We start from the raw sequence: 57,671 nt of genomic DNA, 5'->3' as shown, positions 1-57,671 counted from the left end.
TAATCTACTCTAGCCGATTTAAACAAATCGTTTGAAACATCAATAGAAGTATTTAAAGCGTCAACTTGTTTCGATTTAAGATCGTATCCTTTTTGAAGGTTCTCAATCTTAGACATTTGGTTTGAAACTTCTAAATAAGCATTTAAAACCGTACGATCGTAATTGTATAATGCCTGAAGCTGTCTTGCATTGGCACTTGCAAACTCCGCTTTGATTGCATTTCTGTTAATCAATGGCGCAACAAGGTCTCCAGCCAATGAATATAAAAGTGATTCTGGCATAGTGAACAAATAAGAAGGTTTAAAAGCGTTTACTCCAATTGCAGCTGTAATATCCAAAGAAGGATAAAACTCAGCACGAGCTACTTTTACATCTAATTTTGCTGCAACCAATTCCAATTCTGCTTGTTTAACATCTGGACGATTCTGTAACAATTGAGATGGAATTCCAGAACTTACAACAGCTGGCAATAAACTTAAAAAGTTAGTACTACTTGTTCTTTTAATTTCTTGAGGATATCTTCCTAGCAAGAAGTTAATTTTGTTTTCGTTTTCTTTTATTTTTTGTAAAATATCAAACTCTAAACTTTGTGAAGTTAAAACCTCTGCTTCAAATTTCTTAACTCCCAATTCTGTTGCTCTTGCCGCTTGTTTTTGAACTTTTACAATTTCTAAAGCGTTAGTCTGCAATTTTATTGTCTGTTTTACAATATCCAACTGATTGTCTAGAGCCAATAATTCGTAATAAGAATCGGCAACTTCTGCGATGAGGTTTGTAATAACAAAGTTTTTACCTTCTACCGTAGCCAAATATCTGTTTAAAGCTGCTTTTTTAGAATTACGCAATTTTTTCCAGATATCTACCTCCCAGTTTGCATAAGCTGCAATGGTAAAATCTCCTAGCGGATCTGGTGTCTCAACACCCGGTTTGATCTCTGTTGTAGCATCACCCGCACCTTGACTGGTATATCTACCCACTTTTTCTACTCCTGCCCCTGCACGCAAACCTGCTGTTGGCAATAAAAGTCCTTTTTTTACACGAATATCATTCTTTGCAATTTCGATTTCCTGCAAAGTGATATTCAGTTCCTGATTGTTTTTTAATGCAGCATCGATTAAATCTACTAGATTCTGATCTTTAAAATAATCTTTCCAGTTTAATGCTGCTGTATTATTGTTTGCGTCCTGAGTCTGTGCTGTTGCGCCAAACGATTCAGGAACTGGTGTACTGGTTGTTACTGCTGCCTCAGGTGCAGGGGTTTTACACCCTGCAACTGCTAGACATACAGCCAATGCAATACTATATTGATATGATTTAACTTTATACATGATTGTTATCAATTTCTTCTGTTAATGGATTCTCTTCTTCATGTTTTACCAGTTTATATTTTTCTGCAATTTTCGCAAAAATGAAATACAAGCCCGGAATTACAAATACACCGCAAATGGTTCCGATAAGCATACCTCCAGCGGCTGCAGTACCAATTGTTCGGTTACCAATTTTACCTGGACCTGTTGCAAATGCAAGTGGTAATAACCCCGCAATAAAAGCAAATGAAGTCATCAAAATTGGACGGAACCTTGCTTTTGCTCCTTCCATTGCTGATTGTAAAACGGATAATCCTGCAGTGTGCCTTTGTATTGCAAACTCTACAATCAGTACGGCATTTTTACCTAATAATCCAATAAGCATTACCATGGCAACCTGAGCGTAAATATTGTTTTCTAATCCTGTTAATTTCAATAAAAGGAAAGCTCCAAAAATACCTGCTGGCAACGAAAGAATTACTGATAATGGCAAAATAAAACTTTCATATTGTGCAGCTAATACTAAGTAAACGAATCCTAAACAGATTAAGAATACCCAAATTGCTTGATTACCTTGCGCTACCTCATCAGCAGAGATACCTGCCCAGTCAATGTCATATCCTCTTGGCAATTTTTCAGCTGCAATTCTCTGAATTACTTTAATCGCTGTACCAGAACTATAACCCGCAGCTGGAGAACCACTGATCTGTGTTGAGGTATACATATTATGACGCGTAATTTCTGAAAGTCCGTACACTTTTTCTAATTTCATGAAAGCAGAATATGGCACCATTTCATCACGATCGTTTTTCACATACAATTTCAAGATATCATCTGGCTGTGCACGATATTCTGGTGAAGCCTGAACAATTACTTTGTAGTTGATACCGAATTTAATAAAACTGATCTCATAGTTACTTCCTACAAGAGTTGATAACGTATTCATCGCATTTTCAATAGAAACTCCTTTTTGCTGTGCTAAGTCGTTATCGACTTTCATCATGTATTGAGGGAAGCTAGAGCTATAAAAACTAAATACGTTTGACAATTCTGGCTGTTTGTTCAATTCAGCAACAAAGTCGTTGTTTACCTGTTCCATTCTCTTATAATCAACAGAACCAGTTTTGTCTAGCAAACGAAGCTCAAATCCTCCTGCAGCTCCATATCCAGGTACAGCTGGTGGTTGGAAAAACTCGATATTAGCACCTGTAATATCTTTACATTTTTCCTCCATTTCATGCATAATCTCTAGAACAGATTCCTTTCTGTCGCTCCAGTCTTTCAAGTTCACCAAACAAGTTCCTGAGTTGGCACCTGTACCTTCAGAAAGAATCTCATAACCTGCCAATGAAGAAACTGATTTTACTCCATCAATATCTTCAGCAATTTTCTGAACTCTTTCTGCAATATTATTTGTTCTTTCTAATGATGAACCTGGAGGCGTCTGAATAACAGCATAAAACATTCCCTGATCCTCATTCGGAATAAATCCTGAAGGAACTGAACTGCTTATCAAAAATGTTCCGATACAGAAACCAACAAGCGCTACAATCGTAACCACTCTTCTATCAACAATTTTACCTAATAGATTTTGGTATTTACCTTGAGCTAGATTAAATTTTTCGTTGAAAGCATCAATAAATCTATTGGCAGGCGTTGGCTTTTTAGGTTGTCCGTGATTATTTTTTAACATCATTGCACAAAGTGCTGGAGTCAATGTCAAAGCCACGATACCAGAAAGGATAATCGCCGTTGCCATAGTTACAGAGAACTGTCTATAGAAAACTCCAACAGGACCAGACATAAACGCTACTGGAATAAATACCGCCGCCATTAAGAATGTAATCGCAATAATTGCTCCTGCGATCTCGTGCATAGCTTGTTTAGTCGCTTTAAATGGTGAGAGATGTTCTTCTTCCATCTTGGCGTGAACGGCCTCGATAACCACAATCGCGTCATCGACGACGACTCCAATTGCTAATACTAAGGCAAATAATGTGATTAAGTTCAATGAAATATCGAAGAAAGTCATGAACACAAAAGTTCCTACCAGCGATACAGGTACCGCAATTGCCGGAATAACTGTAGAACGCCAGTCTCCTAAGAAAAGGAAAACTACTAAACCTACCAGAATAAAGGCTTCAACAAGCGTGTGGATTACTTTTTCGATAGAAGCATCAAGGAACTTAGAAACGTCATATGAAATTTCATAATCCATTCCTTTTGGAAATCTTTGTTTGATTTTTTCCAATTTGGCTTTAACTTCTTCAATAACCTGATTCGCGTTACTTCCAAAAGATTGTTTCAATACAATCGCCGCAGATGGTCTTCCATTCAAATTAGAATAGATATCATACATCGAGCTTCCAAATTCAACCTTAGCAACATCTTTCAATCTCAAAAGCTCTCCGTTCGCATTTGCTTTTACTACAATATTCTCGTATTGTTCTTTTGTTGTAAAACGTCCTGAATATTTCAATACATATTCAAATGCTTGCGAACGTTTACCAGAACTTTCTCCCGTTTTACCCGGAGAAGCCTCCAAACTCTGACTAGATAATGCTTCCATTATTTCATCAGCAGAAATTTTATAAGCCAACATACGATCTGGTTTTAGCCAAATACGCATTGCATATTCACGTGTCCCTAAGATATCTCCAGAACCAATACCATTTACCCTTTTTAATTCAGAAAGTACGTTGATATCGGCATAGTTATATAAGAACTTCATGTCGGTATTTTTGTCTGTACTGTAAAGGTTCACGTACATCAACATACTTGGCACCTCTCTTGTAATTTTAATACCTTCACGAATTACTAAAGGAGGAAGTTTATTAGTAACAGAAGCCACACGGTTCTGTACGTTAATTGCTGCTTGGTTAGGATCTGTACCTAAGTTAAAAACAACTTTAATTGTAGCTTCACCGTCGTTTCCTGCATCAGAAGCCATATATTTCATCCCTGGAACACCGTTTAAGGCTCTTTCCAAAGGAATAACCACTGCCTTAACCATCAGCTCACCGTTAGATCCAGGATAATCTGCGGTAACATTCACCATTGGAGGCGAAATTGTAGGGAATTGTGTAATTGGTAAATTTAAAACCGACAATACCCCTAAAAAGACAATAATCAACGATATTACGATCGAAAGAACAGGTCTTTGAATAAATTTATTAAACATTTTTATATTTTTTAAATGATTAAACTTATTGAAGTTTAAAATGTTTCAAGTTTCAGGTTTCAAGTTTCAGGTTTCAAGTTTTTGGTTCAGTACGTAACTTGAAACCTGAAACTTGAAACTATTAAACAAAAAACTATTCTGCTTTTAAGCGTAAATGATTGATTACTTCTTTAGGAGATTTGTAGTCAAATTTAATCTTGTCGTTTTCTTTTACTTTCTGAACTCCTTCAAGTAAAATTCTATCATTTTCTGTAATACCGCTTTTAATCATGTACAAATCAGGAATTTCACCTGTAATTGTAATTTCTCTAGAACTGACTTTGTCGTCCTTGCCTACTACAAAAACATATTTTTTATCCTGAATTTCGTAAGTTGCTTTTTGCGGAATTACAACGGCATTTTTAAGAGGAACATTCATTTGAACTTGCCCTGTCTCACCATTTCTAAGTAATTTTCCAGAATTTGGGAATCTTGCTCTGAAAGCGATATTTCCTGTTTCGTTGTTGAATTCACTTTCGATTACTTCAACATTTCCTTTTTCTTTAAAAATATCTCCGTTAGCCAAAACTAAGTTTACTTTGTTATCTGCACGTTCTTTAATATTAGTCTCGTAACTAATATATTCTGGCTCCGAAACATTGAAGTAAGCAAACATCTGACTGTTGTCTGAAAGACTTGTCAATAATTCGCCTTCGTCAATTAAACTTCCTAATTTTAAAGGAATACGGTCGATTGTTCCGTCAAACGGAGCTCTGATTTCTGTAAATGATAAATGAAGTTTTGCTAACGATACTTCAGCTTTTGCAGATTGTAGTTTTGCTTGAGCAACACTTAATTCGTTTTTAGAAACGATATTTTTGTCTGCCAATAATTTAGAGTTCTGCAATTCGATTTCTGCAGATTTTTGTTCTGACTGCGCTTTTAATAATTCTGCCTGATACATATTTGGCATAATTTTAAACAACAGTTGTCCTTTTTTTACAAACTGTCCTTCGTCAACATATATATTTTGTAAAAACCCTTTTTCTTGGGCGCGAAGTTCGATATTACGAACCGATCTTATTTGTGAAACGTATTCTTTAGTAAATGAAGTGTCAATTCTAACCGGGTTAGTAACCGTAAATTTTTCTACTTCTTCTTTTTCTTCTTTTTTAGATGTACAGCTCGTTAAGCACACCAAGGCCATTAAGCCTGTGAAAACAATGATTTTTTTCATGATTTAGTTTGGAAATTAAGCGATTGAATGCTTTGGAATGAAAATTCCTTTTGGATGTTAAAATGCACCAGTCAGCCTTAGTCTAGACCATAACTTTCATATAAGCGGAAGTAGAAAAAATATACAACAGCAAGATACGCAGAGATCAAAACTCAGGTAACCGATGTATACTTTAGAATCAAATTCTTAATACTCGTTGAGTAATATAGATGGGATTTGAATGCCCAAATACGGGCGTAGAAATTTTTAAACGATTGGAATCATTCGCTGCAGACTGATCTGAAAGTGCCAGATACAAAGTGTCTACCAAACTATACGAAGCCGTAAAATACTTGTTCGTTAGTAAATTAGTATCATCACCACCAAGAAGATCCTCTTCTAAATCAATATCTGTAGCTTCTTCAATTGTTGAAGTTCCACGATCTTGATTAGTAAATTTAACTCTGTGTTTTTGCAGATGATGGTGATTATGAGGACCAAAAGTATTTGCATTCAAATATTGGCCTCCGCCAAACAGAAGCATATTCATGAATACTAAAAATACTATTAACTTTCTCATTTCGGTGCGAAAGTAATAAAAGAATTAAAACAAAAAAAGAATTTTTAACAAGGTTTAACAGTTCGGTAAAACGAAAACGTTTTCTGTAACTTTTTATATGAAGAAGAGATGAAGAAAAGCATTATACAACTCAAAACCAATAACATAAACAACTACAAAACAATTATTTACATAAAAAAATAAATTCGATTTTTATATCTTAATTTCCATTACAGTAAATTCTTTACCAGCTTTTACAAATGTTTTATGAGTATCCATAAGTCCCATTTTTTCATAAAAAGATTTTTTATTGCTTCTAGCATTACACCAAACTTTTTGCAAATCTTTACTTTTTGCAAATTTCAGAATATGTTTTAAAAGAGAAGTAGCAATTCCTTTTCCTTGATACTCTTCTAAAGTCGCAAGTTTTCTAAACTGCATTTCTTTTCCTTCAATAAAACAAGAAACTATAGAAACTAATTTATCTTCTTCAAAAACACCAAAATGAAATCCTGAATCGTCTTCTTCTAGCTGTACAAATTCAAAAGGCTGGTCGGGCCACATTACTTCATGCCTAATTTGCCAGGTATCGGATGCTTTTATTGTTCTAATTTCCATAACTTTTATAAAATCTTTTCAAAAATAACTCATTTTAATCTGATTAGGAAAGCAAACTCAAAAAACGAACAGATCTAGCCATCAAAACTTTACAAGAAAATAAATCAGACAAATCGTTCAATTCTAATCAATTATGTTTATTTTTATGCTACCAAAATCAAATAAGATCCTTATGAAAAAATTCTTTTTAGCAGCATTTTTATGTTTTTGTGTAAATGGATTTGCGCAATTAATACAAGTTGGACCGCAGTTTTCGACCAATATTACTTCTGTTGATGCAAAAAACTTTAGCTCCGACCATACCAATACAGGAATTGGTTTCGCCGCCTTTGCTCGAGTAAACCTTACTGTTTTTTATGCGCAGGGCGAATTTGGTTATGCTCAAACTAATTTCAGCGTTTTTCAAGATGGAGTTGGAGAAACCGAATTTAAATTGTCTGGTACTGATGCGACTTTAATCGCCGGTTTTAAAATTATTCCGCTTGGAAAAATAGGAAATGTAAGAGTCTTTGCTGGGTACAATTGGAAGAATTATTCAGATATAAGCAACAGCAATAATCTTAATGCTATAGCATTTGAAAGAAATAACCACAGTGTGCTAGGAGGTGTTGGAGTTGATGTTTGGAGACTTACTTTTGATGTAAGATATCTTGCCGGGTTAACTGATATAGATGCTTCTGACGGCGAAATTAAAACTGGCGTAACCAGCCTTTCACTTGGATTTAAATTTTTATAAAACAATAAAAAAGGGAATCAATTGATTCTCTTTTTTATTGTTTTTAGATCTTAATATAATAACTTTCTTCGTTATCATTCTTTATCTTTTCTATTCCTGTTTCTGTTTTGATCGCTACATTAACAACACGTAGAATATTTGATTTTTCATTAAGACTACAGTTCCAAATTGTTCCATCTGAAAGGATAATTTCTGAAAATACAGATCCAGTATTATTTGTATCATTATAAATCAAATTTTCTGTCCTTGTAAGTTTCTTTACTTTTGTTTTTTTGTTCACTTCATAAAACAATATTTCATTTTCTTTGATTTCGATAAATGCATCAAAATCAGACTGATTATTGTTTGCTGATGCAGAAGACCAAACTGGTTGATTTCCTGCTCGTTTCCAAGTGCCAATAGCATTATTTAAAATTTCTTTTCTCAAAATAACTCGCAAAGTATCTACTTTATTAACTGCATCTTTTCCAATTTCATTGCCAGGCTCAATCTTGGCTACTAGAAAAAATAAATCGATTGCCTTTACAAAATCAGCTTTTTTGTAGTAAGAGATAGCGAGTTCGTATTTGCTTTTTTGAAATACTTTTTTTTGATCATTCTGTCCAAAGAACTGAAATGTACTAAATAATACAATCAATACAAATGTATTTTTCATTAAAATATGTAGGTTTTTTATTACCTCACAAACTTAATGTTTTTTTTAAGAAAAATCTTTACGGTTTTCCGTATTTTTGTTTTTTGTTAATTATTCTAAACAAATAATAGTATCTTCCTAAAAATAAAACAACATTATTAACTAATTCATTAAAAATAATTCAATCTATTTAACAAGTAAAACATTATTTTCTGGAGTCGCGTCCATAAAAATTCCTCCATCAAGCTGAATCTGAGTTATTTTTTTTGAACTTTTCAAGATTATTTTGACCGTTTTTTGATTCTTCTCCCAAATCGCTGGTGTCTGATGTAAGATTACTTTCGTTTTATCAGCATAAGTAATTACAACATCAAACGGAATTGCAAAACCTCCAATGTTTTCTACTGTTATAATTTTCTTGTCTGCAGAAATCCCTTTTACTGCAAGATCTATATAATTGTTGGTAAAGAACCAATTATTAAAAAACCAATTTAAATTCTTACCCGTTGCCGTATTAAATGAATTAAAATAATCCCATGGAATTGGGTGTTTTCCGTTCCAAATATCCATATAATCGTGCAATGCTTTTTTGAACAAATCGTCTCCCAACATATCTTTCAAAGCTAAATAAGAAAGAGAAGCTTTACCATAAGAGTTATTTCCGTAACCTGCACCAGAAACTTGTGTAGACATTGTTATGATAGGCTGATCTTGTTCTGCAGATCGATCATTAATATAATGTTTTACTCTAAATTCTTTGTAAAATTTATCTGCAGCTTCTTTGCCGTGTTCAGCAATTCCGATTAAGTATTCAAAAGTGGTTGCCCAACCTTCATCCATAAAAGCATAACGTGTTTCATTAATTCCCATATAGAAAGGAAAATAAGTATGCGCTACTTCGTGGTCTTGCACTAATTGCGCAAAAATAGGATCTCCCATTTCAGAGTCATTACACATCATAGGATATTCCATATCGGCAAAACCTTGAAAAGCTGTCATTTTAGAAAACGGATATGGAACTCCCGGCCAATTGTTAGAAAACCAATCTAAAGCATATTGATTGTTTTTTACAGAATTTACGAAATCTGCCCCTTTAATGTCATAAGCTGCCTGAACGCTTACACGACGGTTTGTTTTCTTATCTACCACAACACTACTGGCATCCCATAAATAATGGTCGCTTAATCCGAAACAAACATCTGTGATATTTTTAGCTTCAAATTTCCAGACATTCCAATCGTATTGTTTGGTTACAATACCGCTTTTCATTTCTTGTTCATTAGCAATATGTAGGATTTCGTCTGTTGTGTATGATTTTTTCAAACGTGAAGCAAATTCAGGTTGCAATACCTCATCTGGGTTTAATAAATCACCTGTCGCGTAAACCACATAATTTTTTGGTGCTTTTACAGAAAAAACATAGTCATTAAAATCATTATAAAATTCCTGACGATCTGTATGTGGTAGTCTATCCCAACCATTATAATCATCAAAAACTGAAACTCTTGGGTAACTATAAGCTACAAAGAAAGTAGTTTCGTCAATCTGACCTTCTCGCCCACTCTCTTTAGACAGAGGATAATTCCATTGAATATTTATAATGGTTTTTGAATTCGGCAAAATTGGTTTTTGCAATTTCACATTTCCAACAGTTCCCCAATTTTTAGCGTCTTCTTTGTACACTTCGTTTTCGACTTTCAATGAGGTAATTGTTAATCCGTCACTTAAAAAATCGTTGCTTACATCACTTCCGCGAGATGAGGTAGGTTTATGAAGATTATTTACAAAACGGATCACTAAATTTCTTAAAGTGTCTTTGCTATTGTTTTCGTAAATAATGGTTTCTGTACCGCTTACCAATCTGGTTTTAGGGTCAACAGAAATTTCCATATTATATTTTCCGCGGTTTTGCCAATAGTTTATGCCTGGCTTGCCATCTTTAGAACGCGTTCCGTTTTCATACGCTTTTTTTATATTTCGCGGCATATAAAGCTCTTGAGCAATAGTATTTTGGACAAAAAGAACAAATGCTATTAATGCAAATTGCAAAAATCTCTTTTTCATAAATGATTCTTAGGTCTTTAAATTGTTATAGTATATAAGACTGTTATTTTAAAACAATGTTACAAATTTAATTATTAATTGTTAATGGTTGATGGTTTGTAGTGGATGGTTGTTGGTTAATGGTGCTTTTTAATTTTTAATTTTTAATTTAAAAAACTAAGCATCTCAGAACCTTAGCATCTTTAAAAGAAAAACCGTCTATCACCTAAAGCAACAGACGGCATCTACAATTAATATATAACCTTGATTACTACAAAATATAATCGGTATTAATAAAATTCGATTCTTTGCTGTTAAGCAATTCCTGCAGAATCTCATTATTATAATCGATATCTTTTGAAGCTACAAACGTACGGATTGAGAAAGAACGTAAAGCATCTGGAATACTCAAAGTTCCTACAGCAGAATCTTTTCTTCCTGTGAAAGGGAAAGCATCTGGCCCTCTTTGGCAAGAGCTGTTTAAGTTTACGCGACAAACTAAGTTAACCAAAGCATCAATAAGCGGTGCCAATGTTTTGATGTCTTTACCAAACAAACTTACTTGCTGTCCGTAATTTGATTCTGCCATATCTTTCAATGGTTCTTTAATATCTTTGAAAGAAAGTACAGGAACAACTGGACCAAACTGCTCTTCATGATAAACGCGCATTTCTTTGTTTACTGGGTAAAGAACTGCTGGGAAAATATAATTATCAGTATGCTTACCTCCTTTTTCATTGATAATTTTAGCACCTTTATGAACAGCGTCATCAATTAAGCCTTGAATATATTTTGGTTTATCTGTCTCTGGAAGCGGTGTCAATGAAACTCCTTTTTCCCACGGATTTCCAAAAACCAAACTATCTACTTTTTCAGCAAAACGTTTATTGAATTCTTCTCTAATAGATTCGTGAACGTATAACACTTTTAAAGCCGTACAACGCTGTCCGTTAAAAGACAAACTTCCTGTAATACATTCTTGAATAGCCAAATCTAAATCGGCATCTGGAAGAATAATCGCTGGATTTTTGGCTTCTAAACCTAAAATAAGACGCAATCTGTTTTTGTTTGGATGCTGATCTTGTAAAGCAATCGCCGATTTACTGTTTCCAATTAATGCCAAAACATCAATTTTTCCAGATTTCATAATCGGAGAAGCTACTTCGCGTCCTCTACCGTAAACGATATTAATTACCCCTTTTGGAAAACTGCTTCTAAAAGCTTCCAACAATGGAGAAATACATAAAACACCGTGTTTAGCAGGTTTGAAGATTACGGTATTTCCCATAATCAAAGCTGGAATCAATAATGAGAAAGTTTCATTAAGCGGATAATTATATGGCCCGAGACATAAAACCACTCCAAGAGGTCCACGACGAATCATTGCGTTTACTCCCTGAACTTTTTCGAAATGCGAACTGCGTCCGTTTAATTCTTTGTAGCTTGCAATAGTGTCGTAAATATACTCTACTGTTCTGTCGAATTCTTTTTGCGAATCTCCTAATGATTTTCCAATTTCCCACATTAAGTATTTCACTACTTCTTCGCGGGTTTCTTTCATTTGCTTCACAAATTTTTCCATGCATTTAATACGATCCACTACTTTCATAGTCGGCCATAAACCTTGTCCCATATCGTATGCATTGGTAGCAGCTTCGACAACTTCTGCTGCTTCTTTTTCTCCCATAAAAGGAATAGATCCTAATAAAGTCGGCGTATATTTTTCAGTTGAAGAAATAGTAGAAAACACAGGTGTGGTTTGCCCTGTCCATTGTTTCAATTCTCCATTTACAAGATAAGTATCTTGGTTTATCAGTGCATTAATCTGATATTCTTCTGGTATAAAACTCATAATTTGGTTATTTAATGGTCTGGTAATTCTATTTTCAAAAGAAAAAAGAGGCTTTTTTATTGCCTCTTCTTCTTTTATGGTTGTACTGTTTCACCTTCCCAATCTAGGATTCCTCCAAGCAGATTGTAAGCGTTTTCTATACCTAACTCGTTCATAATCTGGCATGCTTTTGCACTTCTAGCTCCAGAACGGCAGTATACGTAATAGTTTTTATTTTTGTCTAATTCTTCGATTTCATAGATAAATGCCTGCCCTTTATTGATATCAATATTAAGAGCATTCTCAATGTAGCCGTCATTAAATTCGTCTTCAGTTCTTACATCAAGTATAACTGCATTTTCGTCAGCTTCTAACTGAGCAACCCAATCTTCTTGTGATAAATTCATAATAAAATGTGTTTTTGTAAAATTACGACGTTTCTATATATAAAAAACGTACCAAATGCGATTTCGATTATTATTCTCAGAAAACGTTTTAGAGAAAGTATTATAATCAGTGAATTACAAATTTAGTTACTATTTTTAAAAATTCAGCCTACAAAATCGATAGAAAATAGGATTTTTTCATTTATATAAAATTCATCTTAAATCTGATTTTCTGATAATTATTCCCATTTCAAACCATTATCTTTGCAAACAAATACATTTTTTAATTCGATTTTGATAAATATATCAGCCACGAATTGCACAAATTGGCACTAATTTATTTGTGAAAATTGGTGCAATTCGTGGCAAAAAAAATACACAATGCAACATTCATTAAAAACCATATTCCCTAATTTCTCCAACGAGCTTATCGCTACAATTGAAGAAAACGGAAGCCTTCAAGATTTTAAAGCCGGTACCATTTTAATGCGAACCGGGCAGTATATAAAAAATACCGTTTTGATTATTAAAGGTAAAATCAAAATCTATCGCGAAGGTGAAGATGGCGGAGAGTTCTTAATGTATTATTTACAGCCAGGACAAGCCTGCGCTATCTCGATGATCTGCACTGCTAAAAGCGAAAAAAGCCAAATTATGGCAAAAGTAGTTGAAGATGTTACTGTGATGATGATTCCGCTGCAATTGATGGACAAATGGATGATGGAACACCGCTCTTGGTATGAATTTGTTATTGAAACTTACCGAAGCCGTTTTGAAGAAGTTTTAGAAGTGGTCGATAATATTGCTTTCCGCTCTATGGATGAAAGATTAGAATTTTATTTAAAAAGACATTCTGATGCTTGTGGCTGTTCTGAGGTAAATCTTTCACATCAAGAAATTGCAACCGAATTGAATACTTCTCGCGAAGTGGTTTCTAGATTACTCAAAAAAATGGAACAGCGCGGTCTAGTCAAACTCAACAGAAACCAGATTGAGTTATTGAAATAATTTTTTTTTCTGCCACAGATTAAAAGGATTAGATGGATTTTTCTATTCTTAAATAAAAAGAAATCCTAATAATCCTTTTAATCTGTGGCAAAAACATCTCCTCTTGTCAAGCTGAGCGAAGTCGAAGCTCTACAAAGTATTTAGACTTCACTCAAACTGCCAAAGGCAACATCCAAACAAAAAGAAATCTTTTTAATCCTTTTAATCTGTGGCAAAAAGAAAATTCGCGAAAATTTGTGTAATTCGTGGCGAAAAAAAATCTTCTGTGATAAATGTTACTGTAAGATTCTAATTTCCGAAGCAACTTTGCATTAAAATAAAATGCAATGGAATATTTAGGCTATTTTGCTTCAATCATAATCGGAATCTCGCTGGGTTTAATCGGCGGAGGCGGGTCTATACTTACTATTCCAATTTTAGTTTATCTTTTTAAAGTAAATCCCGATCAGGCGACTTCTTATTCTTTATTTATTGTCGGATTAACCGCTTTATTTGGAAGTTACAGCCATTATAAAATGGGTAATTTGAGACTGAAATCTGCCTTATATTTTGCAATTCCTTCGGTTATTTCGATTCTGATCATCCGCGAAGTTATTTTCCCGCAAATTGCTTCTACCTTATTTTCTGTAGCTTCTTATACCGTTTCAAAAGATTTTCTGATTATGATTATCTTTTCGATCCTGATGATTACTGCAGCTATTTCTATGATTAAAAAGAATCAGCCCGAAATAACAGCAGCAGAAACCAATTATCCGCAGCTTAGCTTTATTGGCTTTTTGGTCGGAATTGTAACGGGTTTTCTAGGTGCTGGCGGCGGATTCTTAATTATTCCTGCCCTGCTCTTTTTCGCAAAACTTCCTATGAAACAAGCAGTTGGAACTTCATTGTTAATAATTACCATTAATTCCTCAATAGGTTTTGCAGGCGATTTATACATCGGAACACCAATAAACTATACTTTTTTATTGAGCGTTTCAGCAATGGCTTTAATCGGAATGTTTATTGGAAGTCAGCTTTCTAAGAAAATTGATGGCACAAAATTAAAACCACTCTTCGGATGGTTTGTCCTCGTAATGGGATTTTATATTATTGCTAAAGAAGTCTTATTCTAAGAGCAATTTCAAAAAGTTTTATTTAGTTTCACTTGTAGAGTAATCTTTGTCAAAGCATTAAACTTTGACAAAGATGAAACTAAAAACCTTCAAATCTCTCCAAATTTATCTTTATAGCGTTCCAATTCAATTTCGGTTCTGGAAAGCAATTTTTCTAATAACTGAATTTTGTCTTCATATAATTCTTTTATAATTGAAGTATTATCGGCATTGATTAAAATACTTCCATTATTATTTCCAGTTATTTTATTGAAACTATTAAAGTATTTGTCGTACTCAAAACTAATTATATCTTCTACACTGACATCTAAAATCTTTCCTATTTCAACCAGTTTTTCATAACTCAAAGAAGTTTTTCCTTTCTCAATTTTACTGTAACCCGCCTGAGTTACACCTAATCTTTCTGCCATATATTCTTGAGTGTAGTTTTTTAACTCTCTAATGTTTCTAATCTTGTTTTTAATTGTTGTGGCCATAATTTTTATTCTGATTTGGGATCATGTATAGTTAAAATAGCCAGCCGTCAAATTACAACGGCTTAACTATACAGATTTTGGGTAAAACTATTTCACTATTAGGAATACCATGAATTAGCGTTTTGTTAATTTTCTTTTTTTGATGATCAAACAACCATATATCAATGCTGCCATTATGAAAAAAGTATCATAACGGAAAATATCAAATACAAACATTTCTGATTTTTTCTTAGGCAGTTTTTTGTATACTGCGTTCAAATTGAAGATCTAAATAATAATCGATCTGCTTACCAACCAATGCGCGATCTTTTGACGCAATTTTGGTTCTTATTTCATTTTGGTAAATATCTTTAACAAAAATAAAATATACAAATTCGGCCTTATCGCTAGACCACAAAACCACAACTAAGGCATAACACAAAACTGCAGGAATAACATAATGCAGATCTGTTATATTAGAAAACAGCATACAATAATATGCAAAAGCAGTTACAGTAATAAACGTGGCATTTTCTAGAAAATACTTTTTCTTTTTTTTAAGCAGTCCGAGTTCTTTAATTTCATCAAACCGATACTGCCAATTCTTAGATTTGTAACGAAATCTAACCTTGTCGGAAAAAATTGTTAATGGCATAAATTTAGTAGGTAAAAATAGATTTAAGATTTTAGTAAAATCGTTTCTAAAAATTTTTTAGGGGGAAAAAATTCTTAGAAACACAATATTAAGCATTAACTGCTTTTTTTTCTTACAACACAACTTATAGAATATAACTATTGGTTGTAATTAAATCTTTTGTAAAAATTGCCTTATGGTTTTATAACAAAATATTCTTCAATTAAAAAATCCGTTTATTCATAGAGAACAAACGGATTTACGTTTTTATTTTTAAAATTTTACTTTTTAAGAAGCTTTTCTAAATATTCTACTTTTTCTTTTTCTGCTTGAACTAATGCTTTTTCAGCCTGAACCAGTCGTTCATAAAGTTCTACCACTTTATCTAAAGGATTAAAAGTCGCATACATTCCTTGATTAAAGCTATTTCCTTGACTTGAACTATTATCATAAAAGTTATTAAAGAAATTGAAAACAGATTCTTCTGAGAAATTTTCAATTGCTTCGATAGTAACACCAAGTGCTTTTGCTATTTCTGTCAATTTTTCTTTATCGATCGTTTCACTTGATTCAATATTCGAAACAGTTTGCTGGCTTAAACCAATCGCAATTGCCAAAGCTTCCTGCTTCATTCCTTTAAGCTCTCTAATTCGGCTTATGTTTCTTCCTATATGTTTTGGTTTTGCTGTTGCACTCATAATTCAAAGATATTTAAAATTCTTGAGAAATTATTTGATTCGTAAAAATACAAGTTTTTCGTACTAATGCAAAAAGCCAAATTGACATTAAAATAAAAACTTTATCTCAATTCATAAGTCCATTTTGACGTCTTCTCATCAAAATCTACAGAAATATAAGCCATGTAATCAACGGCTATTTGTGTTACTTTACTTCTTTTTATTTCCCAACTCTTTATTTTTTTCAGCAATTCTATACTATAAATTTCAAATTCCGTTATAGGTCTTCTACTTTTTACATTAAATTCTTTCATTAAACCAAAATTCGGATCAATTTTAAAATCCTCAGAAGATTTATACCAATCAAAAAAATTAAAAACAGAAACTAATTCTCCTTTTTTATTAATGTACAATGCAAAAAATCCAGATGGCTTATCTGATTTTATATTTTTGGCAGTTTTAAAAATGGAGTCCAAATTTGTAATCGGTTTTGTGGGATTAAATTCATTGTTCACAGCATAGTCAAGATCATAGATGTAGTTGTCTAATTTAAATTCGTTGCCATGATCCAACACTTTTTGCAAGAGAGGATCAATTCCTCTTTCCCGAATAACTTGCGAATTGGAACAAATTATACCAAAATATAATTTTCTGCCTTTTCCATGTGCAAAAACAAGCCATTCTTGATTTAGATATGCTTCTGTATAACACGAATCCCACATACCTTCTTTTTGATATTCAAATGTAAATGACATTTCTTTCGGAATCTTACCATTCTTATAACTTTCAAGCACCTTAAATTTAATAGTATAAGTTGCTGAATCTTTACTAATGGTTTTATTTGTAATTATTCCCTTAAATACATGTTTTGATGCATAAAATTCTAATATTGGTTTAGGTATATCACAACTGCAAGCAATTGCTTTTACAGATACAAATAATAAAATAAGTATCGTTAGTATTTGTTTTTTCATAGCTGTTTTCTGAATTGCCTCCAGCTTTAGCTGGAGGTAAACAAATGTATACAAAAAAGGCTTTAGCCAAAACCGCAAAGTTTGGCTAAAGCCCAATTCAAATCTCAACAAAAACCTCCAGCTAAAGCTGGAGGCAATTCATATATATCGACAGTAAATTCAATTCGTGAAAATTCGTGTAATTAGTGGCAAACAAAAAAAACTAATGTTCTCCATACCCAACATCATCCATTTTCCCGCTGAAAACTCGATATTGAATAATAAAATAGATAATCACCAGAAACAAAGCGATAAAAAACCAGCTCAAACCAGCGTTTAATCCGTATTCGTGAGCGGCAGTATTGTAGATGGTTAAAGACGGATTTACTTTATTGGTTGAAGGCAAAACATTTGGGAAAATCGAAACTGCTGTAGAAGCAAATCCTCCAACTAAAAACAAAGTCGAAAACAGAAATCCGTGACCGTCTTTTTTAAAGGAACGAACTTTGAATAATCCAGCAATTCCAACAAAAGTCATTAAAGGAAAAAACCAAAGAATCGGATTTTCAACAAAATTGTGAAATGGTTTCGGCTCAATAAAGTGCCAAATTCCCAAAGAGATAAATACCAAAACCAGCAAAACAAAATTCAGTCTAAAAACTACATTTTTCAATTTCGGATTCAGCGCCGAATTCGTTTTATAAATAATCCAATTTGCGCCATGAATTGTCAAAGCGACAACACTCACAACACCTAGAAAAAGCGTAAACCAGTCGATAATTCCCAATTCATTAGCCTGCGGACTAAAAGTCGGATTCCATAAAGGCAGAAAGAAATAATGCGCTTCTTGCGTTGAAACGCCATTTTGAACCATTCCGAGATTGACACCACGAACGATATTTCCAAGAGCAATTCCGAAGAAAAGAGCCAAAAGCAAACTTGCAATTCCGAAAGCTTTATCCCAAATCGCTTCCCACATATGATTATGAATTTGTCCACGCATTTCGAGTCCGATGGCACGGAAAATCAGAAGCCATAAAATCATAATCAGAGGCAGATAAAAACCGCTGAAAGAAGAAGCATATAAAGTTGGAAAAGCAAAAAACAAAACGCCTCCAGCTGCAATAAGCCAAACTTCATTGGCATCCCAAAACGGACCGATTGCGTTTGTAATTGCTTTTTTATCTTTTTCTGTATCGGCAAAAAATAAATGAATAATTCCTGCACCAAAATCATAGCCGTCTAAAACCAGATAAACAGCCAGAATTCCCATTAAAACTACGTACCAAAAAAATTCCATACTTATATTTTTTCTGTTGAAAGTTCCACATGATGCGGCCCTTTATTGATAATTTTTCCAACCAAAAGCAAAAACAGCATTCCTAGCAAAAGGTACAAACCTATAAAACCCAACAATGTAAATAACGTATTTCCAGAAGAAACTGTTGGCGAAGCTCCAGCCGCTGTTCGCATTAAATTATAAACCAGCCAAGGCTGTCTTCCTAATTCGGCCGTGTACCAGCCTGTTGTATTGGCGATGTACGGAAATGGCATCATAAACATGAGCGACCATAAAAGCCATTTGGTTTCAAAAAGTTTCCCTCTTATTAATTGGAAAAGAGAAATTACCATCAAGCCAATAAAAACAGTTCCGAGCCCGACCATAATATGATAAGCATAATACAATCCTGAAATATTAGTCGGATGAAGATCTTCTTCAAACTGATCTAAGCCTTGAATTTCCTGATCCCAATTTCCGTAAGTCAAGAAACTCAGAATATTTGGAACGGCAATTTTGTTATCCAATTTTTTGTCTTTTACGTCTGGCTGACCGATTAAGACAATCTCTGAACCTTTCTTTTCGGTATGAAAAATTCCTTCCATTGCGGCAAAAGTTACGGGTTGGTACTTCACCACATTTTTAGCTGCTAAATCTCCCGTTGGAACTGCTACAATAATGCTCGAAGTCAATCCGAAGATTACTCCTGTTTTCAAGAACAATTTCCCGAAAGAAACATTCTTTTTGCTTAAAATATAGAAAGCTCCAATTCCGGCAACAACAAAAGAGCTTGTCACCAACGAAGCGGCTTGATTGTGTAAATAAGAAGGCCAAAGCCAAGGATTTAAGAATAATGCTTGAAAGTTATTCAACACAAATTTTCCGTTTTCCAGAATTTCATAACCCACAGGATTCTGCATCCAAGAATGTGTAGCAATGATTAAAAATCCGCTGGCCCAAGAACCAATCATAATTAATAATCCCGTCACAAAATGCCATTTATGTCCCAGAAGTTTTTCTCCAAATAAAAATAAACCCAGGAAAGAAGATTCGAGAAAGAAAGAAAACATTCCTTCCATTGCCAATGTTTGACCGATGATTCCTCCTGTCAATTCGGAGAACTTAGCCCAGTTGGTTCCAAATTGAAACTCCATCGGAATTCCCGTTACAACGCCCATTGCAAAATTGAGGGCGAAGATTTTCATCCAGAAATGGGTGGCGTGATTGTATTGTTCGTCTTTAGTTTTGAGATATTTCCACTTGAAGTACACAATGATCAACGAAAGACCCATTGTAAGTTGCGGAAAAAGATAATGAAAAGTGATCGTGAAGGCAAATTGCATTCGATCATAAAAGAGCATTTCTTCCATAATGGTAATTTGTTTATGAAGTTTCACAAATTTAACCATTAGAACCCGAATTAACGCCTTTTAAAAAAAGTTTATCGCCCCGATATTTGTTAAACTTTTCAACAATTTAAAAGTGCTTTTCACACTTGTATTCTACAACAACTTTGTCAAAGTTTGAAACTTTGACAAAGTTTCTTCGTATTTATTTTTTGCGTATTGTTTTGTCATTCGACGAAGGATAAATCTCCGCAAGTAACTCCGCAACGAGAAGCCTTTCTTTGTCGAGCTTCGTACGAAGATTTCTCCTTCGTCGAAATGACAAGATTGCGTATAGATTTACATGATCAAAAACATAACCCGTGGTTTCAACCACGGGGACACAATGCATATCCGATACGTTTCCTGCGGTTGAAACCGCAGGCTATGTTTGATTTTGATTGCGTGGCTTTTATTGATTATTTCTCCAAAATCCCTTTTTCTACACTTTCATTAATCAAACCTTCGGCATAATTCCAGATTGATTTTGAGCCTTCCTTGATAACGCTTTTCTTCTCGTAAACTTTATAGTATTTTACTCCAAACTCTTTCCAAGTTCCGCCATTGTTAGATGTGTTTTGCAATAACGGTTCAAGTCTGTCCATAGATTTTGCAAATTTAGCTTCGTTGGTTTCTCCTGCTTCAAATTCTTCCCAAATGGCGATAAATTCTTCTTTTTGTTTTTCAGGAAGCAAACCAAAGATTCTGTTTGCGGCCAAACGTTCTTCATCTGTGTTCGAATGATTTTTTACAGTATCGTAAATAAAAACGTCTCCCGCATCAATTTCAACGATATCGTGTATCAAAACCATTTTCACGACTTTCAAAACATCAATTGGTTCGTTGGAATGTTCTGCTAAAACAATTGCCATTAAAGCCAAATGCCAGCTGTGTTCTGCATCATTTTCGCATCGGTCGCTGTTGAATAATTTTGTCTTGCGCTGAATGTATTTTACTTTATCAATTTCTTTTATAAAAGCAATTTGATCAAATAATTGTTGTGTGTTCATTTTATTTTTGTTTTGAAATGACATTCGTCATATGCAAAATTAAAGCTTAAAGCGTAATTGCTCAACTTAAAATTAATTTATCTCAACTGAATATCACAAACACCACATTTTTTTACACAAAAACCTAATTTCTGTAACATTAGTCACCTATTTTTTTAAAAAACAAAGTTACCTTTGTAACCCATCATTTTACAATACCTATCATGAAAATAGAACAAATTTACACCGGATGCCTCGCTCAAGGTGCATATTATATCACTTCAAATGGCGAAGCGGCCATTATTGATCCGCTTAGAGAAATTCAGCCTTATCTGGATCGTTTAGAGCGCGACGGAGTGAAACTGAAATACATTTTTGAAACGCATTTTCACGCCGATTTCGTTTCTGGCCACGTTGATTTAAGCAAAGAAACAGGAGCTCCAATTGTTTACGGACCAAATGCTGCTTGCGAATTTGATTGCATTTCTGCAAAAGACGGACAGGAATTCAAAATCGGAAAAGTGACAATTAAAGTTTTACACACTCCAGGTCATACAATGGAAAGCAGTACTTTTTTATTAATTGATGAAAACGGAAAAGACCATGCGATTTTCTCTGGCGACACTTTATTTATTGGTGATGTCGGACGTCCTGATTTAGCTCAAAAAGCAGCTGGAATGACACAAGATCAATTGGCTGGAATTTTATTTCATTCGTTAAGAGATAAAATCATGACTTTGGCTGATGACGTGATTGTTTATCCTGCACACGGTGCTGGAAGCGCTTGCGGAAAAAACATGAGCAAAGAAACGGTTTCGACTATTGGAAACCAAAAAGCTACCAATTATGCTTTGCGCGCCAATATGACCGAAGAAGAGTTTATCAAAGAAGTAACGGATGGTTTATTGCCTCCTCCTGCTTATTTCAGCATGAACGTGGCTATGAATAAAGGCGGTTACGAAAGCTTTGAAACAGTTCTAAACAACGGAATGAGAGCCATAAACGTAAAAGAATTTGAAGCTGTAGCCGAAGAAACTGGCGCTTTAATTTTAGATACAAGAAGCGCAGCAGATTTCAGCAAAGGATTTATTCCGCAGTCTATCAATATCGGAATCAACGGTGATTTTGCTCCGTGGGTTGGAACTTTAATTGCCGATGTAAAACAGCCAATTATATTGGTTACTGCAGCGGGAATGGAAGAAGAAACCGTAACTCGTTTAAGCCGTGTTGGTTTTGACACGATTATCGGACATCTAGAAGGCGGTTTTGAAGCTTGGCAAAATGCAGGTTTTGAAATTGACACTGTAAATAGAATCACTGCAGAACAGTTTGCAAACGAGTTTAAATTCGGAGAAGATAAAGTTGTCGATATTCGTAAAGAAACAGAATACGCAGCAGAACATATAGATGATGCTTACAGCAAACCTTTGGCTTATATAAATGACTGGGTAAAAGACATTAATCCAAATGAGCATTTTTATTTACATTGTGCTGGTGGTTACAGAAGTATGATTGCAGCTTCTATACTTCAAGCAAGAGGTTTCAGAAATTTCTCTGAAGTTGAAGGCGGTTTTGGAGCAATTTCTAAAACTAATGTGCCAAAATCAGATTTCGTATGCCAAAGCAAAACTCTCAATTAGATTTTTGCCACAGATTAAAATGATTAACACAGATTATAAATTTAATATATAATTAGCTAGCAGATTGACAGATTACAAAGAAAAAAATCCTTTTAATCTGTGAAATCTGTGGCAAAAAAACTAGCAAATGAGTTTATTAGAAATAATAAGAGAACCATGGCCTTGGTACGTTGCAGGCCCTTTGATTGGATTAACTGTTCCAATTTTATTAATTATCGGAAATAAATCTTTCGGGATTAGTTCTTCACTTCGTCATATTTGTGCGGCTTGTATTCCTGCAAATATTTCATTTTTTAAATACGACTGGAAAAAAGAAAGCTGGAATTTATTCTTTGTTCTTGGAATATTCTTCGGAGGTTTTATTGCTACTCATTTTCTTTCGAATCCTAATCCGGTGGAAATTGCTCCTGAATTATCAGAGAAATTAGCGACTTACGGAATCACAGATCATAGCGGTTTGGTTCCTGCACAATTATTTTCTTGGGAAAGTTTATTAACGCTTCGCGGATTTATCATGATTGTGGTTGGCGGATTCTTAGTAGGTTTCGGAACTCGTTATGCCGGCGGATGTACGAGCGGTCATGCGATTATGGGATTATCAAACTTACAATGGCCATCTTTGGTAGCTACAATCTGTTTTATGATTGGCGGTTTTGTAATGGCACTTTTGATTTTACCTTATATTCTTTCACTTTAAAATTTCAAAAATGAGTTTAGAAAATAAAAATATCGACGGCGAAGGAATCAACGCAAGCCAGAAAAAAGAAACTGCAATAGGAAACTTAAAATATTTAATCGTTGGAATCTTTTTCGGAATTGTATTCGTAAAAGCAGAAATCATCAGCTGGTTCCGTATTCAAGAAATGTTCAATCTGGAATCATTTCACATGTATGGCGTGATTGGATGCGCTGTTGCAGTTGGATTGATCTCAGTTCAATTGATTAAAAAATTCAACATCAAAACCCTTGATGGCGAAAAAATCGAAATCCAGCCAAAGACTTTCAATAAAGGACAAATCTATGGCGGATTGTTATTCGGTTTCGGATGGGCCATCACAGGAGCTTGTCCAGGTCCGCTTTTTGCTCAAATTGGAACTGGCGCAACTGTAATTGTAGTTACTTTAGTTAGTGCAATTGCTGGAACTTGGGTTTATGGTTTGATTAAAGATAAATTGCCTCATTAAAAAATGAATACAACAGAAAAGCCATCTCTAAGAAAAGCAAATCTTTCAGAAATACCTCAAATCTGGGAAATCCTTCAAGATGCAATTGAACAAAGACGATTAGACGGAAGCACGCAGTGGCAAGATGGCTATCCGAACGAGCTTTCTATTAAAAGCGATATCGAAAATGGTTACGGATATGTTTTTACAGAAGACGAATCGATTCTAGCTTATGCGGCAATTATTTTTGACAATGAACCTGCTTACGAAAATATCGAAGGCAAATGGCTTACCGATGACGATTATACTGTTGTGCATCGTGTAGCCGTTTCGAAATTGGCAAAAGGAAAAGGGATTGCAACAAAACTATTTGAAAGCATCGAAGGTTTATCTGTCGAAAATAAAATTTACAGTATAAAAGTAGACACAAACTTCGATAATACTCCGATGTTGAAAATTTTAGATAGATTAAAATATACGTATTGCGGAGAAGTCTATTTTAGAGGCTCTGCAAGAAAAGCATTTGAAAAACGATTGATCTAAATAAACAATATATAAAATTAATAACCCGACTGGTTCTATGAATCTGTCGGGTTTTGTTTTTTTTAAGAAGCAATTCATTCCGTAGGAATGTCTCATTGGTAGTAGAATTGAATTTGGATTCCATTTTTACGTTCCGTAGGAACGTTTGATTGATTTACAAATACATCATAAACAGGTGTCCCTACAGGACACAATACACAACGATATTTTTTTTCTACTACCGATCAGATATTCCTACGGAATATTTCTTCATCAATTTTTAATTTCATTTCGTTAAGTTTGCTTTAAACAAAAAGTCCCGTAAAAAAATATGAATCGCTCAGAGCAGTTATTAAAACTACAAAATACAGAAAATTGGGACGTAATAATTATTGGCGGAGGTGCAAGCGGACTAGGAACTGCAATTGATGCGGCAAGTCGCGGTTACAAAACCATTTTATTTGAAGCTGTTGATTTCGCAAAAGGAACTTCCAGCCGAAGCACTAAACTGGTTCATGGCGGAGTACGCTATTTGGCGCAAGGAGATGTACATTTAGTTAGAGAAGCATTAAAAGAACGAGGCTTATTGGCACAAAATGCAAGTCATTTGGTAAAAAATCAATCTTTTATTATTCCGAATTATCATTGGTTAAGCGGTTACTTTTATACCATCGGATTAAAAATTTATGATCTTTTATCTGGCGGTCTGAGTTTGGGAAGTTCAAAATATCTTTCGAAAAAGAGAACTATTGAAATGCTTCCTAACGTAGAAGAAAATGGTTTGGTAAATGGCGTGATTTATCACGATGGACAATTTGACGATTCTCGTCTTGCTGTCAATCTTGCTCAAACCGCGGTAGAAAACGGAGCTTGTATTTTAAATTATACTAAGGTTGTTAATTTATTAAAGGATAATAACAATCAAGTAATCGGAGTTCAGGTTCAGGATCAAGAAAGCGGAATTAAATACGACTTAAAAGGTTCTGCCATTATAAATGCTACAGGAGTTTTTACAAATGCCATCATGAAGCTCAATGATAACGTTTACAAAAAATATATTGTTCCGAGTCAGGGAATTCATTTGGTTTTTGATAAATCATTTCTGCCTGGAGATCATGCCTTAATGATTCCGAAAACAAAAGATGGAAGAGTTTTATTTGCAGTTCCTTGGCATAATCGTGTTGTAGTTGGTACGACTGATACTTTAATAAAGAAACAAAGTTTAGAACCAATTGCTTTAGAAAGCGAAATTCAATTTGTACTTGAAACAGCCCAGCGATTCCTAGCCAAAAAACCCGAAAGAAAAGATGTATTAGCTGTTTTTGCAGGATTACGCCCTTTGGCTGCACCTAAAGAAGAAGGTAAAAGCACCAAAGAAGTTTCTAGAAGCCATAAAATTATAGTTTCAGAAACTGGCCTTATTACGATTACTGGAGGAAAATGGACCACTTACCGAAAAATTGCTGAAGATATAATTGACAAAGCCATCAAAACAGGCAAACTACCAAAAAGAACCTGTACAACAGAACATCTTCCTATTCACGGAAGCCAACCTACTACTTCACTTGATAGAGAAAATCACTTCTATATATATGGTACTGATATTGCAAAAATAATCGAGTTGCAAGAAAGCGAACCGGCATTAAAAGAAAAACTGCATCCAAATCACGAATTTACAATGGCAGAAGTCGTTTGGGCAATTCGCTACGAAATGGCAAGAACTGTGGATGATATTTTGGCGAGACGAGTTCGGTTATTGTTCTTAGATGCCAAAGCTGCAATTGAAGTTTCGGAGAAAACAGCTAGAGTAATTGCCAAAGAACTTGGTCATGATGAAGCTTGGATAAACAATGAAGTTGCCAATTTCAAGCAAATTGCGAAAGGGTTTCTGCTATCCGAATTCCAATAAAAGGCAAATCTAGCTAATTTTGAGAATCTTTCAGCTTAAAATTATCTTACAAAAACTGCTGCATAATTGTTTTTCAAGCAAAATTATCTTTTGATTTTAAAAAATTATTAAATATCAATATACCAATGTGTTAACAATAATAAATTAGTTTAATTTTATTGTATAAAACCATCAATTCAGTTCTTTAGAAAAGTGCGCCTAAACAGATTAACAAAAAATTAACACAACACTTGTATATACAACTATTAAAAGTTATACATTTGTATATACAAATTATACACTTACGACTATGACAATTGAAGAGGTTATTAAGAGTACGGTTAAGATGGATAATGCGAAAAAAGTTATTCTGAATATCATGTACACGCAAAATGTGATTCAGGATCATTTCAACGAGTTGATCAAACCGTATGATTTATCTGGAGAACAGTATAATGTGTTACGTATATTAAGAGGACAAAAAGGAAAGCCTGCTAATATGTGCGTGATACAAGAACGAATGCTTGCTAAAACAAGTAATACAACACGTTTGGTTGACAAATTATTATTGAAGGATTTTGTAACTCGAAATGTTTGTCCTGATAATCGAAGAAAAATTGAAGTTTCGATTACGCAAAAAGGACTGGATGTTTTAAAAGAATTAGATCCTAAAGTAGATGAGCATGAGCAAACGTTTGCAAACAATTTAAAACCAGAAGAACTGGTTTTCCTGAATCAATTATTAGAAAAATATAGAACCAACAAATAAAAAATAATATAAACTATGAGCAATTTCTTAGAAAATCAAAATTGGAGATACGCAACCAAACAATTTGATGCTTCAAAAAAGATATCAGATGCTGATTTAAATACATTAAAAGAAGCCGTTAGATTAAGTGCTTCTTCATACGGATTACAACCTTATAAAGTTATTCTTGTTGAAAATCCAGAATTAAGAGAAAAATTAAAAGGTGCAGCTTGGGGACAAACTCAAATTACAGACGCTTCTCACCTATTCATTTTTGCAAATGACTTAAAACTTGATGCAGGTTCTGTTGACAAATACATCAACAATATCAGCGAAGTAAGAGGTGTTCCTGCAGAAGCTTTAGGCGGATTTAGCGACATGATGAAAAATGTTATTGCAAATTTATCTGAAGATGCAAAACATATCTGGACTGCAAAACAAACGTATTTAGCTTTAGGAAACTTGTTAAATGCAGCTGCCGATTTAAAAATTGATGCTACTCCTATGGAAGGTTTTAACGCAGCTCAGTTTAATGAAATCTTAGGTTTCGATAAATTAGGTTTAAATGCTTCAGTTATTGCAACTGTAGGTTACAGACATGACGACGACAAATCTCAGCACCAGAAAAAAGTTAGAAAATCACACGAGGAATTATTTATCACTATATAATTAATTATTTATTAATCAAATTCAAATTTAATTTTAAAAACATGAAAAATTTAAAAACTATTGCAATAGCATTATTCGTAGCAGCAGCTGGAATCTCAGTAAACGCTCAAACTAAAAAAATCGACGTAAAAGCATCTACTATTAAATGGGTAGGAAAAAAAGTAACTGGAGAACACTCTGGAACTGTAAACTTCAAAGATGGAGCTGTTATTTTCAAAGGAAAAAAATTAGCTGGTGGTAACTTTACAGTTGACATGACTTCATTAACTTCTACAGATTTAACTGGAGAGTACCAAGGAAAATTAAACGGTCACTTAAAAGCTGACGATTTCTTCGGAACTGACAAATTCCCAACTTCAAAATTAGTTTTCAAAACTATCGGTGCAAAATCTGCTGACGTTTACACTGTAACTGCAGACTTAACTATCAAAGGAATCACTAAACCTGTAACTTTTGATATCACTGTAAAAGGAAACACTGCTACAACTGCTTTCAAAGTTGACAGAACTAAATATGACATTAAATATGGTTCAGGTAGTTTCTTCGACGGTTTAGGAGATAAAACTATCAATGACGAATTCGAATTGGCTGTAGCTTTAAAATTCTAATATTTAAGTCTTACTAATTCAGAAATACAATAAACCCCAGCAGTTTTATACTGTTGGGGTTTATTTTTAAGTACTTCTTTTAATTTTTATTGGATTTTGTCTTGTATCAAAAACATCCAAAATTTCAATTGAATTTCTCTTTAAATTAATCCAATAAATAATTTTATAATTTTTGTAGACCAAATATCGTATTTCTTCAGAGTAGCTTTCTAAAAGTTCTTCTCTTTGTCCTATTGCATTTGTTGGCTTTGGTTTTAATTTTAGAGTTTCTTTGGTAATCCCAAGTACAATCTTTTTCGCAACAGTTAGGCTTGCTTCTTTCTTATAATAATCAAAAATCTTTTTTAATTCAGTTTTAGCAAAATCAGTCCAATAAATTTTCAACTCCATTTCTCAATCTCAGAAATTAACTCATCAACATCTGTCATTCTTTCATTTTTAGAATCATCTAAAGAGTCATCAATTCTTTTATGAAATTCAGCGATAGACATTGGTTTTAATTCTAAATCTTCTTTAATTTCTTTTTTTAACAATTTTTCAAACTGAGAAATTGCCTTCTCACTTTCAAGTTTAAGAAAGTCTCTAATAAAAATCACTTTTCGAGTATCTAAATCCATTTTTTTTATTTTTATCAAAGTTACAAATTATCTTTAAATGAAATTTAATTGCAAATAATTTTAAAATAGACTTTTACAATAAAAAAAGGCTTTAACTCTTTTCAAAAACTTAACATTCTTAATACTATAGTAACGCTTTCGTAATAAGCATCAGGACTTTGATTAACATACGGCTTCTATTTTTGGGACAATTAAAAAAATCAAAAACTAGAAATTAAAATCATAGTTATGAAAACAAAATTACATATTGCATGTACAATCTTCATTATCAGCTTTTTCGCACAGGCTCAGCAACAGCCAAAAGGAATTATTGGCACTTCTAACTGGATGACCAACTGGACGAGTTTTAAACCTGCTGGCAATGACTATGGCGAAGCAACAAACATAATTGCAGGAACAATCGATAAAGACACAAGATTAACGAAACGCAACATCTACCATTTAGTTGGCGTTGTGTATGTTACCAATAATGCTACTTTAACTATCGAACCCGGAACTGTTATCCGTGGCGATGATAAAACCTGCGGAACTCTTGTTATCACTAATGGCGCAAAAATTATGGCAGAAGGTCTTGAAACTGACCCAATTATTTTTACATCAGAAAATGAAATAAATAACAGAAAACCAGGTGACTGGGGTGGAATTATAGTTTTAGGAAAAGCTCCTATAAATTCTTTAGGAGGAATTCACACTTTACCTTTTGATTTAGATCCAACTTTAAATCATTACGGAGGACAAGATCCAGAAGATAATTCAGGGATTATGAAATATGTGAGAATCGAATATGCTGGAAGAAAATTAAGTGCTTCTAAAGAATTAAACGGCCTTTCTCTTGCTGGTGTTGGAAGAAAAACTACTATTAGCCATGTCCAAATTAGTTACTCAAATGATGATTCTTTTGAATGTTATGGCGGAGATTTGAATTTAAGCAATTTAGTATCATACAGAACAACCGACGATGATTTTGATTTTACGCAAGGTGCTCAAATTAATATCTCAAACAGTATTGCAATTCGTCATCCATTTTCTTCAGATATTTCAGGATCAAGATGTTTTGAAGTAGATTCATATGAAAAAGTTGCTTCTACAGATATGACCAAAAAGATGACTAAAATAAATGCTAGCAACATTACATTGGTTAATTTAGAGGAAAATAATCAAGGTTTGGTTAGAGAGTCTGCTTACATTAAAGAAAATACATTTTTCAACTTAACTAATAGTGTGGTTTCGGGCTTTGCTCCTTTTATTTTATTGGAAGGGAATATCGGAAACGGTGAAGCCAATTTATCTAAAATTAGCTTCAAAAATGTTGTGGCAAACAATTGTACAGGTGAAATCGAAAGTGAATCTGGCAGCAATACTCCGGGCATAAAAAACTATTATGGCAATCCAGCTTTTGGAATAGAATATACTAAAATGAAATTGAACGAGTTATTTTCGATTCCAAATATCAAAGGAAATCCAGATTTTAGATTAAATGTAAACAACACGATAGCAAGTGGAAATTAAGGAGTTACAGAAGGATTTTAAATTAAAATTTAACAAATTTTACAGATTCGAAAAGATTTTTTTCAAATTTTATGTACTCTAATTAAAATTACATTTATATCTTTGCCATATCAAAATAAAGAAATGAGAACAATTTTAAACAATACTTGGTGGTGGAGCAATTTACGTCAGACGTCGTGAACGAAGCTTCCTATGGTATTGTAAAAAAATATAAAATATAAAGGGCTTGTCATCACGACAAGCCCTTTTTTTTTGATCCAATTGAAAACAAATTATCGAACAACATAAAACTATATATTTTGAAACCTTTTATTCTTAATACACATTACAAACAAATTCTGGCAGATACGGTTACGCCAGTAAGTATTTATTTCAAAATCAGAGATAAATTCCCAAACAGTTTATTATTGGAAAGTAGTGATTATCACGGAAATGACAACAGTTTCTCTTACATCTGCTGTAATCCGATCGCTACTATAAAAATCGAAAATGAAGTTATCTCAAAAACTTTTCCTGATGGAACTTCAGAAAAAATAGCTATCGATGCTTCAACAAATATCCCTCAGGTAATTCAAGAATTTTCAAGTCAGTTTAAAGCAGAAAAAAACGATTTTAAATTCATCAACAACGGATTATTTGGCTACATTTCTTATGATGCCGTTCGTTACTTCGAAAAAGTTTCAATTGCAAAAAAAGACAATGCGACTTCAATTCCAGATGTTTTTTATGCTGTTTATCAAAACATTATTGCAATTAATCACTTCAAAAACGAAGCTTATATTTTTTGCCACAGCGTAGATAACAAAAATAATATTGTAGAAATCGAGCAATTATTGCAATCAAGAAATATTGCTTCTTATAAATTTTCAAAAGAAGGAGAAGGATTTTCAAACTTAACAGATGAAGAATTTAAAACAAATGTAGCTTTAGCCAAAAAACATTGTTACCGCGGAGATGTTTTTCAATTGGTTTTATCACGTCGATTTACTCAAGGTTTCAAAGGAGACGAATTTAATGTGTATAGAGCTTTAAGAAGCATTAACCCTTCTCCCTATTTATTCTTTTTTGATTATGGCGATTTCAAAATATTTGGTTCTTCTCCAGAAGCTCAAATTATCGTAAAAAACAGAAAAGCTGAAATTCACCCAATTGCAGGAACTTTCAAAAGAACCGGAAACGACGAACGTGATGCGCTTTTAGCAAAAGAACTTTCTGAAGATAAAAAAGAAAACAGCGAACATGTTATGTTGGTTGACTTAGCTAGAAATGATTTAAGCAGAAACGGTCACGATGTAAATGTAGAAAAATATAGAGAAGTTCAGTTTTTCTCTCACGTAATTCACTTAGTTTCTAAAGTGACAGGGCATTTACACGATAAAGCAACAACCATGCAAGTCGTAGCTGATACTTTTCCAGCGGGAACTTTAAGCGGTGCTCCAAAACACAGAGCCATGCAATTAATTGAAGAATGCGAAAAAACAAATCGTAACTTCTACGGAGGCGCAATTGGTGTTATGGATTTTGACGGAAACTTTAATCACGCCATTATGATTCGAACTTTCCTTTCTAAAAACCATCAATTGCATTGTCAGGCAGGAGCTGGAATTGTAGCAAGCTCTGATGAAGAAAGTGAAATGCAGGAAGTTTACAATAAATTAAGAGCATTAAATACAGCACTAGAAATGGCAGAAAATATTTAGTATTCAGTCGCGGTTATCAGTCGCATAACGTGAAACCTTAAACTTGAAACAATTAAAAAACAAACCATAAAAACCACAAACTATGAAAAAAGCAGTAACAATTTTAGTTTTAATCATTACTCTGACTTCTTGCAATTCAGAAAAAAAACAAAATCCGATTGAAGGAACCTGGCGTCTTATATCAGCAGAAACGACTGAGAAAGATTCGACTTTTTCAACTTTCAATTCAAAAACAAAAATGATTAAAATTATTAACGATACACATTTTGCTTTTTTTAATCATGATTTAAAACACGGAAAAGATACAACAGCGGCATTATTCTTTGGCGGAGGCGGAAAATATACTTTAAAAGACAGTATTTATACAGAGCATTTAGAGTTTTTCAACAACCGCGATTGGGAAGACAACAAATTTGAATTTGTAGTGAAAGTTCAAAACGACACTCTAATTCAAAAAGGAATAGAAAAAGTAGAAAAATTAGGAGTAGATCGTGTTATCGTAGAGAAATACGTTCGAGAGAAATAAGAAAATTTGGTTTCAGGTTTAAAGTTTCAAGTTTCACGTTCCAACCAACTTGAAACCTGAAACAAAGAAAACCTGAAACAAAAAACACAACACAATGAAAAAGATTTTAGTTATAGACAATTACGATAGTTTCACTTACAACTTAGTGCACTATTTAGAAGATTTAAACTGCGAAGTTACCGTTTACAGAAACGACGAATTTGATATTGATGAAATTGCATCTTTTGAGAAAATATTACTTTCACCAGGACCTGGAATTCCAGATGAAGCAGGTTTATTAAAAGCAGTTATCGAAAAATACAGTCCAACAAAAAGCATACTTGGCGTTTGCTTAGGACAACAAGCAATCGGCGAAGTTTTTGGAGGAACGCTTTCAAATCTTGATAAAGTGTATCACGGAGTGGCTACAAATGTAAAAACAGTAGTAGATGATGAAATTCTTTTTGAAGGTTTAGGAAAAGAATTCGAAGTCGGAAGATACCATTCTTGGGTAGTTGACAGCAATTTACCTGAAGATTTAGAAGCAACTTCGGTTGATGAAAACGGACAAATCATGTCTTTGCGTCATAAAAATTATGATGTAAGAGGCGTTCAATTTCATCCAGAAAGCGTTTTGACACCAAATGGGAAAAAGATTTTAGAGAACTGGATTAAGAGTTAGTTTTTAGTCTCAGTAATCAGTGACAATAAAAAAACTTAGAACCTTAATATCTCAGTAACCCAGAATCTCAAAAAAAATGGAAATAACAATTTTAGAAACCCGAGAAATCAACATTGAGGACATTTTAGTTTTGTACAAAGCAAACGAATGGAGTTCTGCAAGTAAGCCAAATGAATTATATAATGGCTTATTAAATTCTGAAACTTTAATAACCGCTTGGGAAGAAAAAAAGCTCGTTGGACTTGGAAATGCAATTTCAGATGGATCTCTAACAGTTTATTATCCACATTTATTGGTGCTTCCAGAATATCAAGGAAAAGGAATTGGGAAGTTAATTTTGGATAAACTGCAAGAGAAATACCGACATTTTCATATGCAAATGCTCACTGCCGATGGAAAATCAGTTGATTTTTATAAAAAAAATGGTTTCGAAAGAGCTGGAAAAACGGAACCAATGTGGATTTATCAAGGAAATGAACATTAAAGCAGTCACAGTAAAAAACTTAGAACCTTAGCATCTCAGCAACTTAGAATCTTAAAAAAATGAAAACTATATTAAATAAATTAATCAACCACGAAGTGCTTTCTAAAGAAGAAGCGAAACAAGTATTGATTAATATTTCAAGCGGTCAGTATAATCCGAGTCAGATTTCGGCATTTTTGACTGTATTTATGATGCGAAGCATTACAATCGATGAACTTTCGGGCTTTCGTGAAGCTTTATTAGACTTATGTATTCGTGTCGATTTATCAGCCTATAACACAATCGATTTATGCGGAACGGGCGGTGATGGGAAAGATACTTTCAACATTTCGACTCTTGCTTCTTTTGTATCGGCTGGAGCCGGAATAAAAGTAGCAAAACATGGAAATTACGGAGTTTCATCTATTTCTGGATCAAGCAACGTAATGGAAAAAATGGGAATAAAATTTAGCAACGATCCTTCGTTTTTAGAAAAATGTATTGATCAAGCAGGAATTTGTGTTTTACACGCTCCCCTATTTCACCCAGCTATGAAAAATGTTGGACCTATCAGAAAAGAATTGGGTGTAAAAACCTTTTTCAATATGTTGGGCCCAATGGTAAATCCGTCGTTTCCACAAAATCAACTAGTTGGTGTTTTCAACTTAGAATTGGCAAGAATGTACGCTTATTTATATCAAAATACCGATGTGAATTTTACCATTCTACATTCGCTTGACGGATATGATGAAATTTCGTTAACTGGTCCAACCAAAACGATTACTAACCATATGGAAGGAATGTTAAATCCAGAAGATTTTGGAGTTCATCTTTTATCGCAAACCGAAATTGAAGGCGGAAAAACCATTGAAGAATCAGCTGAAATTTTCACCAATATCATTTCTGGAAAAGGAAACAAAGCTCAAAACAATGTAGTTTGTGCCAATGCTGCAATGGCAATCGCAACGGTTACAAAATGTTCTCCAAAAGAAGGTTTTGAAATCGCAAAAGAAAGTCTATTGTCAGGAAAAGGATTAAAAGCATTACAGAAATTACAAGAATTAAGTAAATAAAAACAAACACAAATTTCACAAATTAGCGCTAATAAATTTGCGCCTTTGTGACTTCGTGGCAAAACAACAACAATGAACATTTTAGATAAAATAATAATAGACAAAAAAAGAGAAGTCATTTTGAAGAAATCGATTATTCCGACTTCTCAATTGGAAGCTTCTGTGTTTTTTGGAAAACAGACGATTTCTCTTAGTCAGAAATTAAAAGAAAGTAATTCTGGAATTATTGCAGAACACAAACGTCGTTCTCCTTCAAAATCAATTATCAACAATAATTTTACTGTCGAAGAAGTGGTGAAAGGTTACGAAAATGCTGGAGCCTGCGGAATCTCAGTTTTAACCGACGGAAAATATTTCGGCGGATCTTTAGACGATTTACTTTTGGCTCGAGCTTCGGTAAATATTCCGCTTTTGCGAAAAGAATTTATTGTAGACGAATACCAAATTCTTGAAGCAAAAGCCCACGGAGCCGATTTGATTTTATTAATCGCTGCAGTTTTAACCCGCGAAGAAATTAAATCTTTATCTGAATTTGCAAAAAAACTAGATTTAGAAGTTTTGCTTGAAGTACATAATCAAGAAGAATTAGAAAAATCAATTATGCCAAGTTTAGACATGATTGGCGTGAACAACAGAAACCTAAAAACATTCGAAGTAAGTTTAGATTTTAGTAAAGAATTAGCATCACAAATTCCAAACGATTTTGTAAAAGTTTCTGAAAGCGGAATTTCATCAATCGAAGCAATCCAAGAACTAAAACCATACGGTTACAAAGGTTTCTTAATTGGGGAGAACTTCATGAAAACTGACGACGCAGGTAAGGCTGCATCAGAATTTATTAGTAGAATATAATTTTGGTTTACCACGACTCGAGCGATAGCGAACAGGCGAAGCAATTACACCAATTAACACGAATTTAATTAGTGGAAATTCGTGCAATTTGTGGCAAAAAAAAACAAAGCTTTGCGAACTTTTTCGCATTTTAAACACAATACAAAACAAAAAACCTTAGCGCACTTTGCGTTAAAAAACACACAACGAAAATGAAACTCAAAATATGCGGTATGAAATATCCTGAAAATATCCTCGAAGTAGGCGCTCTTTTGCCCGACTATATGGGATTTATTTTCTGGGAAAAATCCGCACGATATTTTAACGGAACAATTCCTGAACTTATAAAAACAGTCAAAAAAGTAGGCGTTTTTGTAGATCAGAGTCAGGAAGAAATTCTGGAAAAAGTCGCAAAATACAATTTACAAGCCGTTCAATTACACGGAAATGAATCCGTTGAATTTTTATCAGAACTAAAAGAACAATTGCCTAAAAAAGTCGAAATCATAAAAGTTTTTTCTGCCGATGAAAATTTTGATTTTGAAGTTATAAAACCTTTTGAGCCAGTCAGCGATTATTTTTTGTTTGACACCAAAGGAAAACTTCCAGGAGGAAACGGAACAACTTTCGACTGGACAATATTAAAAAAATACAATTCCAAAAAACCTTTCTTTTTAAGCGGAGGAATCGGAATGAAGGAATTAAAAGCTATTGAAGAAATTTCAAAAACCAATTTACCAATCTACGCTGTCGATGTAAATAGTAAATTTGAAATTGAACCAGGGCTAAAAAACAGAAATTTATTTAGCAATTTCAAACGCAAATTTGATGTTGCCAACTTTTAAAATTTAAAAAAATGAGTTTTAACGTTAACGAAAAAGGATATTACGGAGAATTTGGAGGAGCTTATATTCCGGAAATGTTATATCCAAATGTAGAAGAACTACGCCAGAAATATTTAAGCATAATGGATGAACCAGATTTTAAAGCAGAGTTCAATCAATTGCTTAAAGATTACGTTGGGCGCCCTAGTCCGTTGTATTTTGCAAAACGTTTATCTGAAAAATACAACACCAAAGTTTATCTAAAAAGAGAAGACTTAAACCATACCGGCGCGCACAAAGTAAACAATACAATTGGGCAAATCTTACTAGCAAAACGTTTGGGCAAAAAAAGAATTATTGCCGAAACTGGAGCTGGTCAGCATGGTGTTGCGACTGCAACAGTTTGCGCTTTAATGGGAATTGAATGTATCGTTTACATGGGCGAAATTGACATTGCACGTCAGGCACCAAACGTAGCGCGTATGAAAATGTTAGGCGCAGAAGTTCGTCCAGCACTTTCAGGTTCACGCACTTTAAAAGATGCAACAAACGAAGCAATTCGCGATTGGATCAATAATCCTGTAGACACACATTATATTATCGGATCGGCAATTGGTCCGCATCCTTATCCAGACATGGTGACTCGTTTTCAGAGTATTATTTCAGAAGAAATTAAATGGCAATTGAAAGAAAAAGAAGGACGTGAAAATCCTGATTACGTTGTGGCTTGCATTGGTGGAGGAAGTAATGCAGCAGGAACATATTATCACTTTTTACACGAACCCGAAGTTGGAATCATTGCTGTTGAAGCAGCTGGAAAAGGAGTTGATAGCGGTCACAGTGCTGCAACAAGTAAATTAGGAAAAGTTGGTGTTATCCATGGTTGCAAAACACTTTTAATGCAAACTCCTGATGGGCAGATTACAGAACCTTACTCAATTTCAGCAGGATTAGATTATCCGGGAGTTGGCCCATTGCACGCACATTTAGCGCAAAGCGGACGTGGTGAATTTTTCTCTGTAACTGATGATGATGCTATGAATGCTGGTTTGCAATTGACAAAATTAGAAGGAATTATTCCTGCAATAGAAAGCGCTCACGCTTTTGCAGTTTTGGATCAAAAGAAATTCAAGCCCACAGATGTTGTGGTCATCAGTCTTTCTGGTCGTGGTGATAAAGATTTAGATAATTACATTGATTACTTTAAATTGTAATAAAAGTATTAATTTGCACGTCTCTAATCGCAACTATTAACGAGAAAATATAATTATGGAAAAGTTATTCTCATACGGAACATTAAGATCGAAACAAGTTCAAATGCAAATTTTTAAAAAAGTACTAGTTGGAACTCCAGATCAGCTCTTAGGTTATAAACTAAAAAGTTTGCAAATCGAAGAAGAATTCGGTATGGCAGATTACGTGGTTGCAATTGCAAGTGAAAACGCGGAAGAAAATATACATGGTGTTGTCTTTAATGTTACCAGTGCAGATTTAGCAAAAGTCGATTTATTCGAATCTAATTCATATAGAAGAGTGCAGGTCAAATTAAAATCTGGAACAGTTGCTTGGGTTTATACCGAAAATAAATAATTAGAAAATGATCTTAGCAGCGGCACAGACAAAACCACAGCGAGGAAATATCTAACAAGTTTTTAAAACTTCTTAGGTAAAAAAATATATTAAAATGAACAGAATAACTCAAAAATTACAAGAAAATAAAAAGATCCTTTCGATCTATTTTTCTGCAGGTTATCCTAACTTAAATGATACTGTGCAGATTATTCAGGATTTAGAAAAAAACGGAGTTGATTTAATCGAAATCGGACTTCCTTTTAGTGATCCTTTAGCAGATGGACCAACAATTCAGGCGAGTTCTACTCAGGCGCTTCATAACGGAATGACAACTCAAATTCTTTTTGATCAGCTGAAAAACATTCGCGAAAGCGTAAAAATTCCATTGATCATTATGGGATATTTTAATCCTATGTTGCAATATGGCGTTGAAGCTTTCTGTCAAAAATGTGCTGAAATCGGGATTGACGGTTTAATTATTCCGGATCTTCCAGTGGATGTATATGCGGAGGAATACAAAGCAATTTTCGAAAAATACGGTTTGATCAATGTATTCTTGATTACACCTCAAACTTCAGACGAACGTATTCGTTTTATTGACAGCGTTTCTAACGGATTTATTTATATGGTAAGTTCTGCAAGTGTTACAGGATCTCAATCTGGTTTTGGAGATGTTCAGGAAAGCTATTTTGAAAGAATCTCTAATCTGAATTTAAAAAATCCTCAAATTGTAGGTTTCGGAATTTCGAATAAAGAAACTTTCAATCAAGCTACTAAATATGCAAAAGGTGCAATTATTGGAAGTGCTTTTATTAAACATTTAAGTGAAAGCGGAAGCGGGAAAATTTCTGAATTTGTTGGAGAGATTCGATAAATACATCTTTCATGAATAAGAAAACTAAACGGCTGATAAACTCAATTACTGCAGGATTATTTTCCACATTATTTTTCTTTCTAGCTTATATAGGTTACGAAAAAAGAAACATTGACTTATCAAAACAAGATCAATTTGAAAGTATAATAATCGATAAAGGAATCGATATTCATTATGGAAGTAAGGGACAAAAATCAGATGTATTTTTTATATCCTTAAAAAATCTAGATGAAGATTTAGGGGTTTACAGAATGTCTAAAGACTATAATGATTTACTGCAAAAAGTAAACATTGGAGACAAGGTTAAAGTCTATTATCAAGCAAATTCTAATGAAGATGAAAAGATAAATATTGATCTAATTCAACTTGAGAAAGATGGAAAGATTATAATTAATAAAAGTGAATACGAACAGAAAGAAGGCAATCTTTTATATATTGGATTAATTGCTGGTTTTTTTATTCTTTATCTCTCATATCGAGAGTACAAAAGATAATCTGAGAGCGTCAAAATTTGATAAAAGCTGAAATACCAAAGTATTTCAGCTTTTTTATTTTAACTAATTAAAGAACAAATTAACATAAATTATCGAAAACGCTTTATGTTAATATTGTGTTAAAATAAAATTAAACAAGCGTTTAAATTAAACAAGTGTTTAATTTTGCATCCGATTAGAAACAATACCATGTCACACATCGAATTGAACGATAAAAAAATTCAGATTCTTAATGTTGCAGAAAGGCTTTTTTCTGAAAAAGGATTTGAGGGTACATCGATACGGGATATCTCCAAAGAGGCCAAAATTAACATTGCCATGGTCTCTTATTATTTTGGGTCAAAAGAAAGACTTTTGGAAGCTCTTATTTTTCACAAGACCGTTGATTTAAAACTACAACTCGAAAATTTATTACAAGAAGACATAGAACCTCTTGAAAAAGTCAATAAATTAATCGAAATTTACATCAATAGAATTTGCCTTAATAAAGGGATTTACAGGGTTTTACATTTTGAACTTTATAACAAAAAGAGAGAAAAAAGCCTTCAAACTTTTACTGAACTTAAAAAAGGAAATTTAAAATCGGTTGAAAGCATTATCAAACAAGGTCAAGCCCAAGGAGTTTTTAGAAAAGATGTTAATATCCAACTTATTACACCTACGATTATCGGAACCTTTTTTCACTTTCACATGAATCGCTCTTTCTTCGAAGAATTATTTGATTTAAAAACCGAAGAAATGTTTAACAATTACATTAAAAACGATCTTACAAAGCACATTCAACAAACTATAAAAGCGCTACTTGTTTATGAAAATTAGTCAATTAATGCTCTTTGGAGTTTTCTTTATCGGAATATCTTCAATGGAAGCACAAGAAAAAACAAGTTTAACCTTGGGCGAGGCCGTGCAAATGGCTTGGGAAAAGAGTAACGAAGTTACGCTTGCCAACACTAAGGTAAACACAAAAAAATACGAATTAAAAACCGTAAAAAATAATCAATACCCTGACCTTAAAGTTTCGGGGCAATATCAGCGTCTTACAAAAGCATCGATTGATATGCCTAATCAAGGTGAAAGTGCTTCACTGGCTTCTCCAGACCGCGCAATGCTTGGAATGGCAAATTTAAGCCTTCCTATTTTTGCTGGATTTAAAATTCAAAACAGCATTGATGCCTATGAAGGAATGTACGAAGCAGAAACTGCTAATGCTGCAAAAACTAAAGAAGATGTAGCTTTAAAAGCAATTACTTATTACACAGCATTGTACAAAGCTCAAAAAACTTTAGACGTTTTAAACGAAAATCAAAAAAGCGCAAAACAACGTGTTACTGATTTTACAGAGTTGGAGAAAAACGGAATTATTCCGAGAAATGATTTATTGAAAGCGCAATTATTAGTTTCCAAAACTCAATTATCTATTGATGAAGCTACTAATAACATCAATAATATCAACTTCTATCTTACTACTTTACTGAAATTAGATCCGAATGTAAAAATTCAGGTAAATGAAGAAGATTTCTTTAATCTAAAAACAAGCAATTCTATAACATCTGATGCTGTTGCACTTGAAAGCAGAAAAGATTTAGAAGCAATAAGATTGCAAAGCAAAGCTTCTGAAGCTAATGTAAAGATTGCAAAAGCTGGATATTATCCTTCTATTTCGCTTTTAGGTGGTTATACTGCATTTGACTTAAAAGACATTGTGACTGTAAAATATGCAATGAACTTTGGAATCGGATTATCTTATGATTTATCAGGAATTCTGAAAAACAATGTTCACGTAAAAGAAGCAGAAAGCAGAGCTTTGGAAGTAAAAAATACTGAAGCAATTATGACAGATCGCATCAAAGTTGAAGTTCAAAAATCTATTGAAGATTATGACCTAGCAATTAATCAAAGTGTGGTTTATGAAGAAGCGCTTCAGCAAGCAGCAGAAAACTATAGATTAGTAAAAGATAAATTTGACAATGGTTTATCTGACACTAATGATTTGGTAGAAGCAGATGTAGAGCATTTAAATGCCAAAATTCAAACTGCTTTATCTAAAGCAACCATTATTCAAAAATATTACGAATTACTATCAGTATCAGGACAATTATCACAATCATTCAATCTTTCTAAAATATAATCGATAGCTCTCATGGAAAAGAAAAAAACAAATAAAAAATTCATCATCATACTTGCAGTTCTGATTTTAGGAGGCGGAACTTACGGAATATCTAAATACCTACATGGTCAAGCTCACGAAGAAACAGATGATGCTCAGATCGAGAAAAGAATGAATCCGATTATCCCAAGAGTTTCAGGATATATCAGCAAAGTTTATGTGAAAGATAATGATTACGTAAAAAAAGGAGATACTTTATTTACAATTGACAAGAGAGATTATCAATTAAAGATTGATGAAGCTAACGCTGCATTATTAGGAGCTGAAGGACAATTTGAAGCTGCAAAAGCAGATATTGGAAGTGCTTACGCAAGCATCTCTGTTTCTGATGCTCAAATGAGGTCTGCAACAGGTTCTATAGAAAGTGCAAAAATTAGATTGAGACAGCTTACAAACGATTATAACCGTTACAATAACTTGTACAAAACTCATACTATTACAAAACAGCAATACGAGCAGGCTTTAACGGCAAAAGAAGAAGCTGAAAATCAAGTACGTGTTTTAGAACAACAGCAAAAAGCTAGTTCTTACCAAAAATCGGTTATTCAGTCAAAATCTAAAGTTTCTGATAAACAAACTGAAGTTGCTGCTGCAAACATCAAAAAAGCAAAAACAATGTTGGATGTTGCTCACTTAAACCTTTCTTATACTGTAGTTACAGCTGCAATTGATGGTCAAGTTTCTAAAGTTGATATTCAGCCAGGACAATTGGTTCAGCCAGGACAATCTTTATTTTACATCATCAACAATAATGAAGCTTGGGTTGTAGCTAACTTCAAAGAAACACAATTGAACAAAATGGTTGTGGGTCAAAAAGTAAGCTTAAAAGTTGATGCTTATCCAAACTATGAGTTTAAAGGAACTGTATCTTCTTTCTCTCCTGCAACAGGATCTCGTTTTTCATTATTGCCTCCTGATAACGCAACAGGAAACTTCGTAAAAACAATTCAGAGATTACCAGTAAAAATTACAATAGACGAATCAAACGATCCTGAAAAAGTAAAACTTTTAAGACCAGGTATGAACGTTGACGTAGATGTACATTTGAAATAAAATAAATGGCAACAGCAATACAAGACGACGATTTAGTAGAATACGGTTTCAGACGCGTTATCATTACGATTACAGCAGTACTTTGTGCACTGCTGGAAATTGTTGATACGACGATTGTAAACGTAGCGCTGACTGACATGCGCGGAAGTCTTGGTGCTACCTTGACTGATGTGGCATGGGTAATTACAGCATACGCAATTGCGAATGTTATTGTAATTCCGATGACGAGCTGGCTATCACAGCAATTTGGAAGACGTAATTATTTTGTGGCTTCCATTATAATATTTACGGTCTGTTCTTTTTTGTGTGGTAATGCCACCAATATTTGGGAACTTGTAGCCTTCCGTTTCGTACAAGGTATGGGTGGTGGAGCATTACTAGTAACAGCCCAAACGATTATTACAGAGAGTTACCCGGTAGCAAAACGTGGAATGGCGCAAGCTATTTACGGAATGGGTGTAATTGTAGGACCAACATTAGGTCCGCCATTGGGAGGATATTTGGTAGATAATTATTCTTGGCCATATATTTTCTATATCAATATTCCGTTGGGGATTATTGCTACTATTTTGGCTTTAACTTTTGTTAGAAGCCCGAAATATGGAGAAAAATTAAAAGCAAATCAAGTTGACTGGTGGGGAATTATATTGTTGACTGCATTTATCGGTTCTTTACAGTTCGTATTAGAACACGGACAGCAAGACGACTGGTTTAATGACTCTACAATTATAACCTTGAGTGTTGTTACTGTTCTTGGATTGGTTCTCTTTATTTGGAGAGAGCTTACCTACGAATATCCAATTGTAAACCTAAGCGTTTTAAAAGACGGAAACTTAAGAATTGGAACCATAATGTGTTTTATTCTTGGATTTGGTCTTTACGGTTCAACATTAATTATCCCAATTTATACGCAGTCGATTTTAGGATGGACAGCAACTGATGCAGGATTATTATTAATTCCGGGATCTATAACCACGGCGATTATGATGCCTTTTGTGGGTAATATGATTCAGAAAGGTGTGCCTCAAGGATATATGGTTGGAGTAGGATTTTTAATTTTCTTCTTCTTTACCTTTATGATGTACAGCCGTATGACTCCTGACACGGGAGTTGAACATATGTATTGGCCTTTAATTTTAAGAGGAATTGGTTTAGGATTGCTTTTCGTTCCTATTACAACTCTTTCTCTTTCAACATTAAAAGGAAAACAAATTGGTGAAGGAGCAGCATTTACTGGAATGATGCGTCAGTTAGGCGGATCTTTTGGTATCGCAATTATTACCACTTTTATCACACGTTTCAGCCAGTCGCACCGTGTAGATTTAATTAATAACCTAGATCCAGCTAAATTTGATGTGCAGCAACGTATTGCAGGAATGCAGCACGCCTTCATGGCAAAAGGATATAGCGCTGATGTTGCTTTGAAAAAAGCATATCAAGCCATAGAATATTCAATAATGAAGCAAAGTACTGTAATGGCTTATATGGATATTTTCCTTTATCTAGGAATTATGTTTTTATGTTGCATACCGATTATTCTCTTTATTAAAAAAGGGAAGAACAAAATTAGTGCAGCCGACGCAATGCATTAATAATAATAAGTTTATAATACCGCAGAAACGCCGAATTCATCATTTAGAATTCGGCGTTTATTTTTAAATTCATTTGTAAAATAAACTTTGAGCCTTTGCAACTTTGAACCTTTGTCCCTTAAAATTTACCTTGTAAAAACCAAATGATTTCCTTTAGAAAGATTGGCATCAAACTGATATCCTTCATAATTAAACCCTTTTAAGTCATCTATAGTTTCAGCGTTGGTATCAATAATATAACGCACCATCATACCTCTAGCCTTTTTGGCAAAGAAGCTAATCATTTTTAATTTTCCGTCTTTGTAATCTTTGAAATCCGGAGTGATTACAGGAACTTTTAAAGCTTTTACATCAACAGCAGAAAAATATTCATTACTCGCTAAATTCACGAATAATTCATCTTTTTTTAATTCTTTATTTAAAGCTTTGGTTACTATTGGTTTCCAGAATTCATGAAGGTTTTTAGATTCACCAACTGGCATTTTAGTTCCCATTTCCAAACGATAAGCCTGCATTAAATCAAGCGGTTTTAAAAGACCGTAAAGGCCAGATAAAATTCTCAATTTATCCTGAAGAACATCTAATTTCTCTAACGGAATGGTATAAGCATCTAAACCTGTATACACATCACCATCGAAAGTATAAACTGCTGGGCGCGCATTTTCTGCTGTGAATGGTGTTTTCCATTCTTGATTACGTTTCCAGTTTAAATCGGCTAGCTTGTCTGAAATCGACATTAGATCTGATAATTCAGCTGGCTTTTTGGTTTTTACTACTTTATGAACCACTCTTGCTTCTTTTAAGAATGAAGGTTCTGTATATTGAGATGTTGGTAATTCTTTTTCGAAATTCAATGATTTCGCTGGAGATATAACAATTTTCATGTGTGCTTTTTTCTATGATTCAAAAATACAAATTGCATTTCTAAAAATAGATTATCATGATTGATTTGTTTTATTGTGGTATATTTTTTTCGCCACGAATTACACGAATTTCCACGAATTCTCTCTACATTTTTTTTGCCACAGATTAAAATGATTTACACAGATTATCTTAATCTATTGCTATTTTTATTCTGCCACGACCCGAGCGATAGCGAACAGGCGAAGCAATTGCACAAATTTTCACTAATTAAAAATCCTTTTAATCCTTTTAATCTGTGGCTAAAAAATAAATTCGTGAGAATTCGTGCAATTCGTGGCAACCTTTCCCATTTTTAATAAAATTCTGCACTACAAAATGTGAAATTGTTCAAAAAAGTGAGCTCTAGATTGTAATAGGCATTTTCTATGTTGTAAATTTGCATGCATTTTATTTCGATCGAAATTTGAAATGTGTTTTTTATTCAAAAATTGAATTCGTGGCGATACAAACAAACTATAAAACTGCTTTACAAAACAAAATCTTCGATATCATTTCGAAAGCTTCTCAGGAATTAAAAGTTGACTCTTATGTAATAGGAGGATTTGTTCGTGATTTGCTTTTAAATCGTGGTTCTAAAAAAGACATTGATGTAGTTGCTGTTGGAAGCGGCATAGAACTGGCACTTAAAGTTTCAGAGTTACTTCCGAACAAACCAAAAGTTCAAGTTTTTAAAACGTATGGAACTGCTATGCTTCGTTTTGAAGATACGGATATCGAATTTGTTGGCGCTCGAAAAGAATCTTATACTAGAGACAGCCGAAATCCGATTGTGGAAAACGGAACTTTACAAGATGATCAAAATCGTCGTGACTTTACGATTAACGCATTAGCTTTATCATTAAACCAAAATAATTTTGGAGATCTTTTAGATCCGTTTGATGGACTAACCGATTTAGAAAACAAAACAATCAAAACGCCTTTGGATCCAGATATTACTTATTCTGACGATCCATTGCGAATGCTTCGTGCGATTCGTTTTGCAACTCAACTGAATTTTGAAATTGAAGAAAATTCACTGAATGCTATCACCAAAAATGCTGAACGCATTAAAATTATTTCTGGCGAAAGAATCGTTGATGAGTTAAACAAAATTCTCATGACCGATAAACCTTCAACAGGATTTTTACTTTTATACAAAACAGGACTTTTAGATTTAATCTTACCCGAATTAACAGCGTTGAATCAGGTGGAAGAAATTGAAGGTCATACTCATAAAAACAATTTTTACCATACGCTTGAAGTTGTCGATAATATTTGCCCAAATACAGATGATGTTTGGCTACGCTGGTCGGCATTATTACACGATATTGGAAAAGCACCAACTAAACGTTTTACAAAAAAACAAGGTTGGACTTTTCACGGACATGAATTTTTAGGTGGAAAAATGGCTAAGAAAATCTTCGAACGTTTGCATATGCCTTTGAACCATAAAATGAAATTCGTTCAGAAAATGGTTATTATGAGTTCGCGTCCGATTGTTTTGGCTCAAGATATTGTAACTGACAGCGCAGTTCGCCGCTTGGTTTTTGATGCTGGAGAAGATGTAGAAAATTTAATGACATTATGCGAGGCAGATATCACAACCAAAAATCCATCGAAATTCAAGAAATATCATAAAAATTTTGAACTCGTACGTAAAAAGATTGTAGAAGTAGAAGAACGCGATCATGTTCGTAATTTTCAGCCACCAATTACAGGTGAAGAAATTATGGAAATGTTTGATTTAAAACCTTCACGCGAAATCGGAATTTTGAAAGAAGCAGTTAAGGAAGCCATTTTAGAAGGTATTATTCCAAATGAATATCAACCTGCTTATGATTTTGTGATTAAACGAGCTGAAAAATTAGGCTTAAAAAAAGTTGAGAAATAAGTATTATTTAATAAAATGAAAAAAGAGAATAAATCAGTAATCATTTGGTTACTATCAGGTTGTGTTTTATTATTTTTAATGGTTGTTGTAGGCGGAATCACCCGTTTAACCAATTCAGGTTTATCTATGACCGACTGGCATTTGGTAACCGACACATTTCCACCTTTAACAGATGCTAAATGGCAAGCCGCTTTTGATGAATATAAAAAGTTTCCTGAATATCAAAAAATCAATATTCACAACGATTTTCAATTAGCCGATTATAAATTCATTTATTTCTGGGAATGGTTTCACCGTTTCATCGGACGTATTATTGGTTTGGTTTTCTTTGTGCCGTTTGTTTACTTTTTAGCCAAAAAGAAACTAGATACAGACACAATCAAAAAATGCATCGTTCTTTTGGCAATGGGAGCTTTCCAAGGATTTTTAGGATGGTTTATGGTAAGAAGCGGATTAATCGATAATCCAGATGTAAGCCACTTCAGACTTTCATTACACTTGACTTTTGCATTCATTACTTTCGCATATACACTTTGGGTAGCGCTTGATTTGATTTATCCAGAACGAAATATCAACAAGATTTTACCTTTAAGAAATATTGCTCGTTATGCTTTGGTGGCTTTATTAATCCAAATCATTTACGGCGGATTTGTAGCAGGATTAAATGCTGGATTAATTCACAATCACTGGCCTTTAATGAGCGATGGAGAATTTATCCACGAATCGGTTTTTATTGAGCAGTCTTCTTTAGTAAAAAATTTAATTGAAGGAAAAAGCGGTGTTCAGTTCGTACACAGAACTTTTGCTTATGTCGTGGTAGCCATTATTCTTTTCCTTTTCTTTAAAAGCAAAAAATATACACTTACGCATACTCAAGCAAACGGAATCAAGACTTTAGTCGTTTTTGTTTTCATTCAATTTTTATTGGGAGTTTTCACTTTATTATACAGTGTTCCTTTGGCTTTAGGATTGATTCACCAAATTATGGCTTTTTTCCTTTTGAGTGCTATGACATATACATTGCATAGATTAAGCAAATAAGATTGAAATATATTAAAACATAAAAAAAAGCTGTCTCAAAAGGACAGCTTTTTTTATAAGCTTCAGAGAAGCAAAATATTTATAGCAAAAGATAAATCTCTCCAATATAAAAAGCTCCGGAGGAGCGACATATTTATTTTTTTCAGTTTCAATATATGCCGCTCCTCCGGAGCTTATTTTAATTGTTTATTGTAATTCTGTAAATATTTCACCCCGCTGGGGTTTTACTGAATTAAAATCTGCTTACTTTCTACTTTTAAAAATATAATTTTATCCCAGCCAAGCTTTAAAATCTTGTACTTTTTCTCGGCTTACAATGACCTCATCCTCTTTATAGCTTGGCAAAATAACTTTTAATCTTGAATTGGTATAAACTTGAATTTCCTTGATTGCTTTTAAAGGAACAATAAATTTTCTGCTTACGCGAAAGAAATCCTTTTTATCCAATTCCTGTTCTAAGATTTCTAAGGTCGAATCTATTAGGTAATCGCGATTGTCATAGGTATGAATATAAGTTCCTTTGTTTTCGCTGAAAAAACATTCAATTTCTTCTGTGGTAATCACTTTTAAATGCTGTCCGATTTTAACTGTAAATCTCTTTTTATACGTTTTCTCAAAAGGATTGGATAACATTTGTCGAATCTGTTCAAAATCTAATTGCCTATTTGAAGATTCTGCAGCTTTTGGAAGTCTGGATTTGAATTTTGAAACAGCAGTTTCCAAATCATCTTCGTCAATTGGTTTTAGAAGATAATCGATACTATTTAATTTAAAAGCTTTTAAAGCATACTCATCATATGCCGTTGTAAAAATAATAGCACTTTTAATATCTATTTTTTCAAAAATCTCAAAAGATAAACCATCTGACAACTGAATATCCAGAAAAATTAAATCGGGATGTGGATTATTTTCAAACCACTGAACCGATTCTTCAACGGAATGAAGCATGGTTTCTACGGTTACATCTAACTTTTCAAGTTTTCTTTGCAGCAATCTCGCCGCTGGTTTTTCGTCTTCTATAATTAATGTGATCATTTACTATAATGTGAAATTTGAAAAAAATATGAATTCAAAGTTACTCCCATTTATTTTTATTTGCAGCATCTTTTTCCATGTATTTTTGGATTTTTCTTTTCTCCCAATCTGCTCCAAAAAACCAATCAGTACCAAAAACAGATAATGCGTGCGCTAATAGACCAATTCCCCAAAAAAAAGCGGTAGAATAAGTGTGCCATTCTGTTAAACCACTTAAATCCATTACCAGTAGACCAGCAGATTTATCTCGAGTCAAACTTGATACAATGATGATAATATTTACAATAATGAAAATTTTCAAATGCGAGTAAAATCTTTTAAGCCTTTTTACTCTTCTATAAGCTGCATTGTAATTTGGATCGTCTGAATACTCTCCAAAATGATGTCTTGCATAATCTTCGTACATTTCTCTTCTAAAACGTCCCATAACTATATTTTAATTATTTCCACTTGTTTTTATTCTGTTTTTCCTTCTCCATAAACTCTTTGATTTTTCTTTCCTCCCATTCTTTGCCCATTCCTGGAAAAACTTCAAAGACCTTTAATCCGTGAAAAACGACTCCTACTCCCCACCATAACAATGGCCAGAAAAACCATAAGTATTGAGGCGATGTATATAAATTGATAAAGATTAAAATTGCATTTACTAAAATGTACGCTAGAAGATTTCCGTAAAATCCTTTAATGTTTTCAACTTTCTTTTTGGCTTGGATATATTTTTCCTCGTCACTTAAATTCCTTTCCATAATTATTCCCATTTTTGTTTTTTATATTTCTTTTCTAAAATGCTTCTTAGTTTTTGCTCTTCCCATTCTTGTCCAAAAATCTTATAAGAAGCAAACAAATCAATTGCAGAGCCTACTACAATAGCCGACCAAATAATTACAACTACCCAATTTAAATATCTAATTGGAAAAAACTGCAATGGTAAATCCGTATATTCTTTCAAAAGAAAAAGTATCATTGCAATAGCATAAACAAATAAGTGTTTGTAAAAATATTTTAACTGAATTACTTTTTTGGTCGCCAAATCTTTCAAGATGGTTTCTTCCTGATCGTTATTCAAATCTGTTTCCATGACTATTTTCTAAACGTTGCTGATTTTCTTTTTCTAGAATTTCTCTTATTTTTTTCTCTTCCCATTTCTTATTGAAGAAGGGCGGCAGACTAAAAACTTTTAATCCGTGTAAAATAATTGCAACACCCCAACCCATTACAGACCATATACACCATAAATATTCTGGACAAGTCATTAAGTTAACCACAATCGCAATTGGATTACACAAAACATAAACGGTCAAATGCTCGTAAAATCCTCTTATTTCTTTTACTTTTTTCTGAGCATCATAATAACGATCTGCTTCTGTGAAGTTTTTTTCCATTATTTCCACGTTTTTTGTTTGTTATCTTTCTCTAAAATCTCACGAATTTTTCTTTCTTCCCAATCTGAGCTGTATCCAAAAACTTTAAAAGCATGCATAGCAACTCCAAATCCCCAGCCTAGAGCCGAAAACCAAAACCATTGAAATCCTGGCGAAAATTTTAAATTAATAAAGATCAAAAACGGAATCACACAGCAATATGAAATTATATTTCCGTAAAATCCTTTTAATTCTTCTACTCTCTTTTTGGCTCTATAATAAGCTTTTGCTTCATCGGTATATTCTGCACTCATTTCCATAACCGTAATTTGTTTGGTTAAAATTGGAATCCTAACAGTGAAATTCTTTCCATCTTCCTCAACCTTCACTTTTCTATCCGTTACAATTCCGTATCTGTTTACAATATTTTGTAATCCAACGCCTTGCCTGTCCTGCAAAACCTCTTTTTTCTGAAGATCATTCTGAATGGCCAGATAATCTCGATCAATAAAAATTCTAATATGAAGCGGTTTTTGCTCACTTACCACATTATGCTTTACGGTATTCTCCAATAAAAGCTGTAAAGAAAGCGGCACCACTTTGGCTTCTGGGTTAATGTTTTCTGTTGGCAATTCGTAAAACAAACTATTTTCAAAACGCATTTTCAGCAAATTCATATAAGTTTTTGCAAATGATAATTCGTCTTCAACCGAAACCAATTCTTTGTCTTTCTGCTCTAAAACATATCTGTAAATTTTAGAAAGAGAAGTAGTAAAACGCTGTGCATTATCTGGATTTTCTTCTATTAAAGAACTAAGAACATTTAAGCTGTTAAAAAGAAAATGCGGGTCAATCTGGTTTTTTAAACTTTCGAATTTGGCATTTGCCGTACCTGCGATAATCTTTTGCTGGGTAACTTTGTTTTCCTGATAAAGTTTATAAAAATTAAGTCCGTGAAAAAACAATAGGACAATAAAGGTCATAACTGCAGATTCTATATAATTTTCTACCTTCTCATTTGCCAGAAAACCTATAATTGTCTTGTTGTCGATTATTACGCTCGTAAACAAACGCAATACAACAATGATAATCATCGACACAAAAAAAGAACTTACAAAACCTATTAATATTCTCTTTACTGAATATGGATTTTCTCTGAATACCCTATCTAAAAAATCAAAAAGAACGACGTTTACGATATACAAAACCACACTGTAAAGCATGCAGTACAAGAAATAAATAGAAAGGTTCTTGTTAAAAACTGCTGTTCCTAAAGAAGCAAACCGAATTAGAAAAGAGAACAAAAATACTATTCCTCCAACTAAGCATGCTTTTAACAAATTAGGTTTTAATATCATCATATTATATAAACTACTGAATTATTTACAAGTTTTTTGAATTTCTAATGCTCTATCCAATCCCCATTTTGGAGCATAAGGCGTAGCTGGTTTAAAAGTATTAAAAAGTTCAATAGATTTATCAACTTGTGCGCACAAAGGTTTAGTATCAACTCCTGTCCATTTTGCTCCTCCTAACTGATAATCTGCTTCACCAAAAACTGCTCTTGGATTATTTGGATCTAATGCTTTAGCTTTCGCGTAAGCTTCCATCACTTTACTAGAATATTTCATTCCGTTTGTCATTGGGTCAGCCACAACGTATCCTGTATAAATTAAAGCCTGCATTACATACAATTCTGAATTGGCTTGATCTTTTATCATTTCAAGATCTAAGGCGTCTTGTGCTTTTGTCAATAACAAATCAATTTTTGTTTTGTCTTTTTCTGTAAAAACAGCAGTTGCATTAATTAAGGCTACATAATAATTTGGCAAATAACTGTTTTTTTCTGCCGCGGCGATTCTTTCAAACAATGCAGAAGCTTCAGTATTTTTTCCTTCTTTCCAAAGTCCGAATGCTTTGTTCATTCCTTGTTCAAATTGTGTTTGAGCTGAACTTATTCCGACTACTAATAATGCTATTAATGTGATGATTTTTTTCATTTTATAAGTTATTTAATGGTTTGTTTATATGGATTAGTTATTTGTTTATTAGAATACAATTTCGACTTTTGAATCTTTAGTGACATTAAATTTAGCATCACTATACAAAGGAGGCCCCATAAATCCTTTTGCATTGTTTGAAGCCGCGTATTCTTCTATTGGCATTCCCATTGAATTTCTGTCAAGCTTTCCGTTGATGTTCTCATCATGATACGTTGAAATTGCATATTCTCCCGCAGGAAGGTTTTCAAATGTTACAACCGCTTTATTGTCTTTAATTTCCGAAGCCAAACTTTTGTAAGTTGTTTTAAGGAAAGTTCCGTCTGAATTGTATAATCCTACTTTAACAACGCCTGTATCATTTTTTAAACCTGAAACGGCAACAGTTAATTTTACATTTTGAGCAGACATTAAGCTGCAGATAAATAAGATAGTTATTGTAATAATTTTGGTCATGATTTCTTTTTTTTAGGTTCTAAGGTTCTGAGTTACTAAGGGTCTAAGTTTTTTTTGTTGATGATTAAAACTCTTTTTTTTCAAGGCTCAAAGGTTCAGAGTTACAAAGGTTCAGAGGTTTGGTTTTCTCATTACTAGTATTCAAAAAAAACTTTGAACCTTTGTCGCTTTGTTTCTTTGTTCCTTTTAATTTACACTTCAAAAGTATATCGGTTTTTAGTCTTTTAAAATTAAATGCTGCTGAGTTGTTGATTTTGGTTACTGAATTGTTTTTTTCTTGAGGTTCAAAGGTTCAGAGTTACAAAGAGACAAAGGTTTTCTTGAGATTGAGAGAAACAAAGGCTGAAAGAAGCCGGTTTATTTATATTATTTTTTTTCCATTCAAGGAAAATCTCTGAACCTTTGTCCCTTTGAACCTCTGCGCCTAAAAAACTACAAGTTTTTCAACTGATTCTCATTTTTATTCTGGCTAATCGTCCAGAAGAAACCTATGAAGAAGAATCTGTCTGCTGTTGGCACTACAGCTTGTCTTTGATACACTCCGCTTGCGTCTGGTGTTTTGGCGTAATCGTATCCAAAGATATTTTGCGTTCCTAAAACATTTGAAACAGAGAAATAAAGGATTTTTTGTGTGGTTAATAAATACGCCCAGCTAAAACTCAAACTATTGTACGATTTTGTTTTTCCGTTCATAAACTGCGTCTGATTTGGATCGTTGTACGGACGTCCTGAGCTGAAACTATTTGTTAAACTAGCCTGAGATTTCCAGTCTGTAATAAAATATTTTGCTACAACAGACAAGTTATGATTGGCAATAAAACTTGGAGTCGCCATGTTTGGAAAGTTTTTATACTGTCTTTCTGAATCGATATATGAATATGAAATCCAATATTCTAAATTTTTGTACAAATTACTGTCTCTCCAAAATAAATCCAATCCTTTTGCATAACCCGATCCGTTGTTATTGAAAACTGAATTGTATTGAATATCTCTCGTATCGTACTGCACCAAATTGCTGTAATCTTTGTAATAAGCCTCTGCTCTAAGCGTTTGTCCAGGTCTTGTGAACGTATAATTTAAAATGTAATGTCTTGCTTTTTCGCTCTCAAACTGATGGTATTTAGAAAATTTAATATAATCTACAACTGGCGTTTGAGAATAATCTCCATAAGCAAAAGAGAACTGACTATTCTTTGAAGCTTTATATCCTAATGAAGCTCTTGGTGCAATATTGTTTTCGTTTAAAAGACTATTATTCGAATATCTCAAACCAACTTTCAAAGCTAGTTTTTTAGAGAATAAAACATCTCCTTCAACATAAGATGCAAAAATGTTCGAATCATATCCATTTGTAACATCAAGAGCAATATTGTCAGCCACATTTTCATCGTATTTGGTAATGAAATAATCGCTTCCGAAAGACAATTTAAAAAAGTTTGAAAACTTCTTGCTAAACTTCAATTTAAGCTGAGCCGCGTTTTCTTGGCTGTCAATTCCTGTAATATCATATTTCAGTTTGTTTTTGCTGTAACCGTAGCTAACTCCAGAAGTTAACTGCCAACCCGTTCCGAAACTTCCTTTATAAGATGAATTCAAATAGAAGTTATTGTTGTTCATATCAGTTCGAATAGGATTTTCGAAATTGACATTTTTCTGATTCAAGTCAAATTTTTCAGAATCAAATGAAGCATATAGCTTAAATATTCCGTTTGTGAAATTGTATCTATAAACTGTTTCTCCTCCAAGTGACTGATACGGATTATTCCAATCTACATTTTGCGGAATAACTGCTTGATAAGGAGCTAAATTCACATACATCATATTTACGCTCAATGAACTTTTTTTGAATTTCTGTGTATTTCCTAAACTCAAACCAACCGTCATTAATCCGATATCTGTTTTTTCATGATCTTCTTCGTCTTGTGTATTCAAAAGCAAAACACTTGATAAAGCTTCACCATATTCTGCCGAATAACCACCCGTAGAAAATGCGATTCCGCTAAACAAAAAAGGAGAAAAACGGCTTCTAGTTGGTAAATTATTGGTTGTTGCGCCGTAAGGCTGTGCCACACGAATTCCGTCAACAAAAGTCTGCGTTTCGCTAGCTTCTCCCCCACGCACAAACAAACGTCCGTCTTCACCAACCGTTTGCGTTCCTGGCAAAGTCTGCAATGCTGCCACTATATTTCCGGCAGAACCTGCTGTGGTAACAATATCTAGAGGTTTTAAAACCGAAACTCTTGCTTTATCTCCAGATTCTAAAGTTCCCGCTGTAATGACAACAGCATCTAGAGCATTAACATTTTCTCTTAATTTTACCGTTTGATCTTTATAATTTGCAACATCAATTTCTTGTTTGTAAGTTTCAAAAAGTAAAAAGCTTACTACTAAAAATTTATTTCCAGTTTCGGTAGTTTCAAAAGAAAATGCTCCTGTTTCAGAACTTGTTGCTCCGTCGTAAGTTCCCTCAATATAAATATTTGCACCGGCCACTGGTTTTCCTTTTTGGTCAACTACTTTTCCTGAAATCGTATTTTGAGCAAAAATGAATGCTGTAAAAAATAAAAAGCTTATGGTAAAAAATAATCTGGTTTTCATGTCATCTTTGGTTTTTGATGAAGCAAATGTATTTTAACAATTCATGTTAAAAAATATATAATAACCCAATTGTAGATTTTCGAGGATGAGTTGTAAAATACTAATTTGTATCTTAGCTAACGTGTTTCTAAAAACTATTAACTATGTCAGAAAGTAAAAGAGTTTCGAATTTGTATCAATCCATTTATAATGGAAACCCATGGCTTGAAGTGACCTTAGCAGATACTTTAAAAGATGTTACTGCGGCTCAGGCTTATAAAAAAATCAATCCTAACTTAAACACGATTTGGGAAATTGTCAATCACCTAATACAATGGAGAAGAAACATACTTAAACGTGTTAAAGGAGAAATAATAACAACTCCCGATCATAATTATTTTGTGCCTATTATAGATTCATCTGAACCCGCTTGGGAACAATCACTGCAAAATCTGGCAAAATCTCAGGAATTATGGAGTGCTTGCCTGAATGATTTTAATGATGAGGATTTCGAAAAAATAGATCTAAACAATAATCATAATTTTTATGAAGATATTCACGGAATCATTCAGCATGATGTTTATCATTTAGGACAGATTGTTATTTTGAAGAAATTGCTTTAAAAATTCATAATCATGAAAAAGTCACTTTTAGTTTTTGTTTTTTTAGTAATGAGTGCAATCGGCTTTTCACAAGAATCCGAAGTTAAATATGATGAAGCTCTGGCCAAATCACTTCATGCCGACGAATACGGAATGAAGAAATATGTTTTTTGTCTTCTAAAATCTGGAACTAATAAAACAGCTACTAAAGAAGAAACCAAAAAACTTTTTGAAGGTCACATGGCCAACATCAATAAATTAGCCGAAGAAGGAAAACTGGTTGTTGCCGGCCCTTTTATGAAAAATGATAGAAACTATCGCGGTATTTATGTTTTTAACGTCGAAACCATAGAAGAAGCCAAAGCTCTTGTTGCTACCGATCCAGCAATAAAAGCTAATTTACTCGAAGCCGAATTAACGCCTTGGTATTGCACTGCAGCTTTACAGGAAACTGTAAAAATACATGACAAAATTGCCAAGACGAAAATGTAAAATATGAAAACAGAAAAAGAAAAAATGGTCTCTGGCGAATATTATAATGCCTTTGATCCAGAATTGGTAAAAGGTCGTCGCGCCGCAAAGAATCTTTTACACACTTTAAACGTAAAAGAATATCGTGTAACTAAAAAAGCAAAAGAAATTTTAAAAGAACTGATTCCAAACGCTGGAGCTGGTTTTTATATCGAACCTCCTTTTCATTGTGATTACGGATACAATATTTTTGCTGGCGAAAATGTTTATTTTAATGTGAATTGTGTGGTTTTGGATTGTGCGCCTGTAACAATCGGATCGAATGTATTTATTGCACCAAATGTTCAGATTTATACCGCTTCTCATCCGCTTGACGCTGAATTAAGAAAAACACTAGAAAATGCATATCCTGTGACAATTGGTGACGATTGTTGGATTGGCGGAAATTCGGTTATTTGTCCAGGCGTAACAATCGGAAAAGGCTGTGTTATTGGCGCTGGATCTGTCGTTACAAAAGATATTCCAGACAATTCGCTTGCTGTTGGAAATCCAGCAAAAGTTATTCGAAAATTAAATCAAGAACCTGAATCCAAAAAATAATGCTTACCCTTAACAAAGTTCACCATATTGCCATTTTATGTTCCGATTACGAAAAATCGAAATATTTCTACACTCAGATTTTAGGTTTAACTATAATTAGAGAAATCTATCGCGAAGAACGCCAATCTTATAAATTAGATTTGGCTTTAAATGGTTCTTATGTTGTGGAGTTATTTTCATTTCCAGATCCGCCACAAAGACCTTCAAGACCTGAAGCGGTTGGTTTGCGCCACTTGGCTTTTGAAGTAATTAATTTAGAAGAAACGATTGCTTTTTTAACTTCAAAAAATATAGAATCTGAACCAATAAGGATTGATGAAACAACTGAAAAACGTTTCACTTTTATTGCAGATCCTGATTTATTGCCGATTGAGTTTTATGAGCGTTAGGCTTTTTTTTGCCACAAAGGCGCTAAGACACAAAGTTCTTTATTTAAGGCAACGACTAAACAGATAGTTTGTCATTTCTGTAAAGGTTAGATATTTCGGTAACAAAATTTAACTTTAATAAATTTTGTTGCGATGAGAAATAACAGTCAGGATTCAACATTAGAGAGAA

General features: G+C 33.5%; 61 protein-coding genes (1 of these 61 running past the window's edge). 33 read left to right on the top strand and 28 right to left on the bottom strand.

Going from position 1 to position 57,671, the window contains the following annotated elements:
* From ABXT06_RS02645 to ABXT06_RS02625, 5 genes are all read right to left on the bottom strand, one after another.
* Positions 1–1,328, bottom strand: the 5' portion of a protein-coding gene (locus tag ABXT06_RS02645; protein ID WP_354589341.1) for a TolC family protein. It extends 124 nt beyond the left edge of the window; only the first 1,328 of its 1,452 coding nucleotides appear in the window; it begins with the start codon at positions 1,326–1,328; the stop codon falls past the left edge of the window.
* Positions 1,321–4,488 (bottom strand): efflux RND transporter permease subunit, encoded by a 3,168-nt coding sequence (locus ABXT06_RS02640; protein ID WP_354589340.1) that lies wholly within the window; start codon positions 4,486–4,488, stop codon positions 1,321–1,323. Before ABXT06_RS02640 ends, ABXT06_RS02645 begins: the two co-directional genes overlap by 8 nt.
* A 133-nt stretch (positions 4,489–4,621) precedes the next feature.
* A complete protein-coding gene (locus ABXT06_RS02635) occupies positions 4,622–5,704 on the bottom strand; it encodes an efflux RND transporter periplasmic adaptor subunit (RefSeq protein ID WP_354589339.1) in 1,083 nt (360 codons plus the stop codon).
* A gap of 178 nt (positions 5,705–5,882) precedes the next feature.
* Positions 5,883–6,263, bottom strand: coding sequence for a hypothetical protein (locus tag ABXT06_RS02630; protein WP_354589338.1), 381 nt, complete (start codon positions 6,261–6,263; stop codon positions 5,883–5,885).
* 192 nt (positions 6,264–6,455) lie between these two features.
* Positions 6,456–6,860 carry a GNAT family N-acetyltransferase gene (locus ABXT06_RS02625; RefSeq protein ID WP_354589337.1) on the bottom strand — a complete coding sequence of 135 codons (405 nt, stop codon included), beginning with the start codon at positions 6,858–6,860 and terminating at the stop codon, positions 6,456–6,458.
* 172 nt (positions 6,861–7,032) lie between these two features.
* On the opposite strand from ABXT06_RS02625, the gene ABXT06_RS02620 reads away from it, so the two are divergent.
* Positions 7,033–7,596, top strand: coding sequence for an outer membrane beta-barrel protein (locus ABXT06_RS02620; RefSeq protein WP_354589336.1), 564 nt, complete (start codon positions 7,033–7,035; stop codon positions 7,594–7,596).
* Positions 7,597–7,639: 43 nt separating this feature from the next.
* Here the strand turns inward: ABXT06_RS02620 and ABXT06_RS02615 are convergent, their stop codons facing one another.
* The 4 genes from ABXT06_RS02615 to ABXT06_RS02600 form a co-directional block, all read right to left on the bottom strand.
* Positions 7,640–8,251 carry a hypothetical protein gene (locus ABXT06_RS02615; protein ID WP_354589335.1) on the bottom strand — a complete coding sequence of 204 codons (612 nt, stop codon included), beginning with the start codon at positions 8,249–8,251 and terminating at the stop codon, positions 7,640–7,642.
* A 165-nt stretch (positions 8,252–8,416) separates the two neighbouring features.
* Positions 8,417–10,294 carry a M1 family metallopeptidase gene (locus ABXT06_RS02610; protein WP_354589334.1) on the bottom strand — a complete coding sequence of 626 codons (1,878 nt, stop codon included), beginning with the start codon at positions 10,292–10,294 and terminating at the stop codon, positions 8,417–8,419.
* Positions 10,295–10,544: 250 nt separating this feature from the next.
* Positions 10,545–12,125: an NADP-dependent glyceraldehyde-3-phosphate dehydrogenase gene (locus ABXT06_RS02605; RefSeq protein WP_354589333.1), complete on the bottom strand. Its 1,581-nt coding sequence runs from the start codon at positions 12,123–12,125 to the stop codon at positions 10,545–10,547.
* A 74-nt stretch (positions 12,126–12,199) separates the two neighbouring features.
* A complete protein-coding gene (locus ABXT06_RS02600; RefSeq protein WP_095929060.1) occupies positions 12,200–12,511 on the bottom strand; it encodes a rhodanese-like domain-containing protein in 312 nt (103 codons plus the stop codon).
* Between the two features lie 360 nt (positions 12,512–12,871).
* Here ABXT06_RS02600 and ABXT06_RS02595 point away from each other — a divergent pair, with 360 nt between their 5' ends.
* On the top strand, positions 12,872–13,498 hold the full coding sequence (locus ABXT06_RS02595; RefSeq protein WP_198856618.1) for a Crp/Fnr family transcriptional regulator: 627 nt from the start codon (positions 12,872–12,874) through the stop codon (positions 13,496–13,498).
* Positions 13,499–13,824: 326 nt separating this feature from the next.
* The gene (locus ABXT06_RS02590; protein WP_354589332.1) at positions 13,825–14,610 is read left to right on the top strand and encodes a sulfite exporter TauE/SafE family protein; all 786 of its coding nucleotides are present in this window, start codon (positions 13,825–13,827) and stop codon (positions 14,608–14,610) included.
* Positions 14,611–14,699: 89 nt separating this feature from the next.
* Here the strand turns inward: ABXT06_RS02590 and ABXT06_RS02585 are convergent, their stop codons facing one another.
* From ABXT06_RS02585 to ABXT06_RS02555, 7 genes are all read right to left on the bottom strand, one after another.
* The gene (locus ABXT06_RS02585; protein WP_354589331.1) at positions 14,700–15,086 is read right to left on the bottom strand and encodes a helix-turn-helix transcriptional regulator; all 387 of its coding nucleotides are present in this window, start codon (positions 15,084–15,086) and stop codon (positions 14,700–14,702) included.
* Positions 15,087–15,315: 229 nt separating this feature from the next.
* Complete coding sequence (locus ABXT06_RS02580) at positions 15,316–15,720, bottom strand: hypothetical protein (protein WP_354589330.1); 405 nt, start codon at positions 15,718–15,720, stop codon at positions 15,316–15,318.
* Between the two features lie 260 nt (positions 15,721–15,980).
* Positions 15,981–16,397 carry a helix-turn-helix domain-containing protein gene (locus ABXT06_RS02575; RefSeq protein WP_354589329.1) on the bottom strand — a complete coding sequence of 139 codons (417 nt, stop codon included), beginning with the start codon at positions 16,395–16,397 and terminating at the stop codon, positions 15,981–15,983.
* A gap of 101 nt (positions 16,398–16,498) precedes the next feature.
* The gene (locus tag ABXT06_RS02570) at positions 16,499–17,350 is read right to left on the bottom strand and encodes a hypothetical protein (RefSeq protein WP_354589328.1); all 852 of its coding nucleotides are present in this window, start codon (positions 17,348–17,350) and stop codon (positions 16,499–16,501) included.
* A 202-nt stretch (positions 17,351–17,552) separates the two neighbouring features.
* A complete protein-coding gene (gene cydB, locus ABXT06_RS02565) occupies positions 17,553–18,629 on the bottom strand; it encodes a cytochrome d ubiquinol oxidase subunit II (protein WP_354589327.1) in 1,077 nt (358 codons plus the stop codon).
* A 2-nt stretch (positions 18,630–18,631) separates the two neighbouring features.
* The gene (locus ABXT06_RS02560; RefSeq protein ID WP_354589633.1) at positions 18,632–19,978 is read right to left on the bottom strand and encodes a cytochrome ubiquinol oxidase subunit I; all 1,347 of its coding nucleotides are present in this window, start codon (positions 19,976–19,978) and stop codon (positions 18,632–18,634) included.
* Between the two features lie 434 nt (positions 19,979–20,412).
* Complete coding sequence (locus ABXT06_RS02555; protein ID WP_354589326.1) at positions 20,413–21,003, bottom strand: HD domain-containing protein; 591 nt, start codon at positions 21,001–21,003, stop codon at positions 20,413–20,415.
* Positions 21,004–21,206: 203 nt separating this feature from the next.
* Here ABXT06_RS02555 and ABXT06_RS02550 point away from each other — a divergent pair, with 203 nt between their 5' ends.
* From ABXT06_RS02550 to ABXT06_RS02515, 8 genes are all read left to right on the top strand, one after another.
* Positions 21,207–22,622, top strand: coding sequence for an MBL fold metallo-hydrolase (locus tag ABXT06_RS02550; RefSeq protein WP_354589325.1), 1,416 nt, complete (start codon positions 21,207–21,209; stop codon positions 22,620–22,622).
* 127 nt (positions 22,623–22,749) lie between these two features.
* Positions 22,750–23,319 (top strand): YeeE/YedE family protein, encoded by a 570-nt coding sequence (locus ABXT06_RS02545; protein ID WP_354589324.1) that lies wholly within the window; start codon positions 22,750–22,752, stop codon positions 23,317–23,319.
* 10 nt (positions 23,320–23,329) lie between these two features.
* Complete coding sequence (locus ABXT06_RS02540) at positions 23,330–23,806, top strand: DUF6691 family protein (protein ID WP_091133477.1); 477 nt, start codon at positions 23,330–23,332, stop codon at positions 23,804–23,806.
* Between the two features lie 3 nt (positions 23,807–23,809).
* Positions 23,810–24,328 (top strand): GNAT family N-acetyltransferase, encoded by a 519-nt coding sequence (locus tag ABXT06_RS02535; protein WP_354589323.1) that lies wholly within the window; start codon positions 23,810–23,812, stop codon positions 24,326–24,328.
* Between the two features lie 310 nt (positions 24,329–24,638).
* Complete coding sequence (locus ABXT06_RS02530; protein ID WP_354589322.1) at positions 24,639–26,216, top strand: glycerol-3-phosphate dehydrogenase/oxidase; 1,578 nt, start codon at positions 24,639–24,641, stop codon at positions 26,214–26,216.
* Between the two features lie 289 nt (positions 26,217–26,505).
* Entirely contained in the window at positions 26,506–26,964 is a 459-nt protein-coding gene (locus tag ABXT06_RS02525; protein ID WP_198856630.1) for a MarR family winged helix-turn-helix transcriptional regulator, read from the top strand.
* 15 nt (positions 26,965–26,979) lie between these two features.
* Positions 26,980–27,612 carry an NAD(P)H-dependent oxidoreductase gene (locus ABXT06_RS02520; RefSeq protein WP_354589321.1) on the top strand — a complete coding sequence of 211 codons (633 nt, stop codon included), beginning with the start codon at positions 26,980–26,982 and terminating at the stop codon, positions 27,610–27,612.
* Positions 27,613–27,653: 41 nt separating this feature from the next.
* Positions 27,654–28,220, top strand: coding sequence for a YceI family protein (locus ABXT06_RS02515; RefSeq protein WP_343707964.1), 567 nt, complete (start codon positions 27,654–27,656; stop codon positions 28,218–28,220).
* Positions 28,221–28,286: 66 nt separating this feature from the next.
* Here ABXT06_RS02515 and ABXT06_RS02510 read toward each other — a convergent pair whose 3' ends face one another.
* Both ABXT06_RS02510 and ABXT06_RS02505 read right to left on the bottom strand, forming a co-directional pair.
* Complete coding sequence (locus ABXT06_RS02510) at positions 28,287–28,610, bottom strand: type II toxin-antitoxin system RelE/ParE family toxin (protein ID WP_354589320.1); 324 nt, start codon at positions 28,608–28,610, stop codon at positions 28,287–28,289.
* Positions 28,601–28,837: a hypothetical protein gene (locus tag ABXT06_RS02505; protein WP_354589319.1), complete on the bottom strand. Its 237-nt coding sequence runs from the start codon at positions 28,835–28,837 to the stop codon at positions 28,601–28,603. The genes ABXT06_RS02510 and ABXT06_RS02505 overlap by 10 nt, the downstream gene beginning before the upstream one ends.
* Positions 28,838–29,065: 228 nt before the next feature.
* Here ABXT06_RS02505 and ABXT06_RS02500 point away from each other — a divergent pair, with 228 nt between their 5' ends.
* From ABXT06_RS02500 to ABXT06_RS02425, 16 genes are all read left to right on the top strand, one after another.
* Entirely contained in the window at positions 29,066–30,346 is a 1,281-nt protein-coding gene (locus tag ABXT06_RS02500; protein WP_354589318.1) for a beta-helix domain-containing protein, read from the top strand.
* Between the two features lie 299 nt (positions 30,347–30,645).
* The gene (locus ABXT06_RS02495; RefSeq protein WP_354589317.1) at positions 30,646–32,046 is read left to right on the top strand and encodes an anthranilate synthase component I family protein; all 1,401 of its coding nucleotides are present in this window, start codon (positions 30,646–30,648) and stop codon (positions 32,044–32,046) included.
* An 82-nt stretch (positions 32,047–32,128) separates the two neighbouring features.
* On the top strand, positions 32,129–32,572 hold the full coding sequence (locus tag ABXT06_RS02490; RefSeq protein WP_354589316.1) for a hypothetical protein: 444 nt from the start codon (positions 32,129–32,131) through the stop codon (positions 32,570–32,572).
* 94 nt (positions 32,573–32,666) lie between these two features.
* Positions 32,667–33,233 carry an anthranilate synthase component II gene (locus ABXT06_RS02485; RefSeq protein WP_354589315.1) on the top strand — a complete coding sequence of 189 codons (567 nt, stop codon included), beginning with the start codon at positions 32,667–32,669 and terminating at the stop codon, positions 33,231–33,233.
* 76 nt (positions 33,234–33,309) lie between these two features.
* Positions 33,310–33,717, top strand: coding sequence for a GNAT family N-acetyltransferase (locus ABXT06_RS02480; protein WP_354589314.1), 408 nt, complete (start codon positions 33,310–33,312; stop codon positions 33,715–33,717).
* A 59-nt stretch (positions 33,718–33,776) separates the two neighbouring features.
* A complete protein-coding gene (gene trpD, locus ABXT06_RS02475; protein ID WP_354589313.1) occupies positions 33,777–34,769 on the top strand; it encodes an anthranilate phosphoribosyltransferase in 993 nt (330 codons plus the stop codon).
* Between the two features lie 72 nt (positions 34,770–34,841).
* Positions 34,842–35,621 carry an indole-3-glycerol phosphate synthase TrpC gene (gene trpC / locus ABXT06_RS02470; RefSeq protein WP_354589312.1) on the top strand — a complete coding sequence of 260 codons (780 nt, stop codon included), beginning with the start codon at positions 34,842–34,844 and terminating at the stop codon, positions 35,619–35,621.
* A gap of 191 nt (positions 35,622–35,812) precedes the next feature.
* Positions 35,813–36,445, top strand: a complete 633-nt coding sequence (locus tag ABXT06_RS02465) for a phosphoribosylanthranilate isomerase (protein WP_354589311.1) — start codon at positions 35,813–35,815, stop codon at positions 36,443–36,445.
* Positions 36,446–36,456: 11 nt separating this feature from the next.
* The gene (gene trpB / locus ABXT06_RS02460) at positions 36,457–37,638 is read left to right on the top strand and encodes a tryptophan synthase subunit beta (protein ID WP_354589310.1); all 1,182 of its coding nucleotides are present in this window, start codon (positions 36,457–36,459) and stop codon (positions 37,636–37,638) included.
* Positions 37,639–37,693: 55 nt separating this feature from the next.
* The gene (locus ABXT06_RS02455; RefSeq protein WP_354589309.1) at positions 37,694–38,014 is read left to right on the top strand and encodes a gamma-glutamylcyclotransferase family protein; all 321 of its coding nucleotides are present in this window, start codon (positions 37,694–37,696) and stop codon (positions 38,012–38,014) included.
* A 94-nt stretch (positions 38,015–38,108) separates the two neighbouring features.
* Positions 38,109–38,870, top strand: a complete 762-nt coding sequence (gene trpA, locus ABXT06_RS02450) for a tryptophan synthase subunit alpha (protein ID WP_354589308.1) — start codon at positions 38,109–38,111, stop codon at positions 38,868–38,870.
* Between the two features lie 11 nt (positions 38,871–38,881).
* A complete protein-coding gene (locus tag ABXT06_RS02445; protein WP_354589307.1) occupies positions 38,882–39,364 on the top strand; it encodes a hypothetical protein in 483 nt (160 codons plus the stop codon).
* A 189-nt stretch (positions 39,365–39,553) separates the two neighbouring features.
* Positions 39,554–40,183, top strand: coding sequence for a TetR/AcrR family transcriptional regulator (locus tag ABXT06_RS02440; protein WP_354589306.1), 630 nt, complete (start codon positions 39,554–39,556; stop codon positions 40,181–40,183).
* The gene (locus ABXT06_RS02435) at positions 40,173–41,492 is read left to right on the top strand and encodes a TolC family protein (RefSeq protein ID WP_354589305.1); all 1,320 of its coding nucleotides are present in this window, start codon (positions 40,173–40,175) and stop codon (positions 41,490–41,492) included. The genes ABXT06_RS02440 and ABXT06_RS02435 overlap by 11 nt, the downstream gene beginning before the upstream one ends.
* Positions 41,493–41,504: 12 nt before the next feature.
* Positions 41,505–42,584: an HlyD family secretion protein gene (locus ABXT06_RS02430; protein ID WP_354589304.1), complete on the top strand. Its 1,080-nt coding sequence runs from the start codon at positions 41,505–41,507 to the stop codon at positions 42,582–42,584.
* Positions 42,585–42,589: 5 nt separating this feature from the next.
* A complete protein-coding gene (locus ABXT06_RS02425; protein WP_354589303.1) occupies positions 42,590–44,176 on the top strand; it encodes an MDR family MFS transporter in 1,587 nt (528 codons plus the stop codon).
* 125 nt (positions 44,177–44,301) lie between these two features.
* On the opposite strand, the gene yaaA is transcribed toward ABXT06_RS02425, so the two are convergent.
* Positions 44,302–45,060, bottom strand: a complete 759-nt coding sequence (gene yaaA / locus ABXT06_RS02420; RefSeq protein ID WP_354589302.1) for a peroxide stress protein YaaA — start codon at positions 45,058–45,060, stop codon at positions 44,302–44,304.
* A gap of 476 nt (positions 45,061–45,536) precedes the next feature.
* Between yaaA and ABXT06_RS02415 the strand changes: the two genes are divergently transcribed.
* Positions 45,537–46,970: a CCA tRNA nucleotidyltransferase gene (locus tag ABXT06_RS02415; RefSeq protein ID WP_354589301.1), complete on the top strand. Its 1,434-nt coding sequence runs from the start codon at positions 45,537–45,539 to the stop codon at positions 46,968–46,970.
* Between the two features lie 15 nt (positions 46,971–46,985).
* Entirely contained in the window at positions 46,986–48,011 is a 1,026-nt protein-coding gene (locus tag ABXT06_RS02410; RefSeq protein ID WP_095930986.1) for a COX15/CtaA family protein, read from the top strand.
* A 270-nt stretch (positions 48,012–48,281) separates the two neighbouring features.
* Here the strand turns inward: ABXT06_RS02410 and ABXT06_RS02405 are convergent, their stop codons facing one another.
* The 9 genes from ABXT06_RS02405 to ABXT06_RS02365 form a co-directional block, all read right to left on the bottom strand.
* Positions 48,282–49,046, bottom strand: coding sequence for a LytR/AlgR family response regulator transcription factor (locus ABXT06_RS02405; RefSeq protein ID WP_354589300.1), 765 nt, complete (start codon positions 49,044–49,046; stop codon positions 48,282–48,284).
* 40 nt (positions 49,047–49,086) lie between these two features.
* Entirely contained in the window at positions 49,087–49,473 is a 387-nt protein-coding gene (locus ABXT06_RS02400) for a 2TM domain-containing protein (protein WP_354589299.1), read from the bottom strand.
* 13 nt (positions 49,474–49,486) lie between these two features.
* A complete protein-coding gene (locus ABXT06_RS02395; RefSeq protein ID WP_502909020.1) occupies positions 49,487–49,804 on the bottom strand; it encodes a 2TM domain-containing protein in 318 nt (105 codons plus the stop codon).
* Positions 49,795–50,124 carry a 2TM domain-containing protein gene (locus tag ABXT06_RS02390; RefSeq protein ID WP_354589298.1) on the bottom strand — a complete coding sequence of 110 codons (330 nt, stop codon included), beginning with the start codon at positions 50,122–50,124 and terminating at the stop codon, positions 49,795–49,797. Before ABXT06_RS02390 ends, ABXT06_RS02395 begins: the two co-directional genes overlap by 10 nt.
* A complete protein-coding gene (locus ABXT06_RS02385) occupies positions 50,105–50,428 on the bottom strand; it encodes a 2TM domain-containing protein (RefSeq protein ID WP_354589297.1) in 324 nt (107 codons plus the stop codon). The genes ABXT06_RS02390 and ABXT06_RS02385 overlap by 20 nt, the downstream gene beginning before the upstream one ends.
* The gene (locus tag ABXT06_RS02380) at positions 50,428–51,765 is read right to left on the bottom strand and encodes a 2TM domain-containing protein (protein WP_354589632.1); all 1,338 of its coding nucleotides are present in this window, start codon (positions 51,763–51,765) and stop codon (positions 50,428–50,430) included. The genes ABXT06_RS02385 and ABXT06_RS02380 overlap by 1 nt, the downstream gene beginning before the upstream one ends.
* Before the next feature lie 21 nt (positions 51,766–51,786).
* Complete coding sequence (locus ABXT06_RS02375) at positions 51,787–52,407, bottom strand: hypothetical protein (RefSeq protein ID WP_354589296.1); 621 nt, start codon at positions 52,405–52,407, stop codon at positions 51,787–51,789.
* Between the two features lie 48 nt (positions 52,408–52,455).
* Positions 52,456–52,863, bottom strand: a complete 408-nt coding sequence (locus ABXT06_RS02370; RefSeq protein WP_354589295.1) for a DUF2141 domain-containing protein — start codon at positions 52,861–52,863, stop codon at positions 52,456–52,458.
* Positions 52,864–53,295: 432 nt separating this feature from the next.
* Positions 53,296–55,461, bottom strand: a complete 2,166-nt coding sequence (locus ABXT06_RS02365) for a TonB-dependent receptor (protein ID WP_354589294.1) — start codon at positions 55,459–55,461, stop codon at positions 53,296–53,298.
* 143 nt (positions 55,462–55,604) lie between these two features.
* On the opposite strand from ABXT06_RS02365, the gene ABXT06_RS02360 reads away from it, so the two are divergent.
* From ABXT06_RS02360 to gloA2, 4 genes are read left to right on the top strand one after another with little or no spacing between them, the layout of a single operon-like run.
* Entirely contained in the window at positions 55,605–56,063 is a 459-nt protein-coding gene (locus tag ABXT06_RS02360; protein WP_111363327.1) for a DinB family protein, read from the top strand.
* A 12-nt stretch (positions 56,064–56,075) separates the two neighbouring features.
* Entirely contained in the window at positions 56,076–56,534 is a 459-nt protein-coding gene (locus ABXT06_RS02355) for a YciI family protein (protein WP_354589293.1), read from the top strand.
* 3 nt (positions 56,535–56,537) lie between these two features.
* Positions 56,538–57,113 (top strand): sugar O-acetyltransferase, encoded by a 576-nt coding sequence (locus ABXT06_RS02350; RefSeq protein WP_354589292.1) that lies wholly within the window; start codon positions 56,538–56,540, stop codon positions 57,111–57,113.
* Positions 57,113–57,502, top strand: coding sequence for an SMU1112c/YaeR family gloxylase I-like metalloprotein (gloA2, locus tag ABXT06_RS02345; RefSeq protein ID WP_354589291.1), 390 nt, complete (start codon positions 57,113–57,115; stop codon positions 57,500–57,502). Before ABXT06_RS02350 ends, gloA2 begins: the two co-directional genes overlap by 1 nt.
* Positions 57,503–57,671 lie beyond the last annotated feature (169 nt).

It is taken from the genome of Flavobacterium sp. UW10123, from assembly GCF_040538975.1.
Classification (GTDB): domain Bacteria; phylum Bacteroidota; class Bacteroidia; order Flavobacteriales; family Flavobacteriaceae; genus Flavobacterium.
The sequence above is the reverse complement of the archived record's forward strand: the minus strand, read 5'-3'. Positions and strand labels throughout refer to the sequence as shown.

Excerpts from the sequence above, each read along its gene's own strand:
- ABXT06_RS02370 (WP_354589295.1), bottom strand. The coding sequence starts at position 52,863 with ATGACCAAAATTATTACAATAACTATCTTATTTATCTGCAGCTTAATG.
- ABXT06_RS02395 (WP_502909020.1), bottom strand. The coding sequence starts at position 49,804 with ATGGGAATAATTATGGAAAGGAATTTAAGTGACGAGGAAAAATATATC.
- ABXT06_RS02535 (WP_354589323.1), top strand. The coding sequence starts at position 23,810 with ATGAATACAACAGAAAAGCCATCTCTAAGAAAAGCAAATCTTTCAGAA.
- ABXT06_RS02610 (WP_354589334.1), bottom strand. The coding sequence starts at position 10,294 with ATGAAAAAGAGATTTTTGCAATTTGCATTAATAGCATTTGTTCTTTTT.
- ABXT06_RS02550 (WP_354589325.1), top strand. The coding sequence starts at position 21,207 with ATGAAAATAGAACAAATTTACACCGGATGCCTCGCTCAAGGTGCATAT.
- trpA (WP_354589308.1), top strand. The coding sequence starts at position 38,109 with ATGAACAGAATAACTCAAAAATTACAAGAAAATAAAAAGATCCTTTCG.
- ABXT06_RS02560 (WP_354589633.1), bottom strand. The coding sequence starts at position 19,978 with ATGGAAGAAATGCTCTTTTATGATCGAATGCAATTTGCCTTCACGATC.
- ABXT06_RS02360 (WP_111363327.1), top strand. The coding sequence starts at position 55,605 with ATGTCAGAAAGTAAAAGAGTTTCGAATTTGTATCAATCCATTTATAAT.
- ABXT06_RS02490 (WP_354589316.1), top strand. The coding sequence starts at position 32,129 with ATGAAAAAAGCAGTAACAATTTTAGTTTTAATCATTACTCTGACTTCT.
- ABXT06_RS02430 (WP_354589304.1), top strand. The coding sequence starts at position 41,505 with ATGGAAAAGAAAAAAACAAATAAAAAATTCATCATCATACTTGCAGTT.
- ABXT06_RS02480 (WP_354589314.1), top strand. The coding sequence starts at position 33,310 with ATGGAAATAACAATTTTAGAAACCCGAGAAATCAACATTGAGGACATT.
- ABXT06_RS02350 (WP_354589292.1), top strand. The coding sequence starts at position 56,538 with ATGAAAACAGAAAAAGAAAAAATGGTCTCTGGCGAATATTATAATGCC.
- ABXT06_RS02445 (WP_354589307.1), top strand. The coding sequence starts at position 38,882 with ATGAATAAGAAAACTAAACGGCTGATAAACTCAATTACTGCAGGATTA.
- ABXT06_RS02630 (WP_354589338.1), bottom strand. The coding sequence starts at position 6,263 with ATGAGAAAGTTAATAGTATTTTTAGTATTCATGAATATGCTTCTGTTT.
- ABXT06_RS02385 (WP_354589297.1), bottom strand. The coding sequence starts at position 50,428 with ATGGAAAAAAACTTCACAGAAGCAGATCGTTATTATGATGCTCAGAAA.
- trpB (WP_354589310.1), top strand. The coding sequence starts at position 36,457 with ATGAGTTTTAACGTTAACGAAAAAGGATATTACGGAGAATTTGGAGGA.
- ABXT06_RS02590 (WP_354589332.1), top strand. The coding sequence starts at position 13,825 with ATGGAATATTTAGGCTATTTTGCTTCAATCATAATCGGAATCTCGCTG.
- ABXT06_RS02600 (WP_095929060.1), bottom strand. The coding sequence starts at position 12,511 with ATGAATTTATCACAAGAAGATTGGGTTGCTCAGTTAGAAGCTGACGAA.
- ABXT06_RS02555 (WP_354589326.1), bottom strand. The coding sequence starts at position 21,003 with ATGAACACACAACAATTATTTGATCAAATTGCTTTTATAAAAGAAATT.
- ABXT06_RS02505 (WP_354589319.1), bottom strand. The coding sequence starts at position 28,837 with ATGGATTTAGATACTCGAAAAGTGATTTTTATTAGAGACTTTCTTAAA.
- ABXT06_RS02625 (WP_354589337.1), bottom strand. The coding sequence starts at position 6,860 with ATGGAAATTAGAACAATAAAAGCATCCGATACCTGGCAAATTAGGCAT.
- ABXT06_RS02595 (WP_198856618.1), top strand. The coding sequence starts at position 12,872 with ATGCAACATTCATTAAAAACCATATTCCCTAATTTCTCCAACGAGCTT.
- ABXT06_RS02640 (WP_354589340.1), bottom strand. The coding sequence starts at position 4,488 with ATGTTTAATAAATTTATTCAAAGACCTGTTCTTTCGATCGTAATATCG.
- ABXT06_RS02405 (WP_354589300.1), bottom strand. The coding sequence starts at position 49,046 with ATGATCACATTAATTATAGAAGACGAAAAACCAGCGGCGAGATTGCTG.
- ABXT06_RS02485 (WP_354589315.1), top strand. The coding sequence starts at position 32,667 with ATGAAAAAGATTTTAGTTATAGACAATTACGATAGTTTCACTTACAAC.
- ABXT06_RS02575 (WP_354589329.1), bottom strand. The coding sequence starts at position 16,397 with ATGAGTGCAACAGCAAAACCAAAACATATAGGAAGAAACATAAGCCGA.
- ABXT06_RS02435 (WP_354589305.1), top strand. The coding sequence starts at position 40,173 with ATGAAAATTAGTCAATTAATGCTCTTTGGAGTTTTCTTTATCGGAATA.
- cydB (WP_354589327.1), bottom strand. The coding sequence starts at position 18,629 with ATGGAATTTTTTTGGTACGTAGTTTTAATGGGAATTCTGGCTGTTTAT.
- ABXT06_RS02455 (WP_354589309.1), top strand. The coding sequence starts at position 37,694 with ATGGAAAAGTTATTCTCATACGGAACATTAAGATCGAAACAAGTTCAA.
- ABXT06_RS02410 (WP_095930986.1), top strand. The coding sequence starts at position 46,986 with ATGAAAAAAGAGAATAAATCAGTAATCATTTGGTTACTATCAGGTTGT.
- gloA2 (WP_354589291.1), top strand. The coding sequence starts at position 57,113 with ATGCTTACCCTTAACAAAGTTCACCATATTGCCATTTTATGTTCCGAT.
- ABXT06_RS02585 (WP_354589331.1), bottom strand. The coding sequence starts at position 15,086 with ATGGCCACAACAATTAAAAACAAGATTAGAAACATTAGAGAGTTAAAA.
- ABXT06_RS02540 (WP_091133477.1), top strand. The coding sequence starts at position 23,330 with ATGAGTTTAGAAAATAAAAATATCGACGGCGAAGGAATCAACGCAAGC.
- ABXT06_RS02440 (WP_354589306.1), top strand. The coding sequence starts at position 39,554 with ATGTCACACATCGAATTGAACGATAAAAAAATTCAGATTCTTAATGTT.
- ABXT06_RS02545 (WP_354589324.1), top strand. The coding sequence starts at position 22,750 with ATGAGTTTATTAGAAATAATAAGAGAACCATGGCCTTGGTACGTTGCA.
- ABXT06_RS02570 (WP_354589328.1), bottom strand. The coding sequence starts at position 17,350 with ATGAAAAAACAAATACTAACGATACTTATTTTATTATTTGTATCTGTA.
- ABXT06_RS02635 (WP_354589339.1), bottom strand. The coding sequence starts at position 5,704 with ATGAAAAAAATCATTGTTTTCACAGGCTTAATGGCCTTGGTGTGCTTA.
- ABXT06_RS02380 (WP_354589632.1), bottom strand. The coding sequence starts at position 51,765 with ATGATATTAAAACCTAATTTGTTAAAAGCATGCTTAGTTGGAGGAATA.
- ABXT06_RS02605 (WP_354589333.1), bottom strand. The coding sequence starts at position 12,125 with ATGAGTTTTATACCAGAAGAATATCAGATTAATGCACTGATAAACCAA.
- ABXT06_RS02525 (WP_198856630.1), top strand. The coding sequence starts at position 26,506 with ATGACAATTGAAGAGGTTATTAAGAGTACGGTTAAGATGGATAATGCG.
- ABXT06_RS02355 (WP_354589293.1), top strand. The coding sequence starts at position 56,076 with ATGAAAAAGTCACTTTTAGTTTTTGTTTTTTTAGTAATGAGTGCAATC.
- ABXT06_RS02375 (WP_354589296.1), bottom strand. The coding sequence starts at position 52,407 with ATGAAAAAAATCATCACATTAATAGCATTATTAGTAGTCGGAATAAGT.
- ABXT06_RS02510 (WP_354589320.1), bottom strand. The coding sequence starts at position 28,610 with ATGGAGTTGAAAATTTATTGGACTGATTTTGCTAAAACTGAATTAAAA.
- ABXT06_RS02400 (WP_354589299.1), bottom strand. The coding sequence starts at position 49,473 with ATGGGACGTTTTAGAAGAGAAATGTACGAAGATTATGCAAGACATCAT.
- ABXT06_RS02390 (WP_354589298.1), bottom strand. The coding sequence starts at position 50,124 with ATGGAAACAGATTTGAATAACGATCAGGAAGAAACCATCTTGAAAGAT.
- ABXT06_RS02580 (WP_354589330.1), bottom strand. The coding sequence starts at position 15,720 with ATGCCATTAACAATTTTTTCCGACAAGGTTAGATTTCGTTACAAATCT.
- ABXT06_RS02530 (WP_354589322.1), top strand. The coding sequence starts at position 24,639 with ATGAATCGCTCAGAGCAGTTATTAAAACTACAAAATACAGAAAATTGG.
- ABXT06_RS02425 (WP_354589303.1), top strand. The coding sequence starts at position 42,590 with ATGGCAACAGCAATACAAGACGACGATTTAGTAGAATACGGTTTCAGA.
- ABXT06_RS02620 (WP_354589336.1), top strand. The coding sequence starts at position 7,033 with ATGAAAAAATTCTTTTTAGCAGCATTTTTATGTTTTTGTGTAAATGGA.
- ABXT06_RS02465 (WP_354589311.1), top strand. The coding sequence starts at position 35,813 with ATGAAACTCAAAATATGCGGTATGAAATATCCTGAAAATATCCTCGAA.
- ABXT06_RS02500 (WP_354589318.1), top strand. The coding sequence starts at position 29,066 with ATGAAAACAAAATTACATATTGCATGTACAATCTTCATTATCAGCTTT.
- ABXT06_RS02365 (WP_354589294.1), bottom strand. The coding sequence starts at position 55,461 with ATGAAAACCAGATTATTTTTTACCATAAGCTTTTTATTTTTTACAGCA.
- trpD (WP_354589313.1), top strand. The coding sequence starts at position 33,777 with ATGAAAACTATATTAAATAAATTAATCAACCACGAAGTGCTTTCTAAA.
- ABXT06_RS02520 (WP_354589321.1), top strand. The coding sequence starts at position 26,980 with ATGAGCAATTTCTTAGAAAATCAAAATTGGAGATACGCAACCAAACAA.
- ABXT06_RS02515 (WP_343707964.1), top strand. The coding sequence starts at position 27,654 with ATGAAAAATTTAAAAACTATTGCAATAGCATTATTCGTAGCAGCAGCT.
- ABXT06_RS02615 (WP_354589335.1), bottom strand. The coding sequence starts at position 8,251 with ATGAAAAATACATTTGTATTGATTGTATTATTTAGTACATTTCAGTTC.
- trpC (WP_354589312.1), top strand. The coding sequence starts at position 34,842 with ATGAACATTTTAGATAAAATAATAATAGACAAAAAAAGAGAAGTCATT.
- yaaA (WP_354589302.1), bottom strand. The coding sequence starts at position 45,060 with ATGAAAATTGTTATATCTCCAGCGAAATCATTGAATTTCGAAAAAGAA.